This window comes from Lentzea sp. NBRC 102530 (genome assembly GCF_030269365.1).
Taxonomy (GTDB): domain Bacteria; phylum Actinomycetota; class Actinomycetes; order Mycobacteriales; family Pseudonocardiaceae; genus Lentzea.
In genome coordinates, this window is record NZ_BSTF01000001.1 from 1 (window position 1) to 57,671 (window position 57,671).

At 69.6% G+C, this 57,671-nt stretch carries 54 protein-coding genes and 2 rRNA genes (1 of these 56 running past the window's edge); 43 read left to right on the top strand and 13 right to left on the bottom strand.

The window, feature by feature from the left end:
- The 4 genes from QSK25_RS00005 to QSK25_RS00020 all read left to right on the top strand — a co-directional run.
- Positions 1–96, top strand: a 23S ribosomal RNA gene (locus tag QSK25_RS00005); the annotation flags it as partial.
- Between the two features lie 110 nt (positions 97–206).
- Positions 207–323, top strand: a 5S ribosomal RNA gene (gene rrf, locus QSK25_RS00010).
- A gap of 590 nt (positions 324–913) precedes the next feature.
- Positions 914–2,455, top strand: coding sequence for a deoxyguanosinetriphosphate triphosphohydrolase family protein (locus tag QSK25_RS00015; RefSeq protein ID WP_285630477.1), 1,542 nt, complete (start codon positions 914–916; stop codon positions 2,453–2,455).
- A gap of 329 nt (positions 2,456–2,784) precedes the next feature.
- Positions 2,785–5,571, top strand: coding sequence for a S8 family serine peptidase (locus tag QSK25_RS00020; protein ID WP_285630480.1), 2,787 nt, complete (start codon positions 2,785–2,787; stop codon positions 5,569–5,571).
- A gap of 63 nt (positions 5,572–5,634) precedes the next feature.
- Here QSK25_RS00020 and QSK25_RS00025 read toward each other — a convergent pair whose 3' ends face one another.
- Positions 5,635–6,537, bottom strand: a complete 903-nt coding sequence (locus QSK25_RS00025; protein WP_245822512.1) for a helix-turn-helix domain-containing protein — start codon at positions 6,535–6,537, stop codon at positions 5,635–5,637.
- A 319-nt stretch (positions 6,538–6,856) separates the two neighbouring features.
- On the opposite strand from QSK25_RS00025, the gene QSK25_RS00030 reads away from it, so the two are divergent.
- On the top strand, positions 6,857–7,537 hold the full coding sequence (locus tag QSK25_RS00030; RefSeq protein WP_285630488.1) for an acVLRF1 family peptidyl-tRNA hydrolase: 681 nt from the start codon (positions 6,857–6,859) through the stop codon (positions 7,535–7,537).
- 30 nt (positions 7,538–7,567) lie between these two features.
- Here the strand turns inward: QSK25_RS00030 and QSK25_RS00035 are convergent, their stop codons facing one another.
- Positions 7,568–7,882 carry a hypothetical protein gene (locus QSK25_RS00035; RefSeq protein ID WP_285633014.1) on the bottom strand — a complete coding sequence of 105 codons (315 nt, stop codon included), beginning with the start codon at positions 7,880–7,882 and terminating at the stop codon, positions 7,568–7,570.
- 71 nt (positions 7,883–7,953) lie between these two features.
- Between QSK25_RS00035 and QSK25_RS00040 the strand changes: the two genes are divergently transcribed.
- From QSK25_RS00040 to QSK25_RS00050, 3 genes are read left to right on the top strand one after another with little or no spacing between them, the layout of a single operon-like run.
- Complete coding sequence (locus tag QSK25_RS00040; RefSeq protein ID WP_285632890.1) at positions 7,954–8,457, top strand: SigE family RNA polymerase sigma factor; 504 nt, start codon at positions 7,954–7,956, stop codon at positions 8,455–8,457.
- The gene (locus tag QSK25_RS00045; RefSeq protein WP_285630493.1) at positions 8,457–8,930 is read left to right on the top strand and encodes a hypothetical protein; all 474 of its coding nucleotides are present in this window, start codon (positions 8,457–8,459) and stop codon (positions 8,928–8,930) included. The genes QSK25_RS00040 and QSK25_RS00045 overlap by 1 nt, the downstream gene beginning before the upstream one ends.
- A 17-nt stretch (positions 8,931–8,947) precedes the next feature.
- The gene (locus QSK25_RS00050; RefSeq protein WP_285630496.1) at positions 8,948–9,430 is read left to right on the top strand and encodes a GNAT family N-acetyltransferase; all 483 of its coding nucleotides are present in this window, start codon (positions 8,948–8,950) and stop codon (positions 9,428–9,430) included.
- On the opposite strand, the gene QSK25_RS00055 is transcribed toward QSK25_RS00050, so the two are convergent.
- A complete protein-coding gene (locus QSK25_RS00055; RefSeq protein ID WP_285630499.1) occupies positions 9,317–10,279 on the bottom strand; it encodes an EamA family transporter in 963 nt (320 codons plus the stop codon). The genes QSK25_RS00050 and QSK25_RS00055 overlap by 114 nt on opposite strands.
- Positions 10,280–10,307: 28 nt before the next feature.
- On the opposite strand from QSK25_RS00055, the gene QSK25_RS00060 reads away from it, so the two are divergent.
- Positions 10,308–11,189, top strand: a complete 882-nt coding sequence (locus tag QSK25_RS00060) for a LysR family transcriptional regulator (protein ID WP_285630502.1) — start codon at positions 10,308–10,310, stop codon at positions 11,187–11,189.
- Here QSK25_RS00060 and QSK25_RS00065 read toward each other — a convergent pair.
- Entirely contained in the window at positions 11,170–11,934 is a 765-nt protein-coding gene (locus QSK25_RS00065) for an SDR family oxidoreductase (protein WP_285630505.1), read from the bottom strand. The genes QSK25_RS00060 and QSK25_RS00065 overlap by 20 nt on opposite strands.
- 171 nt (positions 11,935–12,105) lie before the next feature.
- Between QSK25_RS00065 and QSK25_RS00070 the strand changes: the two genes are divergently transcribed.
- The 7 genes from QSK25_RS00070 (at position 12,106) to QSK25_RS00100 (ending at position 20,691) form a co-directional block, all read left to right on the top strand.
- Positions 12,106–13,734 (top strand): ABC-F family ATP-binding cassette domain-containing protein, encoded by a 1,629-nt coding sequence (locus tag QSK25_RS00070; RefSeq protein WP_285630508.1) that lies wholly within the window; start codon positions 12,106–12,108, stop codon positions 13,732–13,734.
- A gap of 174 nt (positions 13,735–13,908) precedes the next feature.
- On the top strand, positions 13,909–14,118 hold the full coding sequence (locus tag QSK25_RS00075) for a helix-turn-helix domain-containing protein (RefSeq protein WP_030473247.1): 210 nt from the start codon (positions 13,909–13,911) through the stop codon (positions 14,116–14,118).
- A gap of 59 nt (positions 14,119–14,177) precedes the next feature.
- Entirely contained in the window at positions 14,178–14,990 is an 813-nt protein-coding gene (locus QSK25_RS00080; RefSeq protein ID WP_285630511.1) for an enoyl-CoA hydratase/isomerase family protein, read from the top strand.
- A gap of 90 nt (positions 14,991–15,080) precedes the next feature.
- Positions 15,081–16,970: an ABC transporter ATP-binding protein gene (locus QSK25_RS00085; RefSeq protein ID WP_285632898.1), complete on the top strand. Its 1,890-nt coding sequence runs from the start codon at positions 15,081–15,083 to the stop codon at positions 16,968–16,970.
- Between the two features lie 132 nt (positions 16,971–17,102).
- A complete protein-coding gene (locus QSK25_RS00090) occupies positions 17,103–18,914 on the top strand; it encodes an FAD-binding oxidoreductase (protein WP_285630514.1) in 1,812 nt (603 codons plus the stop codon).
- A 29-nt stretch (positions 18,915–18,943) separates the two neighbouring features.
- On the top strand, positions 18,944–20,050 hold the full coding sequence (locus QSK25_RS00095; RefSeq protein WP_285630517.1) for a sensor histidine kinase: 1,107 nt from the start codon (positions 18,944–18,946) through the stop codon (positions 20,048–20,050).
- Entirely contained in the window at positions 20,047–20,691 is a 645-nt protein-coding gene (locus QSK25_RS00100; RefSeq protein ID WP_285630520.1) for a response regulator transcription factor, read from the top strand. Before QSK25_RS00095 ends, QSK25_RS00100 begins: the two co-directional genes overlap by 4 nt.
- On the opposite strand, the gene QSK25_RS00105 is transcribed toward QSK25_RS00100, so the two are convergent.
- Together QSK25_RS00105 and QSK25_RS00110 are read right to left on the bottom strand one after the other, a co-directional pair.
- On the bottom strand, positions 20,681–22,249 hold the full coding sequence (locus QSK25_RS00105) for a penicillin-binding transpeptidase domain-containing protein (RefSeq protein ID WP_285630523.1): 1,569 nt from the start codon (positions 22,247–22,249) through the stop codon (positions 20,681–20,683). The two genes, QSK25_RS00100 and QSK25_RS00105, sit on opposite strands and share 11 nt — an antisense overlap.
- Before the next feature lie 79 nt (positions 22,250–22,328).
- Positions 22,329–23,069 (bottom strand): SIS domain-containing protein, encoded by a 741-nt coding sequence (locus QSK25_RS00110; RefSeq protein WP_285630526.1) that lies wholly within the window; start codon positions 23,067–23,069, stop codon positions 22,329–22,331.
- Between the two features lie 94 nt (positions 23,070–23,163).
- Here QSK25_RS00110 and QSK25_RS00115 point away from each other — a divergent pair, with 94 nt between their 5' ends.
- Positions 23,164–23,346 (top strand): hypothetical protein, encoded by a 183-nt coding sequence (locus tag QSK25_RS00115; protein WP_285630529.1) that lies wholly within the window; start codon positions 23,164–23,166, stop codon positions 23,344–23,346.
- 34 nt (positions 23,347–23,380) lie between these two features.
- On the opposite strand, the gene QSK25_RS00120 is transcribed toward QSK25_RS00115, so the two are convergent.
- Genes QSK25_RS00120 through QSK25_RS00130 form a run of 3 tightly spaced genes read right to left on the bottom strand, consistent with a single transcriptional unit; the run spans position 23,381 to position 25,349 of the window.
- Positions 23,381–23,932, bottom strand: a complete 552-nt coding sequence (locus QSK25_RS00120; protein WP_285630532.1) for a YwqG family protein — start codon at positions 23,930–23,932, stop codon at positions 23,381–23,383.
- Positions 23,933–23,941: 9 nt separating this feature from the next.
- The gene (locus QSK25_RS00125) at positions 23,942–24,514 is read right to left on the bottom strand and encodes a nucleotidyltransferase family protein (protein ID WP_285630534.1); all 573 of its coding nucleotides are present in this window, start codon (positions 24,512–24,514) and stop codon (positions 23,942–23,944) included.
- 10 nt (positions 24,515–24,524) lie between these two features.
- Positions 24,525–25,349: an alpha/beta fold hydrolase gene (locus tag QSK25_RS00130; protein ID WP_285630536.1), complete on the bottom strand. Its 825-nt coding sequence runs from the start codon at positions 25,347–25,349 to the stop codon at positions 24,525–24,527.
- Between the two features lie 72 nt (positions 25,350–25,421).
- On the opposite strand from QSK25_RS00130, the gene QSK25_RS00135 reads away from it, so the two are divergent.
- From QSK25_RS00135 to shbA, 5 genes are all read left to right on the top strand, one after another.
- The gene (locus tag QSK25_RS00135; RefSeq protein WP_285630539.1) at positions 25,422–26,111 is read left to right on the top strand and encodes an alpha/beta hydrolase; all 690 of its coding nucleotides are present in this window, start codon (positions 25,422–25,424) and stop codon (positions 26,109–26,111) included.
- Entirely contained in the window at positions 26,104–27,342 is a 1,239-nt protein-coding gene (locus tag QSK25_RS00140) for an NAD(P)/FAD-dependent oxidoreductase (protein WP_285630542.1), read from the top strand. The genes QSK25_RS00135 and QSK25_RS00140 overlap by 8 nt, the downstream gene beginning before the upstream one ends.
- Positions 27,339–28,019, top strand: coding sequence for a DUF1365 domain-containing protein (locus QSK25_RS00145; protein WP_285630545.1), 681 nt, complete (start codon positions 27,339–27,341; stop codon positions 28,017–28,019). Before QSK25_RS00140 ends, QSK25_RS00145 begins: the two co-directional genes overlap by 4 nt.
- Complete coding sequence (locus QSK25_RS00150; protein ID WP_285630548.1) at positions 28,016–29,242, top strand: SAM-dependent methyltransferase; 1,227 nt, start codon at positions 28,016–28,018, stop codon at positions 29,240–29,242. Before QSK25_RS00145 ends, QSK25_RS00150 begins: the two co-directional genes overlap by 4 nt.
- Positions 29,243–29,370: 128 nt before the next feature.
- Positions 29,371–30,078, top strand: coding sequence for an RNA polymerase sigma factor ShbA (gene shbA, locus QSK25_RS00155; RefSeq protein ID WP_285630551.1), 708 nt, complete (start codon positions 29,371–29,373; stop codon positions 30,076–30,078).
- On the opposite strand, the gene QSK25_RS00160 is transcribed toward shbA, so the two are convergent.
- Positions 30,079–31,293 carry an MFS transporter gene (locus QSK25_RS00160; protein WP_285630554.1) on the bottom strand — a complete coding sequence of 405 codons (1,215 nt, stop codon included), beginning with the start codon at positions 31,291–31,293 and terminating at the stop codon, positions 30,079–30,081.
- Positions 31,294–31,342: 49 nt separating this feature from the next.
- Here QSK25_RS00160 and QSK25_RS00165 point away from each other — a divergent pair, with 49 nt between their 5' ends.
- From QSK25_RS00165 to QSK25_RS00215, 11 genes are all read left to right on the top strand, one after another.
- Positions 31,343–32,377, top strand: coding sequence for a carbohydrate kinase family protein (locus tag QSK25_RS00165; RefSeq protein WP_285630556.1), 1,035 nt, complete (start codon positions 31,343–31,345; stop codon positions 32,375–32,377).
- A 121-nt stretch (positions 32,378–32,498) separates the two neighbouring features.
- Complete coding sequence (locus tag QSK25_RS00170) at positions 32,499–34,595, top strand: transglycosylase domain-containing protein (protein WP_285630559.1); 2,097 nt, start codon at positions 32,499–32,501, stop codon at positions 34,593–34,595.
- A 476-nt stretch (positions 34,596–35,071) separates the two neighbouring features.
- A complete protein-coding gene (locus tag QSK25_RS00175) occupies positions 35,072–35,863 on the top strand; it encodes a M23 family metallopeptidase (RefSeq protein ID WP_285630561.1) in 792 nt (263 codons plus the stop codon).
- Positions 35,864–35,980: 117 nt separating this feature from the next.
- Positions 35,981–37,381 carry an AMP-binding protein gene (locus QSK25_RS00180; RefSeq protein WP_285630564.1) on the top strand — a complete coding sequence of 467 codons (1,401 nt, stop codon included), beginning with the start codon at positions 35,981–35,983 and terminating at the stop codon, positions 37,379–37,381.
- Positions 37,378–38,103 carry an SDR family NAD(P)-dependent oxidoreductase gene (locus tag QSK25_RS00185; RefSeq protein WP_285630567.1) on the top strand — a complete coding sequence of 242 codons (726 nt, stop codon included), beginning with the start codon at positions 37,378–37,380 and terminating at the stop codon, positions 38,101–38,103. Before QSK25_RS00180 ends, QSK25_RS00185 begins: the two co-directional genes overlap by 4 nt.
- Positions 38,104–38,231: 128 nt before the next feature.
- Positions 38,232–39,716 carry an HAL/PAL/TAL family ammonia-lyase gene (locus QSK25_RS00190; RefSeq protein WP_285630570.1) on the top strand — a complete coding sequence of 495 codons (1,485 nt, stop codon included), beginning with the start codon at positions 38,232–38,234 and terminating at the stop codon, positions 39,714–39,716.
- A complete protein-coding gene (locus tag QSK25_RS00195) occupies positions 39,713–40,471 on the top strand; it encodes a 3-methyl-L-tyrosine peroxygenase-related protein (RefSeq protein ID WP_285630573.1) in 759 nt (252 codons plus the stop codon). Before QSK25_RS00190 ends, QSK25_RS00195 begins: the two co-directional genes overlap by 4 nt.
- Before the next feature lie 13 nt (positions 40,472–40,484).
- On the top strand, positions 40,485–41,141 hold the full coding sequence (locus tag QSK25_RS00200) for an O-methyltransferase (protein WP_285630576.1): 657 nt from the start codon (positions 40,485–40,487) through the stop codon (positions 41,139–41,141).
- Between the two features lie 59 nt (positions 41,142–41,200).
- Positions 41,201–42,151, top strand: a complete 951-nt coding sequence (locus tag QSK25_RS00205) for an LLM class F420-dependent oxidoreductase (protein WP_285630579.1) — start codon at positions 41,201–41,203, stop codon at positions 42,149–42,151.
- Positions 42,152–42,153: 2 nt separating this feature from the next.
- The gene (locus tag QSK25_RS00210; protein ID WP_285630582.1) at positions 42,154–42,723 is read left to right on the top strand and encodes a TetR/AcrR family transcriptional regulator; all 570 of its coding nucleotides are present in this window, start codon (positions 42,154–42,156) and stop codon (positions 42,721–42,723) included.
- 13 nt (positions 42,724–42,736) lie between these two features.
- Positions 42,737–43,255, top strand: a complete 519-nt coding sequence (locus QSK25_RS00215; RefSeq protein WP_285630585.1) for a hypothetical protein — start codon at positions 42,737–42,739, stop codon at positions 43,253–43,255.
- On the opposite strand, the gene QSK25_RS00220 is transcribed toward QSK25_RS00215, so the two are convergent.
- Positions 43,242–43,691 (bottom strand): peroxiredoxin, encoded by a 450-nt coding sequence (locus QSK25_RS00220; RefSeq protein ID WP_285630588.1) that lies wholly within the window; start codon positions 43,689–43,691, stop codon positions 43,242–43,244. The two genes, QSK25_RS00215 and QSK25_RS00220, sit on opposite strands and share 14 nt — an antisense overlap.
- A gap of 31 nt (positions 43,692–43,722) precedes the next feature.
- Between QSK25_RS00220 and QSK25_RS00225 the strand changes: the two genes are divergently transcribed.
- From QSK25_RS00225 to treZ, 7 genes are all read left to right on the top strand, one after another.
- Positions 43,723–44,634, top strand: coding sequence for a LacI family DNA-binding transcriptional regulator (locus tag QSK25_RS00225; protein ID WP_285632902.1), 912 nt, complete (start codon positions 43,723–43,725; stop codon positions 44,632–44,634).
- Between the two features lie 206 nt (positions 44,635–44,840).
- Complete coding sequence (locus QSK25_RS00230) at positions 44,841–45,266, top strand: RidA family protein (protein WP_285632904.1); 426 nt, start codon at positions 44,841–44,843, stop codon at positions 45,264–45,266.
- 105 nt (positions 45,267–45,371) lie between these two features.
- Positions 45,372–47,183, top strand: a complete 1,812-nt coding sequence (locus QSK25_RS00235) for a 4-alpha-glucanotransferase (RefSeq protein ID WP_285630590.1) — start codon at positions 45,372–45,374, stop codon at positions 47,181–47,183.
- 89 nt (positions 47,184–47,272) lie between these two features.
- Entirely contained in the window at positions 47,273–47,575 is a 303-nt protein-coding gene (locus QSK25_RS00240) for a hypothetical protein (RefSeq protein WP_285630592.1), read from the top strand.
- Positions 47,576–48,000: 425 nt separating this feature from the next.
- Positions 48,001–50,106, top strand: coding sequence for a glycogen debranching protein GlgX (gene glgX / locus QSK25_RS00245; RefSeq protein ID WP_285630595.1), 2,106 nt, complete (start codon positions 48,001–48,003; stop codon positions 50,104–50,106).
- On the top strand, positions 50,106–52,184 hold the full coding sequence (gene treY / locus QSK25_RS00250; protein ID WP_285630598.1) for a malto-oligosyltrehalose synthase: 2,079 nt from the start codon (positions 50,106–50,108) through the stop codon (positions 52,182–52,184). Before glgX ends, treY begins: the two co-directional genes overlap by 1 nt.
- Positions 52,181–53,854 (top strand): malto-oligosyltrehalose trehalohydrolase, encoded by a 1,674-nt coding sequence (gene treZ, locus QSK25_RS00255; protein WP_285630601.1) that lies wholly within the window; start codon positions 52,181–52,183, stop codon positions 53,852–53,854. The genes treY and treZ overlap by 4 nt, the downstream gene beginning before the upstream one ends.
- Here the strand turns inward: treZ and QSK25_RS00260 are convergent.
- Positions 53,773–54,117: an ANTAR domain-containing protein gene (locus QSK25_RS00260; protein WP_285630604.1), complete on the bottom strand. Its 345-nt coding sequence runs from the start codon at positions 54,115–54,117 to the stop codon at positions 53,773–53,775. The genes treZ and QSK25_RS00260 overlap by 82 nt on opposite strands.
- Before the next feature lie 186 nt (positions 54,118–54,303).
- On the opposite strand from QSK25_RS00260, the gene QSK25_RS00265 reads away from it, so the two are divergent.
- The 3 genes from QSK25_RS00265 to QSK25_RS00275 all read left to right on the top strand — a co-directional run bounded on the left by QSK25_RS00265 (position 54,304) and on the right by QSK25_RS00275 (position 56,511).
- Positions 54,304–54,483 (top strand): CsbD family protein, encoded by a 180-nt coding sequence (locus QSK25_RS00265; protein ID WP_285630607.1) that lies wholly within the window; start codon positions 54,304–54,306, stop codon positions 54,481–54,483.
- Positions 54,484–55,584: 1,101 nt separating this feature from the next.
- The gene (locus tag QSK25_RS00270) at positions 55,585–55,842 is read left to right on the top strand and encodes a helix-turn-helix domain-containing protein (RefSeq protein WP_285630610.1); all 258 of its coding nucleotides are present in this window, start codon (positions 55,585–55,587) and stop codon (positions 55,840–55,842) included.
- Positions 55,843–55,989: 147 nt separating this feature from the next.
- Positions 55,990–56,511: a hypothetical protein gene (locus tag QSK25_RS00275; protein ID WP_285630614.1), complete on the top strand. Its 522-nt coding sequence runs from the start codon at positions 55,990–55,992 to the stop codon at positions 56,509–56,511.
- A 141-nt stretch (positions 56,512–56,652) separates the two neighbouring features.
- Here QSK25_RS00275 and QSK25_RS00280 read toward each other — a convergent pair whose 3' ends face one another.
- On the bottom strand, positions 56,653–57,671 hold the 3' portion of the coding sequence (locus tag QSK25_RS00280; RefSeq protein ID WP_285630617.1) for an amino acid permease. 307 nt of this gene lie beyond the right edge of the window; only the last 1,019 of its 1,326 coding nucleotides appear in the window; its start codon lies off the right edge, out of view; its stop codon occupies positions 56,653–56,655.

Here is a 57,671-nt window from a genome sequence, read left to right on the forward strand (position 1 = left end):
AAGGCCCCCAGCTAGACCACTGGGTTGATAGGCCAGAGGTGGAAGACCGGTAACGGTTGGAGCTGACTGGTACTAATAGGCCGAGGACTTGTTACAAAGACGCTACGCATCCACTGTGCGGTTCTGGGAGAACAACCAGGACCGATCGACCCCTGGCAGAGAAGTTTTCTGCTGGTCGGGGTTCTAGGTTGATATTTCCATAGTGTTTCGGTGGTTATAGCGTTGGGGAAACACCCGGTCCCATTCCGAACCCGGTAGTTAAGCCCTTCTGCGCCGATGGTACTGCACTGGTTACGGTGTGGGAGAGTAGGTCGCCGCCGAACTTACGTACAGAAGGCCCCCGAGGGTCGAGCGCCACAAGCGCTCCCCTCGGGGGTCTTCTGCTGTCTCCACCACCCAGCGCGAACGGTCCGCTCACACCGCCCGCCGGCGCGACCACAGTCCGACGACCCATCGAGCGAACCACGACGATTTGTGGTCCACACACCCGAACCGACCGCAGCCGCGGCCACCTCCAACACCAGGCCTCGTCGCCAAGCCGCAGCACCAAGCCGCAGCACCAAGCTGTCGCCAGCAAGCGAGCTGCGGTCGAACTCCCAACTTGACGACGGCCAACCCTCACGCACCGAACCTCGCGCCCTGTCTTGTGGCACCCACACCGTCACCCCCACACATCTCGCCCCGCACGCCGCACCCCACAACCCCGGTTTTCGCCGCCCCACCCACGGGAGCGCAGCGATCCGCTAACTCGATCGGGTGAGAGACGTCCGGATTCGGCCGGTTCTCCCTCTACTAGTTATTTCGACGAGTCGGTCTCGAGGGAGGTGTCCCAAAAGCATGGTCATCTTCGCCGCGCAATGAGGAAGTCGCGTGGGGAGCCGGCCGCTGACGCCTGCCGGGTACCTTCTCTCCCATGCACAACGAGCAACGCACCGCCCGTCGGTCCGCCGGAGTGGGCAGGACGGCCGACCTCGCCACCAACCCGTTCCGGGTGGACCGAGATCGCGTGGCGAGCAGCCCGTTCTTCGCGAGGCTCGGTGGTGTCACGCAGGTGGTGAGTTCCACGGGCTCCGGGCTGCTGGTGCACAACCGGCTCACCCACAGCCTGAAGGTGGCGCAGGCGGCACGTGCCATCGCTGAGCGGTTGACCGGCCGGCCCGAGCTGACCGCGGTGCTGGAGAAGCTGGGTGGGTGCGACCCCGACGTGGTGGAGGCGGCGGCGTTGGCGCATGACCTGGGGCACCCGCCGTTCGGGCACCTCGGGGAGCAGGTGCTGGACCGGCTGGCTCGGCACCGGTTCGGGTTGCCGGACGGGTTCGAGGGGAACGCGCAGTCGTTTCGGATCGTGACGACCACGGATGTCCGCGGGCCCAAGGCGTTGGGGCTGGACCTGACGGTGGCGGTGCGGGCGGCGATGTTGAAGTACCCGTGGACTCGGCACCAGCCGCTCGGGCTGGAGGTGGCGCCTCGCGGTGCTTCGGAGCCTGATGACATGCCGGGGACCGGTAGTTCGAAGTTCTCGGCCTACGTCACGGAGATCAACGATCTGCGGCAGGCTCGGGAGCCCTTCGAGGGGCGGATCGAGTCGTGGCAGCAGACGGTCGAGGCGAGTGTCATGGACACCGCGGACGACATCGCCTACGCGATTCACGACCTCGAGGACTTCCATCGGGTCGGGGTGTTGCAGCACGCGACTGTTGCGGCTGAGTTGGGGACATGGCAGGCGCAGGCGTTGGACCTGGCCGGGTTGAGCGAGGGGGAGCTCAACGCTGAGATCCGGATGCCTGGGCGGTCGTTGGAGACGTTGCGGCGGCGGATGCATTTGAAGGACTCGTGGGTCATGAGCGACGAGGCGTTCGCGATGGCCGTGCGGAAGGTCAGCAAGGAGCTCGTGGACGGGCTGTTGGCGGTGCCGTTCGACGGGTCCGTGGAGGCCGAGCAGGCGGTGGCCGGGTTCAGTGCCCGGTGGACTCGGCGGTTGGTGGACGCGGTCGGGGTGATCGAGGAGCCGACGGCGCGGTCCGGGCACGTTGTACTGGCTGTCCAACAGTGGCACGAGGTGCAGGTGTTGAAGTTCGTGCATCGGCGGTTCGTGTTGCTCCGTCCCGATTTGGCGTTGCACCAGCGCGGGCAGGCGCGGCTGTTGAGTTCGCTGGTGGACGCGTTGGAGCAGTGGGTGACCGATCGGGCCGAGGCCGATCGGTTGCCGCGGCGGTTGCACGACCTGGTGGAGCTGGCCGAAACGGAGTACGCGGCGCTCGCCCGGACGGAGCCGTCCACATTGGTCGGTGCGGCCGGGGAGTTGCCGGTGGGGCCCGACGTGGTCAAGGGGCTCGCGCGCGGGCGGGCGGTGGTGGACTTCGTGGCTTCGCTGACGGACAACCAGGCCGCGGCGTTGCTGGAGGCGCTGTCCGGGCGGACCGGTCAGTTGTGGACTGACGCGTTTGTCCTGTGACAGCTCCTGTGGCAGGAACTGTGGCAGCGAACTGAGACGTTCTCCGGAGCTGACGACCGGAGGCGTTGTCCTGTGCTGGTGGGCCTGGAACGCCGGCCGACAGCGGTGTCCTGCAACGGTAGTGCGGGACGTCGGCCGGTGGGGTTGTCCTGTTGTCGTGGCCTGTCAGGGTTTGTTCTGTGAAGTGTGATTGTGTCTGCTAAGTGAGAAGTAGCCCAATCGGATGCTGACTGTGATCAGGCAGGCACCATACGTTGACGCCTCGACCGGGAATCGCCGGTCGCAGGCCGCGTGCTCGGGGGCACGCCAACGTTCGGGGGAGATACCCTGTGCGCCGATCTCGAAGAGGCACGACCTTAGCCGTCGCAGGTACCGCAGTTCTTCTGGCCGCACTCACCGCTGTCACGCCGGCGTCCGCAGATCCGGTCAAGGCCGCGAAGACCATCACCGACCGCACCGCGGCGCAGATCGCCGCGCTGCAGAGCATCAAGAAGTCGCTCACCCCTGCTGAGTCCAAAGTAGACAGCGCGCTCGTCGTCGAGGCGCGCAAGCGGGTGTCGACGTCCATCACCAGTGCGCTGCCGCAGGTGCAGACCGGCGTTGCCGTGACGCCGAAGTCGACCACCCTCGTGGACATCCGCGCCAAGCAGTACTCCGAGGACCTCGTCAACGCTGTCCGCGCGGCGGGCGGGCAGATTCGGGCGGTGTCCCCGGAGCACCGCACGGTGCGCGCCGAGGTGCCGGTCGCGAAGATCTCCGAGATCGCGGGACGGGGCGACGTGGCACGCGTCGAGCCCGGCAGTGACGCGATGACGCAGGACGTGAAGAACAAGCGGGACAACAAGAACAAGGCAGCGTCCAAAGAGGACAAGGCTGCGGAGGTCGAGCGCCGGCTCGCCGAGAAGACGCTGTCCGTGCAGGCCGCGAAGGTGGCCGAGAGCGACAAGGCGCACAACGCCGAGGCCGCCCGCGGCAGCTTCCGGGTCACCGGTGTCGGCGTGAAGCTGTGTGCGCTGTCGGACGGTGTGGCCTCGCTGACCGTCTCGCAGAACAACGGCGAACTGCCGGCCGTCGACATCGTGCCCGGGCAGGCGGGCTCCGGTGACGAGGGCACCGCGATGCTCGAGATCCTCCACGACATCGCCCCGAACGCCGAACTCGGCTTCGCCACGGCGTTCAACGGTGACGCGAGCTTCGCCGACAACATCAAGAAGCTGCGCTTCGACCTCGGCTGCGACGTCATCGTCGACGACGTCATCTACTTCAACGAGTCGCCCTTCCAGGACGGCATCATCGCCCGTGCGGTCGACGCGGTCGTCGCCGACGGCGCGCTGTTCTTCTCCAGCGCGGGCAACCAGGGCAACGTCGTTGACGGCACCTCCGGCCACTACGAGGGCCAGTTCGTCGACTCCGGGGTCGGCGTCGGCAAGTTCGCGGGCTCCGCGCACGACTTCAACCCGAACCCCAACCAGAAGCAGCTGTTCAACCCGCTGTCGAACTTCTCCGGCAACGTGCCGACCGTGCTGCACTGGGCCGACCCGCTGGGGCAGTCGGCCAACGACTACGACCTCTACCTGGTCAACGCCCAGGGCAACGTCGTGACGTTCAGCCAGAACAACCAGGACGGCGCCCAGGACCCGTACGAGCGCATCAACACCCCGGCGAGCTCCACGGGCACGCGCCTCGCGGTCGTGAAGTACCGCGGTGACGACAAGTACTTCGCGCTGTCGCTGTTCGGCGGCCGATTCGCCGACACCAACGACGGCCTCAAGAAGTACGTCACGCCCGGCACGACGCGCGGCCACTCGGCGGCCAACGGCGCCATCTCGGTCGCGGCCGCACCGGCTGCCGGCGCACTGCCGTTCGACCTCGAGCCCGGCGACCCGGCCAACCCGAAGGGCCCGTTCCCCGGCGCCTTCGACGGCACGCAGAAGCCGGAGCGCTTCACCTCCGACGGACCGCGCAAGACGTTCTTCGCGCCCGACGGCTCCCCGCTCGCCCAGACCCGGCAGAAGCCGGACATCACCGCGGCCGACGGCGTCACCACGTCGGTGCCGGGCTTCGCGCCGTTCTTCGGCACGTCCGCCGCGGCCCCGAACGCGGCGGCGATCGCCGGTCTGATCCTGTCCGGCAACCCGACGCTGACGCCCGCCGAGGTCAAGGAAGCGCTGACCACGACGGCGATCGACATCGTCGAGTCCGGTGTGGACAACCGCACCGGCGCCGGCATCGTGATGGCCGACCGCGCCCTCGCCTACACGGGCGCGTCACCGCAGGCACTGGCCCGCGCGCAGAAGCCGACCGTCGTCAACGACAACGACGGAAGCGCTTTCCTCAAGCCCGGCACCACGTCCACGGTGACGCTGCCGGTCGCGAACAACGGTGACGGCTCGGCCGCGTCGACCTCGGTCGTGCTGTCGACGACGTCCGCCGGCGTCACCATCGCGCCGCGCTCCAAGTACTACGGCAACATCGACCCGGGCCAGACCGTCAGCAACACCTTCAAGGTGACCGTGCCGGCGAACGCCACGCTCGGCTCGGCGGTCAAGCTCGACGCCCGCGTGACCTACTCGGGCGCGACCTCGCCGGGCACGACCTCGTTCACGCTCCGCGTGGGTGAGCCGTCGCGCCAGTTCCAGACGTTCGCGTACACGGGTGCGCCGATCGCCATCCCGGACAACGACCAGACCGGCGTCTCGATCTCGCTGCCCGTCACGGGCGTCGGGGCGGCGTCGAACCTGAAGTTCTCCGTGGACGGCGCCACCTGCTCCGCGGCGGACGGCGCGACGACGGTCGGCATCGACCACACGTTCGTCGGTGACCTGGTGGGCACGCTCACCTCGCCGTCGGGCAAGAGCGTCACGCTGTTCTCGCGTTCGGGCGGCACCGGCGCGAACATCTGCCAGGCCGTGTTCACCGACGACGCCACGACCTCGTTCTCCAGCGTGACGGCCGCCCAGGCGCCGTTCACGGGCTCCTGGAAGCCGGTCCAGCCGCTGTCGACCCTGACCGCGGACCCGGCCGACGGCACCTGGACCTTCAAGGTCGCCGACGTGGTGGGCACCGACCGCGGCTCGCTGCGCGCGGTCAGCCTGCAGATCGCCGGCTGGGTGTAAGCAGCCGAACGAAGAAGGCCCCCGGCTCACGAGCCGGGGGCCTTCCTCTCATGTCAACAAGAACTAGCGGTTCGGCCACTCCCACCGGATGCCGAACACACCGGGACCGAACCCGAGCGCCACGGCGTGCACGCCGCCACCCGAGTCCAGCGTGAGGTTGCGACGCCGCGACGGCGTCTCGTCCCCGGCCGGCACGCTGTACTGCTGCACGCGCGACGGCAGGTTCGTCTCGTCGAACCGGACCTCGATCACGTACTCGCGGACCGGCAGCCGGAACTTGCGCGCGAACGTGTTGTTGCCCTTGGGGGCGTGACCCTCGGGGAACACCAGCTGGTATTCCATGATCAGGGTCTCGCCGCGGGTCAACGGCCGTTCGAACATCATCTCCGCGACCATGATGTTGGCCTCGTGGTCGCGGGCGATGCGGCCCAGGTGGCAGTTGCGCACGTTCGTGATCTCGGGGAGCACGTCGCTCTCCTCGGTCTCGAACACGAGCGCCCACCGGTCAGGGCCGTCCTGCTCCGCCCGCAGGATCTGCCGCACCCACACGGATTTCTGCCCGCCGTCGGCAGAGATCTCGATGCGGTCGTGCTGGCTGATCCGGCCGAGCTTCAGGTCGGACGACGTGTCGACCTTCGAGAGCAGGTTCGCGACCCGCTCCCGGCGCGCCCAGAGGGCGTCGATCGGCATCATCGTGGTCGGACGGCATCGGCGGCCCCGCGGACGAGGCGGTCCGAGCAACGCCGACAGACCCGACTGAGGCACGCCCAGGACCGACTCGAGGTGCCGCAGCGCCTCCAGTGATTCAGGGCGTTCAGGCCTTCGCCGTCCTGACTGCCAGTAGCTGAGCGTCGCGACGCTGATGGTCACGCCGCGCAGTGCCAACCGGTGCTGGATGCGGTCGAGGCTGAGTCGGCTCGCCTTGATCGCCGCCCTCAACGCTTCCGGGAACGGTCCCGTCGTCAAGAGCTGCGTAAGGCTGCCGTGGCCCGTTGAGTCAGTGTCGTCAACGGTCAGTGTTGGTCGACCGGCAGCAGTCGTCATGGTGACTCCCCGCTGTCATAAGATCACGCCCCAGTGACCCTACCCGTCCGTGAACATCGCTGGTCGGAGCCGGATGGAGTCAATGGTTAATCCATACGGTTGATGAGTTCACGCTTTCGAGACTCATCTGTCAAGCGTTACGAACTCATCGGTAACATCTCCGTGCCGTGCACGGCCCGTGTCTGCCTGGTTCTAGTGTGTGCACGGTGACCGATTTCGACGTGCTGACCTCGGAGGTCGGGTGAGCCGGGTACGTCCGGTTCCCGGCGGCAGGGCCGTCGAGGTCGAACCGGAACGGATCCTGGGGTGGATCGGCAGGTTCTCGACCCGCCACGGCGCCGCCACCATCTCAGTGGGTGAGACCGAGGTCGTCGTCACGGCCGAGGACGGCGCCACGGCCACGTTCCCCACCCGCGGTGGCGAGTCCGTGGAGGAGGTCGTCGCGAAACTGGCCGAACCTCGACGGGTCGGACTCGTGCTCGTGCGGCTCGGCGGGCACAGCGTCGGCATCGCGTACGGCGGCAAGGTCGAGGTGTCGGCCACGGACCGCAAGCAGGTGCACGGCCGCATCCGTGCGGGCGGGTGGTCGCAGCAGCGGTTCGCGAGACGAAGAGAAGGACAGGCCCGCGTCGCGCTCCAGGCCGCGGCCGACGACGTCGCGAGGGTGCTCGTGCCCAGGCTCGCCGACCTCGACTCGGTGGTGCTCGGCGGCGACTGGCAGGCGCTCGACGTCCTGCGCGACGACCGCAGGCTCTCGGGCGTCTTCCGATTGGCCGAGGACCGCGTCCTGGACGTCCCCGAACCCCGGCGCACGGTGCTCGACGAGGCCGCTGAACGGGCCCGATGCGTCGAGATCGTGATCCAGGACACGCGGGCAACCGATGGGGCGCCCGGCCGCATGGATACGGGTGAGGGTGCCTGATCCTGGCACCACCGACACCTGCTGGAGCTGTCAAGTGCGCAAACGAATGGTGATCGTGGCCGGAGCGGTCGCGTTGGGTGCCATCGGCATCGCGGTGCCGGCACTCGCGCTGAGCGGTGGCGAGACCACGCCCCAGCCCACGACGTCTGCTCCGCAGCCGCCCACCTCCGCTCCGGTCGAGACGCCGTCGTCCACGGCGACCCAGGCACCCAGCACGAAGCCCACCGCGCCTTCGTCGACCTCGACGAGGACGCCGACGACGTGGACGGAGCCGACCCCGACGTCGTCGCAGGCGACGAAGCCGCCGGTCCAGACGTCGCCCTCCACCAAGCCGCCGGTGTCCACGAGCCCGGCGCACCCGCAGCCCCCGAGCAGCGCGCCGGTGGCGACGACGCCCGCCGGGTGAGGAGTCCCCGCTGAACTGGGAGGCTGAGTTCACCGACTGCTTCGACCGGTGCGCCGACTCGATGCGCTTCACGGCGTTCCTGCTGTGCGGCAACTGGCACGAGGCGGAGGACGTCATGCAGTCGGCGTTCTTGAAGCTGTACCTGGCAGGTCCGAAGCTCGCGGACCGGTCGGGGCTCGAACCGTACCTGCGGCAGATCGTCGTGCGGACGTTCCTCGCGGAACGCCGCAAAGTGCGCTGGCGCAGGGAGAAGCTGACTGACGCACCCCCAGAGGGCCTGTCCTCCGCCATCGCGGCGGAGGACAGGCTCGTGGTGTGGCAGGCGCTCACCGCCGTCCCCGCACGGCAGCGCGCTGTCCTCGTGCTGCGCTTTTGGCACGATCTGAGCGTCGAGGACACGGCGGCCGCGCTGAAGTGCTCGACGGGCACGGTGAAGTCGCAGAGCAGCAAGGGCCTGGCGGCGTTGCGCCGCGAGCTCGGGCCCGAATTCGACCACTTGAGGCTGGAGGTGTGATGGTCCGCGAGGACGACCTGCGGGCGACTTTCTCCGCCCTGCACGACGAAGAGGCGCCGCCGCGGGTCATCACCGCGGCCGACCTGATCTCGCGCGGCGAGGCCGTGCGCACCCGGCGCCGCCGCACCCTGGCGGTCGCCGGCAGCGGCCTCGCGACCGTCGGCGTGGTGGCGGTGGCGCTCGCCGTGCTGCCCGGCGCTGCACCCGTGGAACCGGCGGACGTCCCGTCGTCGGTGCTGCCGTCGGCCACCACCACGACGACACCGCCTCCCGCGCCCACGCCGTCGAGCTCGGCCGAGACGACACCGCACTCGAAGCCGCCGGTGGGCACCACGCCGACCTCGACCGAGGTGCACCCGCCCAGCTCTCCGACCGGCACGTCCTCGCCCGTCACGGTCACCAAGCCCGTCCCGCCCTCGTCGAACGCGCCGAAGTCGGAGCCGGCGTCGAACCCGCCCTCCACGTCGCGCTGAACGGCATGCTGGAGGCCATGCAGATCCGCCTGGCCGAGATCACCGATGCCGACCGCGACGCCGTGCTCGCCGTCCGCGTCCGCCCCGAGCAGGAACGGTTCGTCGCGTCCGTCGAGAAGTCGTTCCAGGACGCGCGGGACAACCCGGAGGCGCAACCGTGGTTCCGCGCGGTCCACGACGGCCCGGTGCCCGTCGGGTTCGTCATGCTGAGCTGGGGCCTCGTGCCCGGCCCGGGGCTGCGCGGGCCGTACTTCCTGTGGCGGCTGCTCATCGGCGCCGAGTTCCAGGGGCGCGGGTACGGCCGCGCGGTCCTGGACGAGGTGGTGACGTTGCTGCGCGCGGCCGGGGCGACCGAGCTGTGGACCAGCTGCGTGCCCGGTGACGGGTCACCCGAGCCGTTCTACCGCCGCTACGGCTTTCTGCCGACGGGGGAGGTGGACGAGGACGGCGAGGTCGTGCTTCGGCTGCCGCTGGCTCGCGACGATCGCGGTCAGGGCTAGCGCGAACCCGGCGAGCTGCACGGCGTCCAGCGTCTGCCCCAGCACCACCACCCCGAGCACGGCGGCCATCATCGGCGACAGCAGGCCGAGCATCGACACGGACGTGACCGGCAGCGTGGTGATCGCGCGGAACCACAGCACGTACGCGAGCAGCCCGCCGATGCCGCCGAGCCACAGGTACCCGAGCGCGGCGCCCAGACCGATCGCGGGCGGTGCTCCCTCGACCAGGAACGTCACCGGCACCAGGAACAGGCCACCCGCCGCGAGCTGCCAGCCCGCGAACGCCGTGGGGCTCGCGTTCTCCGGCCTGCCCCACTTCTTGGTGAGCGTGACGCCCAACGCCATCGTCGCGGCGCCACCGAGCCCGGCCGCGACGCCGATCAGGTCGAACCCGGCGGCCGGGCCGAGCACGACCAGGCCGACACCGGTCACACCCACGACGCCCCATGCGAGCCGCCAGGCCGACGGTCGCTCCTCGAGCACCCCGACCGCCAGCAACGCCACCACGAGCGGCTGAGCGGCGCCCAGGGTGGCCGCCACACCGCCCGGCAGCCGTTCCGCCGCGAGGAACAGGAACGGGAAGAACAGGCCGATGTTCAGCACGCCCAGTGCGGCCGCCTTCGCCCACCACGCGCCCTGCGGCACCGACCTCGTCAGCGCGATCGCGACCAGGCCCGCGGGCAACGCCCGGAGCAGGCCCGCGAACAGCGGGTGACCGGGCGGCAGGAGCTCGGTCGTGACGACGTAGGTGGAACCCCAGACGAGCGGGGCGAAGGCGGCGAGCGCGGTGCGGTTCACGTCTTCGAGTCTCGATGCGCTGCGTCTATGAGTCCAACACATGGTTTTCATCCGATCCATCGTGATTCAAGATGGACGGGTGGAGCTCCAGCAGATGCGGTACGTGCTCGCCGTCGCCGAAACCGGCAGTTTCACGAAGGCCGCACGCCAATGCCTCGTGGTGCAGTCGGCGCTCAGCCACCAGATCGCCCGGCTGGAACGGTCGCTGGGCGCCCGGCTGTTCGAACGGACCAGTCGCAGCGTCCGGCTGACGCCCGCCGGAGCGGCGTTCCTGCCCGCCGCGCGGCAGTGCCTGGAGTTCGCGGAACGGGCCGTGGCCGAGGTGGCGGCCGCGGTGGGCCAGGTGCGCGGGAAGGTCGTCGTCGGCGTGATCCCGACCGTGGCGGCCGTGGACCTGCCCGCGGCGTTGCGGGTGTTCCGGGAGAGGTACCCGGACGTGCGGGTGGCGTTGCGGATGCTGTCGAGCCTCGAGATGGTGCGGCTGGTCCGGGAGGGCTCGCTGGACCTCGCGTTCCTCGGGTTGCCGCCGGGGGTGACTCCGGAGGGCGTGCGGGTGCGGGAACTGGACCGCGACGACCACGTCGCCGTGGTGGCCGCCGGGCACCGGTTCGCCCGGCGGGCCCGCGTGACGCTGGGGGAGCTGGCCGAGGAGCAGTTCGCCGACTTCCCGGTGTCCTCGCCGGGCCGGACCCAGTCCGACCAGGCGTTCGCCGGCGCAGGGCTGCACCGGGAGGTGGCGTACGAGGTGACGACCGCCGAGCTGATGGCCGGGCTGATCCGGGAGGAGCTGGCGGTGGCCGTGTTGCCGGCGAAGTACACGCCGCAGCTGACCGGGGTGGTGACCGTGCCGATCGTGGACGGGCCTTCGCGGGTGGAGCACCTCGTGTGGAGTTCCGGAGGGCTCACACCCGCGGCCGCGGCGTTCCTGGACGTGCTGGGGGTCAGCCCGCGGTCCCCGTAGACAGCAGGCCGCCGTCCACGCGCACGGTCTCGCCCGTGATCCACGAAGCGCCATCGGAGCAGAGGAACGCCACGAGAGAGGCGACGTCCTCAGGGGTGCCAAGCCGCTTCATCGGGTACTGCTGCTGCGCTTCTTCCTCGCGGCCCACGTAGAGCGCTTCCGCGAACTTCGTCTTCACGACGGCCGGTGCGACAGCGTTCACGCGCACCTTCGGGCCGAGCTGCCACGCGAGTTCCTCGGTGAGGCGGATCAGCGCGGCCTTCGAGGCGCCGTACGCGCCGATCACGCCGGTCGACCGGATGCCGCCGATCGAGGCGACGTTCACGACCGCGCCGCCGTGCTCGCCCATCCACGCCTTCCACGCGAGCTGGATGAAACCGAGCGTGGCGACCACGTTGACGTCGAAGATCTTCCGGACCGCGTTGAGGTCTGCCTCCATCAGGAAGCCGTACTGCGGGTTGATGCCGGTGTTGTTCACGAGGACGTCGAGGCTGCCGAACTCCTCCACGGTGCGTGTGACGGCGTCGGCGCGTGCGTCCTCATCGCCCGCGTTGCCCGGCACGGCGAGAACACGGCCGCCGGTGTCGGAACGCAGCTGCGCGGCCGCTTCCTCCAGCTGGTCCGGCTTGCGGCCGGTGATCGCCACGGCGGCGCCGCGGGAGAGGAGTTCGCGTGCGATGCCGAAGCCGATGCCGCGGGACGCGCCGGTGACCAGGGCGGCCCTGCCCGAGAAGTCTTCGCTCATAACGGCAATCTATGCGTCCCGCCACAGGTGGGAAATTCGATGGTCGTGATCCCGTAGAATGGGTGCCGTGATCCTCCTCGAGTAGGCCGACCCGGACGTGCCATCCCTTGTCATGCCCGGCTGTGCTCGATCCCTGAAGCACAGAACGCAAGCCTTTCGGAGTTGTTTCTCTTGATCACCGCAACTGACATGGAGTTGCGCGCGGGCTCACGCATTCTCGTGAGTGGCGCCAACCTGCGCGTTCAGCCCGGCGACCGGATCGGCCTCGTCGGCCGCAACGGTGCCGGCAAGACCACCTCCCTGCGCGTTCTCGCCGGTGAGGGCGAGCCCTACGCCGGCGCGATCATGCGCAAGGGCGCGCTCGGCTACCTGCCGCAGGACCCGCGCGAGGGCGACCTGTCGGTCATCGCCAAGGACCGCGTGCTGTCCGCGCGCGGCCTCGACCAGCTGATCCGCGACATGGAGAAGTCCCAGTCGAGGATGTCCGAGCTGGTCGACCCCGACGAGCTCGACAAGGCCGTCGCCAAGTACGGCAAGCTCGAGGAGCGCTTCGCGGCGCTCGGCGGGTACGCGGCCGAGTCCGAGGCCGCCCGCATCTGCTCCAACCTCGGCCTGCCGGACCGCGTTCTCGCGCAGCCGCTCAGCACGCTCTCCGGCGGTCAGCGCCGCCGCGTCGAGCTGGCGCGCATCCTGTTCGCCGCCTCCGAGGCCGGCGTCGGTGCGAAGTCCAGCACGATCCTGCTGATCGACGAGCCCACGAACCACCTCGACGCCGACTCGATCACGTGGCTGCGCGGGTTCCTCAAGTCGCACGACGGCGGGCTCGTCGTGATCTCCCACGACGTGGAGCTGCTCGACGACGTCGTCAACAAGGTGTGGTTCCTCGACGCGATCCGCGGTGAGGTCGACATCTACAACCTGGGCTGGAAGAAGTACCTCGAAGCCCGCGCGACGGACGAGAAGCGCCGCCGCCGCGAGCGCGCCAACGCCGAGAAGAAGGCCGGCGCGTTGATGACGCAGGCCGCCAAGATGGGCGCGAAGGCCACCAAGGCCGTTGCGGCGCAGAACATGGCGAAGCGCGCGCAGAAGCTGCTCGACGGCCTCGACGACGTGCGCCAGAACGACAAGGTCGCGCGGATCAGCTTCCCGGCGCCCGCGCCGTGCGGCAAGACCCCTTTGATGGCAGAGGGTCTGAGCAAGTCCTACGGCTCGCTGGAGATCTTCACCGGCGTGGACCTCGCGATCGACAGGGGTTCCCGCGTCGTCGTGCTCGGCTTCAACGGCGCCGGCAAGACGACGCTGCTGCGGTTGCTCGGCGGCAGCGAGAAGATGGACGCTGGCCAGGTCGTGCCCGGCCACGGCCTGAAGATCGGCTACTTCGCGCAGGAGCACGAGACGCTCGACCACAACGCGTCGGTGTGGGAGAACATCCGCCACATGGCGCCGGACGAGCAGGAACAGCGGCTGCGGTCGTTGCTCGGCACGTTCCTGTTCAGCGGCGAGCAGCTCGACCAGCCCGCGGGCACGTTGTCCGGTGGCGAGAAGACGCGCCTGGCGCTCGCCGGTCTGGTGTCGTCGGCGGCGAACGTGCTGCTGCTCGACGAGCCCACGAACAACCTCGACCCGGCCTCGCGCGAGCAGGTCCTCGACGCGTTGCGGCGCTACGAGGGCGCTGTCGTCCTCGTGACGCACGACCCCGGCGCGGTCGAGGCGTTGGAGCCCGAGAGGGTCATCCTGCTGCCCGACGGAACCGAGGACCACTGGTCCGAGGACTACCTCGAACTCGTCCAGCTGGCGTGATCTCCACCCGTCAAAGGATTACCGAGCGCGTTCTGTGATCAACTCAGTGTGATCAAATCGACCGTTCGGCGATCTCTTTGCTTGATCACCTGGCGTTCTGCCGGTTCCTGTTCGATCATTGCGACGACAGGGGCCGTCAAACGGCCCACCTGCTCGTACGGAAGGCGGGACAAGGTGGCTGACCTGAAGAAGGGCGCCCGGATCACCGGCGCCACGCGGGACAAGCTGGCCGCTGACCTGAAGAAGAAGTACGAAAAGGGCGCGAGCATCCGGGCTCTGGCCGAGAGCACCGGGCGTTCCTACGGCTTCGTGCACCGGGTTCTTTCGGAATCCGGGGTCACGCTGCGCGGTCGCGGTGGCGCCACCCGCACGAAGAAGAAGTAGCCAAAACTCAGACTGCTACTCTCCGGTAACTAGCTTCTAGTCCGCCGGAGGTACCGATCATGCCAGTGCCCTCTATCGACGCTGGCGTGCTCGAGCGCGGTGGCGTTCGGCTCGCGATCTCCGGGCCGCGCGCGACCATCACGCTCGATCGTCCCGACGTGCTCAACGCGCAGACGCCCGCCACGTGGCAGGCGTTGCGGCACATCGGCGAGCAGCTGGAACCGGACGTCCGCGTCGTGGTCGTCCGGGGTTCCGGTCGCGCCTTCTCGGCGGGACTGGACCGGCGCATGTTCACCGGTGAGCCCGTCGACGGCGAACCCGGTGGTCTCGGTGCGATCCTGGCGTTGTCGCCCGCGGAGGCGGACGCCCGCATCGCGTCGTACCAGGCCGGGTTCAGCTGGCTGCGCGACCCGGCACGCGTGACGATCGCCGCGGTGCACGGGCATGCCATCGGCGCGGGTTTCCAGTTGGCGCTGGCGTGCGACTTCCGCGTGCTCGCCGAGGACGCGCAGTTCTGCATGGCCGAGACCGGGCTGGGTCTGGTGCCCGATCTCGGTGGCACGCTGCCGCTGGTGCGACTCGTGGGGTACTCGCGCGCGGCCGAGATGTGCGTGACCTCCCGCCGGGTGCCGGCGGAGGAGGCGCTGCGGATCGGCCTCGCGAACTCCGTCGTGCCCGCGGACGGGCTGGACGCCGCCGTCGACACGCTGGCGGCCGCTGTGCTGAAGTCGCCGGCCGGTGCCGTCTCCGAGACGTTGGCGCTGATCGCCTCGGCTGCTTCGGGGGTTTCGGCCGACGAGCAGCTCGCGGTGGAGCGCGCCGCCCAGCTGCGCCGGCTGCAGTCGTTCGCGGCCCTGTCCGCTCAAAGCTGAACTGTTGTGCGTTCCTAGCACCGCGCGAAGGAATTGTCAGACCGCTGTGCTGTTCTAGTCAGCGTGGACGGATACAGCTCCTGGCGGTTCATGATGGGGGTCACCTCGGACGCGCCTGACAAGGTGCGCCGGGGGACCTTCCGGCGCGTGCTGGCCTTCGCCCGGCCGCACCGGGCGAAGCTCGTCGTGTTCCTGCTGCTGACGGTCGTGTCGTCGGTGCTCGCGGTGTCGACGCCGCTGCTCGCCGGCCGGGTGGTCGACGCGATCGTCGGCGGCTCGGTGCCGTCGGTCGTGGTGTGGCTGGCGGTGGCGATCGCGCTGATCGCCGTGGTCGACGCCGGGCTGGGGGTGGTCGAGCGGTGGCAGTCGACGCGCATCGGTGAAGGTCTGATCTACGACCTGCGTCGCGCCGTGTTCGGTCACGTGCAGAAGATGCCCGTCGCGTTCTTCACGCGCACACGCACGGGTGCGTTGGTCTCGCGGCTGAACAACGACGTGATCGGCGCGCAGCGCGCGTTCACCTCGACGCTGTCGGGGTTCGTCACGAACATCATCCAGCTGGCGTTGTCGCTGGCCGTCATGTTCACGTTGTCGTGGCAGGTCACCGCCCTGGCCCTGGTGCTACTGCCCGTCTTCGTGCTGCCCGCCAAGCGGATGGGGCGCCGGATGGCCGACATGCAGCGCGAGGCCTCCGCCCTGAACGCGTCGATGGTCACGCAGTCGACCGAGCGCTTCTCCGCGCCGGGCGCGACGCTGGTGAAGCTCTTCGGCCGCCCGGACCGCGAGGAGCAGGAGTTCTCCGAGAAGGCCGCGAAGGTGCGCGACATCGGCATCCGCACCGCGATGGCCACCCGCTGGTTCATGACGGGCCTGACCCTGGTGTCGGCGCTGGCGCAGGCCCTGGTCTACGGCCTCGGCGGCTACCTCGCGCTGACAGGCCACCTGGCAGCGGGCGCCGTCGTGTCGCTGGCCCTGCTGCTGACCCGCCTCTACGCACCGCTGACCGCGTTGGCGAACGCCCGCGTGGACCTGATGACGGCGCTGGTGTCGTTCGAGCGCGTTTTCGAGGTCCTCGACCTGGACCCGATGATCAAGGAACGTCCGGACGCCCGCCCGTTGCCCGACGGCCCGGTGTCGGTGGAGTTCGACGACGTCCGCTTCGGCTACCCGTCGGCGGACAAGGTGTCCCTGGCCTCCCTGGAGTCCGTGGCCACTTTGGACACTCGTGGCGGCGAGGAGGTGTTGCACGGCATCAGCTTCAAGGCCGAGGCCGGTTCGCTGGTGGCGCTGGTCGGCTCGTCGGGCGCCGGCAAGTCGACGCTCGCCTCGCTCGTGCCGCGCCTGTACGACGTCGACTCCGGTGTGGTGCGGCTGTCCGATGTGGACGTGCGGGACCTGACTTTCGAAGCGCTCCGCTCGTCGGTCGGCGTGGTCACCCAGGACGGCCACCTGTTCCACGACACGATCCGGGCCAACCTCGACTACGCCTCCCCGGGAGCCTCCGACGACGACCTGTGGGACGCCCTGCGCCGAGCCCGCCTGCTCGACCTGGTCGCCTCGCTGCCCGACCGGTTGGACACCGTCGTGGGTGAACGCGGCTACCGCCTCTCCGGCGGTGAACGCCAACGCCTCACGATCGCCCGCCTGCTGCTGGCCAAGCCCCGCGTCGTGATCCTGGACGAGGCCACCGCCCACCTGGACTCGGAGTCCGAGGCGGCCGTCCAGGAGGCCCTGACCGAGGCGCTGCAGGGCCGCACGTCGCTGGTGATCGCGCACCGGCTCTCCACCATCCGCGCCGCCGACCAGATCCTGGTGCTCGAACACGGCGAGATCGTGGAACGGGGCACGCACACCGAACTGATGACGGCCGAGGGCCGCTACGCCGACCTTTACAACACCCAGTTCGCCGAGCCCCCGGTGGTTGGTGTGCTGCCGACGCCGAAGTTCAGCGAACGCCTGGAGGCGCCGCAGACGACCTGAGCCCCAGGCGCGCGGTGGAGGCGGAGTCAGCCGATCGGTGGGGTCCGCCTCCACCGCGCGGCCGGGTGATCGGCTGATGTCGCGCGGATCCCGCTCCGCCACGGTGGGAACACCAAGGCGGAAGGGATCGGCATGAAGGACTTCGGGGGAGACCGCGCCGAACGCACGACCGGTGCGGGCGCACGAGAAGCGGCCACGAGCGGGCACGCGGGCGGTGGGGGAGGTCGGGTCAGCTGGCGTGCGCTGGTGGCGGGTGCCGGTGCCGTCGCAACTGACGGGGGCGCACGCGAAGCGGTCACGAGCGGCGGGCACGCGGGTGGTGCCGGTGGTCGGGTCAGCCGGCGCGCACTGCTGGCGGGTGCCGGTGCCGTCGCGGCCGGTGGGCTGGTCGTGCCGGGGCGAGCCGCTGCGGCACAACCCACGCCGGAGCGAGCCGCTGCGGCGCAACTCGCGCCGGGATCGCTCGACGCCGTCCGGGCGGGGTCTCCCACGCGGATCGTTCCCGGCGAGGCCAGGTACGAGAACCTGCTGCGGGGCAACAACTTCCGGTTCGTCGGCAGCCCCGACGAGATCAGGGTCGCCACCTCGGCCGAGCAGGTGGTGCGGGCCGTCGACGAGGCCGTGCAGGCGGGGCGGCGGGTCGCGGTGCGCAGCGGCGGCCACTGCTTCGAGGACTTCACGGCCTCGGCCGAGGTGAGGTCGCTGATCGACCTCACCTCGTTGAACGCGGTCGGGTACGACGAACGCCGGAAGGCGTTCTTCGTCGAGCCCGGGGCGACCCTCGGCCAGGTGTACCGGGTGCTGGGGGCCGGGTGGGGCGTGACGGTGCCTGGTGGCGGGTGTCCCGAGGTGGGGGCCGGTGGGCACTTCGCGGGCGGCGGGTACGGGCCCTTGTCGCGCCGGTACGGGGCCGTGGTGGACCACCTGCACGGGGTCGAGGTCGTGGTGGTGGGACGGGACGGGCGGGCCCGGCTCGTCACGGCGACGCGAGAGCCGGGGGATCCCCACCGGGAGCTGTGGTGGGCGCACACCGGGGGCGGGGGCGGGAACTTCGGGGTGGTGACGCGGTACTGGTTGCGGTCGCCGCGGGGCGGGCTGCCGCCGTTGCCGCGGGCGATGGTGCAGCACGTGACGTTCTGGGACTGGGGTCAGCTCAGCGCGGAGAAGCTGGCGCGGTTGCTGAGGAACTTCGGGGAGTGGCACGAGCGCGGCAGTGCGCCCGGCGACCCGCGCACCGGCCTGTACGGGGTGCTGGAGGTCAAGCACCAGGCCGGCGGGATCGTGATGTTGTCGGTGCAGGCCGACGCCGATCTGCCCGGCATCGACGGGCTGGTGGACGAGCTCGTCGCGAACGTGGGCGAAGGGCTCACGCCGGTGTTCGACCTGCGCAAGACGGTGCCGTGGCTGCACAAGATGACGTGGCCCGGCACGGGAGAACCGGGTGACGTGCTGACGCGTCGGTACAAGATCAAGGCCGGCTACCTCAGGAAGGCGTTCACCGGCGCGCAGTGCGCGGCGTTGTGGCGCAACCTCACCAAGGACGGTGGGGCGCAGGGCAGTGTGCTGCTCATCGGGTACGGCGGGCAGGCCGGCGCCGTCCAGCCGCAGGACACCGCCATCGCGCAGCGGGACGTGGTGATGAAGGCGGTCTACCAGGCGGTGTGGACCGAGGAACAGGAGGACGCGGGCAACCTGGCGTGGGTGCGCGGGCTCTACCGGGACGTCTACGCGGAGACCGGCGGTGTGCCGGTGCCGAACGAGGTCAACGACGGCTCGTACATCAACTACGCCGACGCCGACCTGGCCGACCCGTTGTGGAACACCTCCGGCACGAGCGCACAAAGCCTGTACTACAAGGAGAACTACCCGCGGCTGCAACGCATCAAGGCGAAATGGGATCCCCGCAACGTCTTCCGGCACTCGCTGTCCATCCAGCCTGGCTAGGCTGTGCGACATCCTGGGGAGGACAGCGGATGAGCATTCCGGTGGCGCGGTGGCCGTACGTCCTGCTGGCGTTGCCGGCCGCCGCCACGACGCTCGACCACCGGCCGGAACCGGCAGAACTCCTGCTGTGCGCGGGAGTCGCGGCCTGGCTCGCGGCCGGTATGACGCTGAGATGGCGGCACCAATGGGTTTTCGCCGCGGGACTCGTCGTCCTCACCGGGGCGCTCGTGGTGCTCAACCCGTTGTTCGGGTTCCTCACGCCGCTCCCGTACGTCTACGTCTTCCGCACCATCGCGTTCCCGTGGCAGCCGGTGGCGGTGGCCACCGTCGCGGCCGTCGCGGGCACCGCGCAGGCGTACGGGATCGACAAGTCCACGCTCGGCGGCGTCGCCGTCTGGGTCGCGGTCATGGCGGGCAACGCGATACCGATGTGTGCCTACGCGTTCGTCGCGCGCAAGGCCGAGCAGCAGGAGGCGGAACGCGCCCAGCTCCTCGCCGACAACGTCGCCCTGCAGGAACAACTCCTCGCCCAGGCGAGGGAAGCCGGTATCCGCGAGGAACGGCAACGCATGGCGCGCGAGTTCCACGACACGCTCGCGCAGGGGCTGACCGGCATCGTCAGCCAGCTCCGCGCGGCCGACGACCAGACGTGGGCACGGCACGTGCGGGCCGCCACCGACCTCGCCCGCGAGAGCCTCGACGAGACGAGGCGCTCCTTCGAGGCGCTGCGGCCCGAACCGTTGCGCACCGCGAGGCTGACCGAGGCGCTCACGAACGTCGCGGGCCGGTGGTCACAACTCCACGACGTCGAGGTCAGCGTCACCACCACCGGTGACACCAGGCCGATCGCGCCCGAAGCCGAGTTCGCCCTGCTCCGAGCCGCCCAGGAGGCCCTCGCGAACGTCGCGCGGCACGCGAGGGCGAGCAGGGTCGGCGTGACGCTGTCCTACCTGGAGAACGAGGTGGCGCTCGACGTCCGCGACGACGGCCGCGGGTTCGACAAGATCCCCGCGAACGGCTTCGGGCTCGAAGCGATGCGGCAACGCATCGAAGGTCTGAAGGGCACCGTGCAGATCGAGTCGGAACCCGGCGGCGGCACCGGGGTGTCCGCCCGCGTGCCGCTGGAGGTGCGGTGATCAAGGTCCTGGTCGTCGACGACCACCCCGTCGTCCGCGACGGTCTCACCAGCATGTTCGCCCAGGACCCCGGCTTCGAGGTCGTCGGCGAGGCGGCGGACGGCGCGGAGGCCGTGCGCAAGACCAGGGCGCTCCAGCCCGACGTCGTGTTGATGGACCTGCGCATGCCCGGCACCGACGGCCTGGCCGCGACCAGGGAACTCGCCGGCACCGCGCACGTGCTCGTCCTCACCACCTACGACAACGACGCCGACGTCGTGGCCGCGATCGAGGCCGGCGCCACCGGCTACCTGCTCAAGGACGCCCCGCGCGACGAGCTCGTCCGTGCCGTGAAAGCCACCGCGCGAGGCGAAGCCGTGCTCGCCCCGGCAGCGGCCGCGCTCCTCATGAAACGGGTGCGCGCCGAAGCGGCCCCGGTGCTCAGCCGGCGCGAACTCGAGGTGCTCGAGTGCGTCGCGGCCGGGGCGACGAACCGCGACGTCGCCCGAGGCCTGTTCATCACCGAGGCCACCGTGAAGTCCCACCTGCTCAACATCTACGCCAAGCTGGAGGTGGGCGACCGGGCCGCGGCGGTCACCGAAGCGTTCCACCGCGGTCTGCTGGTCCCCGGCAGGAAACCAGCCCGCGACGTCAGCCCGTGAGGAACGCCGCCGCCGCGTTCTGCGCGCTCGCCGACGAGCCGCCCTTCTCGACGAGAACGGCGAACGCCACGTCGTTCTGGTAGCCCACGAACCAGCCGTGCTCGTCGCCGCCACCCGCCTCGGCGGTGCCGGTCTTGCCCGCCAGGCCGGGGATCCCGGCCAGCTGCTTCGCGGTTCCGGACGTCACGACCTCGCGCATCATCGCCCGCAACGGCGCCAGCACCCCGGCGGGAGGACCGGCCGCCACGTCGTTCGCCTCGGTCGCCTTGCCGCGCATCAGCGTCGGCGTGGGAGCCCGGCCGGAGGCCACGGTCGCGGCCACCACGGCCATGCCGAACGGGCTCGCCATCACGTTGCCCTGCCCGAAGCTGTTCTCCACCTGCTGGTCACCGGTCGCGGCGGGCACCTTGCCGGTGTTGGTCTCCGCGCCGGGGATCGTCCAGTCGGCACCCAGTCCGAACCGCTTCGCCATGTCCGGCAACGCGTTCGGCGCCAGCTTCGAGCCCAGCTCACCGAACGTCGTGTTGCACGACAACGCGAACGCCGTGTGGAACGGCAGGCTGTCGTGCCCGAAGCCCGCGTTGCTGATCGTGCGGGTGCCGATGGTCGCCTTGGCCGGGCACGGCACGGCGGTGCCGGACTGGACCAGGCCCGCGTTCATCGCCGCCGCGGCCGTGATGATCTTCATCGTCGAGCCGGGGGCGTAGCGGCCGACGAACGGGTTGGTGCCCGCGAGCGCCTTGTTCTGCGCCACGGCCAGGATCTCGCCGGTCGAGGGCTGGATCGCGACGATCGCCGCGCCCTGCGGCACCGCGTCCACCGCCGCCTGGGCCTTCGCCTGCCGGGCCGCGTCGATGGTGACGGTGATCTTCTGGCCCTGCTGCGCGTCCTTGCCGAACAGCCGGGTGAACGCGCCACCCGCGGTGATGCCGACCTCCCAGCCGTCGACGCCCGCGACGTCGCCGACCGTGCCGGTGATGGTCTGGTACAGGCCGTCCGGGATGGTGCCCTGCGTCAGCGGGCTGCCGTCGCGGCCGAGCAGCGCGCCCTCCGCGACCGCCTTGCGGAACGTCAGGAAGGCGCCTTCGGTCAGCTGCGGGTGCACGATCGTCGGCACCCAGTGGACCTTCCAGGCACCGTCGACGCGGACCATCGGGATCTTCACGTCGTACGCCAGCGGCGTGGCGCTCGGCATCGACCAGCTGAGGCTCGCGTCGAGCTCGGTCGCGTTGTCGTCAGCGGCCGGCGTCGGGCCGACCGTCGAGACCGTGGCGCGGAACGCCGAGTTGCCCATGCCGGTCCTGGTGGCCTCCAGGGCCTTGGTCGCCGCCTCCGGCGCGTCGGTGAACACCGCCGCGCTCGCCGGGCCCGACATGGCCCTGGTGAGGAACGACGACGCCACCTGCGCCGGCGTCTCGGCCGCCTTCGTCGGCAGGTCGTCGGCGACGACGACGACGTTCCTGCTGCCCGACCACAGGAACACGCCCCCCACGACGACGATGGCCGTCGTGGCGAGCGCGCCGCTGATCAGGACCCATCTGCGCGTCTTCTGTTCCACCGTTTCTCTTCCCCCAGGTGAGTGCTTCCCCGGTGGGAGACTAACGGTGGACGACTGACAGGCGACTGAGGATTTCTACCTATCCGAGCTGGGGAACGCGGGTTTGGTAATGGCGCAGCATGTCGGCGTTCGCCGCGTCGCCGCCCTCCACGTTCGCGCTGCGCCACAGCGGCAGTTGCACACCCGACTCGGCCGCCTTGTCGTGCAGGCGCACCATCAGCAGGTTCCACAGGAACGTCGTCGCGACCGTGGAGATCGCCGCCGTCACCGGGGCCTCGGCGGGGTAGGTCGAGTCGCCGGGCGGCACCAGGTTGTCCAGCACGACCGTCGCGACCTCGGCCAGCGTCACGCCGGCGCGGCGCGGGGCCTGCGCGCTCGACGCCACCGACGTCACGGCGACGACCGGGCAGCCCTTGCTCGCGGCCTGCTGGGCCAGTTCGACGGGGTAGTGGTTGACGCCCGAGGTGGAGAAGACGAACAGCACGTCGTGCGGCGCGAGCCCGGACTCGCCCAGCACCTCGGCCGCGAGGCCGGACCGGCGTTCGGCGGACGTGCTGCTGATCGCGCCGTGCATCGGCAGCAGTTCGGGGTGGTAGACGGGGCGGACGCAGGCGAGGCCGCCCGCGCGGTAGAAGGTCTCGGCGACCGCCGCGAGCGAGTGCCCCGCCCCCGCGGTGAGGAGGAGGCCGTCGGCCTGGACGGCGGCCAGCACGAGTTCGGCCACGTCGTCGAGAGCGGCCGCGTTGTGCTGTTCCACGCGCGTGAGGTGCGTGCGCACGAGGTTGCCGTAGTCGGACCCGGTCACGGTGTCGGTCGTCATGCGGGTCAGTAGTACCCGATTGCAGATGACCTCACCAGTAACCCGAGCACCACAAACCTCGATACGCGCGATGAAGGGACTTCCGCGGACGGGGGTGGGTTGGATCAGACGGCACTTCTACTTCTGGGTGGTGCTGGTCGCCGTCTTCACGGCGGCGGGCGCCACGAACATCGCGCTGGCGATCACCTACTCCGAGCTGTGGCCGGTGTGGGTGGCCCTCGCGCTGCTCGTCGTCGCCGGCGGTTGCGCGCGTGCGGCGGTCCACGCCCGTCCTTGAGCGCGGTGCGCACCCGCGACGAGCTCGGCGGCCGTCAACGCTGCCAGACGAACGCTGCTTCTCCGCAGGGCCTGCAGTGGAAGACGTAACCCCGGCCGCCGCCGCCGAAGTTGATCGCGGTCGAGTGGTCGTGCCCCTCTTCGAGCTGGGCCGTGAACGTCATGCGGGTGGCGCAGGACGGGCAGGCGGGCGTCTCGTCGTGTTGCCACCAGTCGGGTTCACCACCCAGCTTCCCGAGAACGGACTCCTCGTCCCGCTCGTCGGCGGAGTGCGGACGCAGGGCGGTCACCGCGTCGAGCAGCGCCACCCCCTCGGCGGGGACGACGGCCGGCGAGAGCGGACCGGCGAACAGCAGGGCCCGGTTGGCGCCGCCCGCGGCGTCCCAGCCGTCGCACATGCCGGGGTCGTTCTGGCACAGGAACACCGCGACCGCGCCGAGGTCGAGAGGCAGATGTGCGAGGAACTGCATGGCCCCGCCGCATTCGCGGCACAGCGGCCACGCGAACCCCTCCGGGACGAGCGGCACCCCACCCGTGCGCGGAACCGGTGCGTCGGCGGCGACTTCCCCGCCGTGGACCAGGAGCATGGTCACAGCCTAGGCGCCGGTGTGCCGCGTGAGGTCCTGAGGCCTGTCGACGTCCACGCCGTCCGCCACGTCAGCGCAGTCGACCAGGCGGACGGTGTTGGCTTTCAGGTAGTCCCGCGCCCCCTGGTCACCCGCCGCCGACGCCACGACGCCCGGGAAGTGGTCCGAGCCGATCAGCACCGGATGCCCGATCTCGCCGTCGTAAGTGGCACGGGCGAGAGCCTTCGGTTCGGCCAGCGCCATCAACCGGTGCAGCGCCTCGACCGTGACGCCCGGGGTGTCCACGGGCAGCACGACCACCGCGTCCGCCATGCCGACGGCGTGCAGGCCGGTGCGCAACGACGAGCCCATGCCGGTGGCCCAGTCGGGGTTGTCGACGACGGCCACTCCGGCGAGCACGGCCTGTTCACGCACGTCAGCGGCCTGTGCGCCGAGCACCACGACGACGGGGTCGCAGCCGGCGGCTCTGAGCAGTTCGGCGGCGGAGTCCACGAAGAGCTTGCCGTGCAACGACACGAGCGCCTTCGGGGTGCCGAACCGGCGTCCGGCCCCCGCGGCGAGCAGCAGACCGGCCACGCGCATGGCTCTGAGGCTAGTTGAGGTTCTCCAGGATCAACGAGGAAGCCGCCTCCGGGATCTCCTCGGGGATCCAGTGGCTCACGTCCTCGACCATCTCGAACCGGTACGGCCCGGTGCACCACTTCTCGGTCTCGAACGCCGCCGTCGACCCGAACGCGACGTCCTCGGTGCTCCACACGTACATGGTCTTGACGCTGACCTTGTCCGCGGCGCCGTGCGGCTTGCCCGCCCGGTACCAGTTCAGCGCCGCCGTGAGCGCGCCCGGTTCGGAGAGGCGTTGCAGGTACTCGTCGAGGTGCGAGGGCCGGATCTTCCACTCGAACATCTGCTTGAGCACCTGGCCGTTGTTCTCCAGCATCCGCCGCTCGGTGCTGCGCTCGCGCCAGTCCGTCATGTACTGCGAGCGCAGGGCCTGGTCCTCGTCGGTCTGCAGCGCCGTCTTCAACGCGCCGGGGTGCGGCGTGGAGAACACGGTGAGCGTGCGCAGCCTCTCGGGGTGTTCGATCGCGGTCCACCACGCGACGGCGCCGCCCCAGTCGTGGCCGACCAGGTCGAACGTCGTCCAGCCCAGCGCGTCGGCCATCGCGATCACGTCGCCGACGAGGTGCGTGACCGTGTACTCGGACGCCTGCTCCGGGCGCACGCCGGGGGAGTAGCCGCGCTGGTCGGGGGCGACGGCGCGGAAGCCGTTCACGCCGAGCACCGCGACCTGGTGCTCCCACTCGAGGGCGGCCTCGGGGAACCCGTGCAGCAGCAGCACCGGGCGGCCGTCCTCCGGGCCGGACGCGATGGCGTCGAAGGAGCCTGCCTCGGTCTCGATGCTGATGTGCTCGATCACTTTTCGCACCCTACCGGTGTGACCTGGCTCTCAACGGCCGAGCCGAAAAGCGTGGCCTCACGAACATCAAGTGTGCATCCGCAGGTAGACGTCGCGACACCGCAGGGCGGTACGAACGCCGTTGTGCTCGTGCTGCACGGCGGCCGTGAACACGGCCTCGAACCCGTCCGGCGGCACAACCTCGCCTACTTGAGGATGGTGCCGCTGGCCAGGGCGTTGCGCGCGCCCGGCGTCGAGGTCTGGACCCTGCGCTACCGGGTGCGCGGCTGGAACGCGCCGAGCCTCGACCCCGTCAAGGACGCGCGGTGGGCGCTCGACCGGATCACCGAACAGCACCCCGGCGTGCCCATCGTGCTCGTGGGGCACTCCATGGGCGGACGGACCGCACTGCGCGTGGCCGGTCATCCGGGCGTGGTGGCCGTGTGCGCGCTCGCGCCGTGGTTGGTGCCCGGCGAGCCGTACGAGCAGTTGAGGGGCAAGGCGCTGCTCATCGCGCACGGCGACCAGGAGCGGATGACCGACCCGGCGAAGTCGCTCGCGTTCGCGCGGCAGGCCAAGACCGTCACGGACCGGGTGGCGCGGTTCAGCGTCGTCGGGGACGGGCACGCGATGCTCAAGCGGGCGCGTGACTGGACCCGGCTCGTCGTGTCTTTCGTCCACGGTGAGCTCGGGCTCGAACCGGTGGCGCCCGACATCGCGAATGCCATGCGGGAGGCCTCGCCGCGAGGCCTCGACGTGCCTTTGGGAGGCTCGCGTGGCTGAGGTCGCCGTCATCGGAGCAGGGGTTGCCGGGCTCACGGCCGCATACGTGTTGCAACGCAGGCACGACGTGACGTTGTTCGAGGCCGACGACCGGCTCGGCGGGCACGCGCACACGCACGACATCGGCGGGGTCGCCGTCGACTCCGGGTTCATCGTCCACAACGAACGGACCTACCCGAACCTGATCAGGCTCTTCCGCGAGCTCGGCGTGTCCACTCAGGACTCCGAGATGTCGATGAGCGTGCGCTGCGACGGCTGCGGGCTGGAGTACGCGGGCGCGAAGAAGCTGCCCGGGTTGTTCCCGACGTCGGCGAACGTCACCAACGGCCGCTACCTGCGGATGCTCGCCGAGGTCACCCGGTTCTACAAGCACGCGCAGCGCGTCCTGGACCACGAGGAGGCGCACGACGTCACGCTCGGGGCGTTCCTCGCGATCGGCGGGTACTCGCGCTACTTCGTCGACCACTTCATCATCCCGCTGGTCAGCGCGGTGTGGTCGTCCGGTGCGGCGCTGAGCATGAAGTACCCGGCGTGGTACCTGTTCGAGTTCCTCGCGAACCACGGGATGCTCGCCATCGGCGGCACGCCGCAGTGGAAGACCGTCGTCGGCGGCTCGCGCACGTACGTCGAACGCGCCGTGAAGGGCCTTAACGCCGTGCACGTCGGCACCCCTGTCAAGGCCGTCACGCGCAACGGCGGTGGCGTCGAGATCCGCGATCACAACAACGTCCTGCACACGGCGGACCACGTCGTCATCGCCACGCACCCGGACCAGGCGCTCGGGCTCCTCGCGGACCCGACGCGCGAGGAGAAGGAGGTGCTCGGCGCGTTCCAGTACTCGCGCAACGAGACGTGGCTGCACACCGACGCCTCCATCCTGCCGCGCACGAGCGGCGCGCGGGCGTCGTGGAACCTGTACAAGCGGGCCTGCCGGGAAGCCGACGGCCAGGTGCTCGTCAGCTACCACATGAACCGGCTGATGCGGCTCGGCGGCGACCGCGACTTCGTCGTCACGCTCAACCCGCACGACGTGAACCCCGACCGCGTGCTTGCGAAGATGGTCTACGAGCACCCGATCTACACCCCCGACTCCGTTGCGGCGCAACGCCGTCTGCCCGAGATCAACACCTCGTCCACCGCCTACGCCGGCGCGTACCACGGGTGGGGCTTCCACGAGGACGGCTGCGCGTCCGGCGTGCGCGCGGCCCGGCACTTCGGGGTCGACTGGTGATCTACGACGTCCTCATCACGCACCAGCGCCGCGAACTGATCGACCGGTCGTTCAGCCACCGCGCGTACATGTGGCTGGTCGACCTGGACGGGTTACCGAGCCTGCCGTGGTGGGCGCGGCCGTTCGCGAAGTTCGAGGCCCGCGACCACCTCGGGTCGCCCGCGAAGACCATCCGCGAGAACCTCGACGAGTGGCTGGCCGAGCGCGACATCGACCTCGGCGGCGGGCAGGTCCTGATGCTCGCCAACGCGCGCGTGCTCGGGTACGTCTTCAACCCGCTGTCCGTGTACTGGTGCCACGACGCGTCCGGCGACCTCGTGTGCGTGGTCGCGGAAGTGCACAACACGTACGGCGGACGGCATTGCTATCTGCTGCGCACCGACTCGCAGGGCCGTGCGTCGGTGGACAAGGAGTTCTACGTCTCGCCGTTCCTGGAAGTCGACGGGCACTACGTGATGAAGATGCCCAAGCCGGGAAACCAGCTGTCCGTGACCATCGCGTTGCGGCAGAACGGGAAGACGACCTTCAGCGCGACGATGAAGGGCGAGCGCAGTTCGGGGCTGCGCATGCTGCTCCGCCGTCCGCTGATGCCCCAGCGCGTGTCCGCGCTGATCCGCCGTCATGGCATTGCCCTCTACCTGAGGCGAATTCCGATCATCCCCAGGAGTGATGGATGAGCACGTTGTCCTTGCCCCGTCCGAACCAGGGCATCTGGCCTGGGCTCTTCACGGCGCCACGCTCGCCCATGCGCGCGCGGATCGCCGAGTCGCTGTTCCGCAACGCCGTGCGCTCGTTGCCCGTGACCGTCGAGCTGCCCGACGGCCGCACGTGGGGCGCGGGCGGACCGGTCATGCGGCTGGTGCGGCCCGAGGCGTTCTTCCACCGGCTCGGCGCGGACGCCAAGATCGGCTTCGGCGAGGCCTACATGGTGGGCGACTGGGAGGCCGAGGACCTCGCGGGCGTGCTCGCGGCGTTCGCGGCCCGGCTCTCCACGCTCATCCCACCCGGCCTGCAGCGGTTGCGCCGGCTCGCCGAGCGCAGGCAGACCGAGGTCAACGACGTCGCCGGGTCGCGGCAGAACATCCACCGGCACTACGACCTGTCGAACGAGCTGTTCGGGGTGTTCCTCGACGAGACGATGACGTACTCGTCGGCGTTGTTCGAGGGCGCGGACACCGACCTGCACACCGCCCAGCTGCGCAAGATCGACGGCGTGCTCGACTACGCGGGCGTCCGCTCCGGCTCCCGTGTGCTGGAGATCGGCACGGGCTGGGGCGCGCTCGCCATCCGGGCCGCCCAGCGCGGCGCCACCGTCACGTCGCTGACCATCTCCGCCGAACAGCGCAAGCTGGCGTTGGACCGGGTGAGGGACGCCGGCCTCCACGATCGGGTGACGGTCGAGCTGCGTGACTACCGTGAGGAGCACGGCCGGTACGACGCCGTCGTCAGCGTCGAGATGATCGAGGCGGTCGGTGCCGAGTACTGGCCCGAGTACTTCTCGATGCTCGACCGCGTGCTCGCCCCCGGCGGCCGCGTCGGCCTCCAGGCGATCACCATGCCGCACGACCGCATGATCGCGAGCAAGGCCAGCTACACCTGGATCCACAAGTACATCTTCCCCGGCGGGCTCATCCCGTCGGTGCGGTCGATCGAGGAGTCGGTGCGCGACCACACCCGGCTCGAGATCGTCGAGTCGCGGTCGTTCGGCCTCGACTACGCCGAGACCCTGCGGCGCTGGCGCGACACGTTCCTCACCCGTTGGGACGAGGTCCGCGACCTGGGCTTCGACGACACGTTCCGCCGGATGTGGGAGTTCTACCTCGCCTACTCGGAGGCCGGTTTCCGGGTCGGATACCTGGGAGTCCAGCAATTCGGCATGGCCGAAAGACTGGGCCATTAGGACCACCTTCTGCCCCAAAAGGGTGCTGGTACCCCCACCCGACTGGACTTCGTGGTCCTCTTGGAAGCAGGCGGTATCAAACGGCTCGCTGCGGTCTCTTCTTCAGTGAAGCCCCTAGTGTCGCTGTAGTGGAGGAGGTCGCCGGGATGGTCATGCCCACAGCCGTGCGGTCCGGTGGCGGTGTCGACGTCCTCGCTCCCGAGGAGGTCTGGAACCAGCCAACGGTGCCCATGCGCCGTCGGGTGCCGAGCCAGGCACCGGTCACCAACCAGTGGCTGGCCGAGGCCGAGTTCACCGACCTCGTCGACGCCGCGCTGGCCGGAGACAGACGGGCGGTCGAGCACCTGCTCGGCCGCATCCAGCCGCTGATCGTGCGCTACTGCCGCGCACGGGTCGGCGGCCGCGAACGCACGCTGGTGTCGGCCGAGGACATCGCGCAGGAGGTCTGCGTGGCCGTCCTCGGCGCACTGTCGAAGTACCGCTACGAACCGGGTTCGTTCCTGGCGTTCGTCTACGGCATCGCCGCGCACAAGGTGGCCGACGCCCGCCGCCGCGCCGTCCGCAACCGCGCCGAGGTCGTGCCGGAACTGCCGGACTGCCCGTCGCTGGAAGCCGGTCCCGAACAGCACGCGGTCAACGGCGAGATGCTCGCCCAGGTCACGCGCCTGCTGCACAAGCTGCCGGCCCGCCAGCGCGAGATCCTCGTGCTGCGGGTGGCCGTGGGCCTGTCCGCCGAGGAGGTCGCGCTGGCCGTCGCGTCCACCCCCGGTGCCGTGCGGGTGGCGCAGCACCGGGCGCTCAACCGGATGCGGGAGATGATCGCCGAGGAGGGCTGATCACCTCCCGCTCTCGTGCGGGAGCTCGCTCCGAGCGGAGGTGCTCAGCTCCGTGAACGCGGCCACCAGCGCCGTCACGAGGATCAACGCGCCGAACGCGAGCAGGGCGGCCGCGCCACCCACCGTGCCGGCCAGGAACCCGCCCAGCGCGGGCGAGACCGGGGTCAGCACCCGCGCGGCGAGCGTGGAGACCGCGTCCAGGCGTCCCATCATGTCCGGGGGCACCAGCACCGACTGCACCGCGGACACCGACACGTTGATCAACGGCGTGACGACCGCGGTGACCGCCAGCGGCACGAACGGCCAGAACACGCCGAACGGCAGCGCCATGGCGAGGGTGCAGACGCCGAACACGGTCAGCACGGCGATCATCAGCGGGCCGGGCGCGAGCGTGACCCTGGGCGCGAGCAGCGAACCGAGGACGCCGCCGACGCCGATGCCCGCGATCACCAGGCCGGTGTCGAGGCTGCTGCCGCCGCGGTCCGCTACCAGGGCGAACACCGGCAGCATCGACGCGCCGCCGAGCAGGTTCAGCACCAGGAAGACGACCGTGAGGTTGCGCAGGCCGGTCTGCCGCCACAACCAGCGGCCCGCGTCCTTCAGGTCGTGCCGCATGCGTTGGCGGGGTTTCGCCGCGGTGCGGGCGGGGATCTTCGCGAACCAGGCACAGGCCGCGGCGACGGCGTAGGTGAGCGCGTCCACCACGAACGGGAGCGAGCGCCCGGCGGCCATGAGCAACGCCCCGAGCGGCGGCCCCGCCACCCGTGCCGCGTGACCGCGCGCCTCCTCCTGGGCGTACGCGTGGGTGAGTTGCTCCGGCGGCACGACGGCCTGGATCGCGCTGGTGCGGGCCGGGCTCGCGAACGCCGTGCAAACGCCGTCGACGACCGCCAGAACCACGAACACGAACAGACAGGAGTGACCGGTGAGGATGGCGGCGGCCAGCAGCGCCGCGACGGCGGCTTGCACGGACTGGCTCCACACCAGGGTCCGGCGGCGGTCCCAGCGGTCCACCCACACGCCCGCCGGCATCAGCGTCAGCAGCAGAGCGGCGGCCCGCGCGCCCGCGATCACGCCGGGCAGCAGGTACGAGCCGGTCAGCGCGACGACCAGCAGCGGCATCGCCAGCGTGGTGATCGTCGTGCCGAGCTGTGAGACGGCGCCGCCGAACCAGAGCAGCTGGAACTGCGCGTTTTTCCTGAGTGTGACCCCCATGCGCCGTTTCTAACGCATGATCACGGTCCACGGGTGGCAAGGTTTACGCATGGCTGATCAGGACACCGCCTTCGACGTGCTGCTGACCGGCACCGTGTTCCTCGACATCATCTTCACCGGCCTGCCGCGCCCACCGGCCCCCGGCACCGAGGTGTGGTCCGAGGGGCTCGGGTCGTGCCCCGGCGGCATCGCGAACCTCGCGGTGGCGTTGCGCAGGCTCGAGCTGAAGACGGCGCTCGCCGCCGCGTTCGGGGAGGACGCGTACGGCGACTTCTGCTGGGACGTGCTCGCGGACCAGGAGGGCGTCGACCTCTCCTACTGCCGTCGCTTCTACGGCTGGCACTCGCCGGTGACGGTCAGCATGGCGATGGAACACGACCGCAGCATGGTCACGCACGGGCACAAGGCACCCATCACGGCTGATGACCTCTTCGCGCCGCCGCCGTCGGCCAAAGCGTGTTTTGTGCACATCCAGGCAGAAGACGAGCAATGGGTGCGCACGGCCAAGCAGAACGGGGCGAAGCTCTTCGCCGACATCGGCTGGGACCGCACCGGCGCGTGGTCACCCGAACTGCTGCGCCGGCTCGACGGCTATGACGTGTTCCTCCCGAACCACGTGGAGGCACAGGGCTACACCCGCACCGACACCCCGGAGGCCGCCGCGCGCAAGCTCGCCGAGCACGTGCCCGTGGTGGTCGTCACACGCGGCGGCGGGGGAGCGGTCGCCGTCGACAGCGCGACCGGCGAGTGCGTGGACGTGCCGGGCCTCAACGTCGCCCCGCTCGACGCGACGGGTGCCGGTGACGTGTTTGGCGCCGGGTTCGTGATGGGCACTCTGGCCGGGTGGCCGCTCGAACACCGGGTGCGGTTCGCGAACCTGTGCGCCGCGCTGTCCGTGCAGCACTTCGGAGGCTCCCTGTCCGCTCCCGGCTGGGGGGACATCGCCGTGTGGTGGCGAACGGTGAGCAGGCGGCCCGACGAAGAGCTGTCGCGTTACGGGTTCCTCGACGACCTGCTGCCCGATCACGCGGGCGTCGAGGTGCGCAGGGCCAGCCCGACGATCGGCCTGCGGCTACTCCGGTAGGTTGAAAACAGTCGATCAGCGGACGCAACCTAACCGGTCTCCCGCGCGACTTAATACGTAGAGAGTCTCTGGGGTTTTGCTCGGAAGGAGTTGCGGGTTGTTCGCCGCACGCGCGTCAGGCTTGGTCAAGTTGCTGGGGTTGTGCCTGACGGCGGGCGTGCTCCTCGCCGCGATGGTGTTCCCGTTCGTCGGAGGTCTCGGGCTCGCGTCCAACCGTGCGGCCGACACGGTCGACCAGACGTCCGGTGATCTCGCGAAGGGTGAGCTGCCTCTCGTCACCACCATCCAGGACAAGGACGGCGTCCCGATCGCCTACCTGTACGACCAGTACCGCATCCCGCTGGAGTCCAAGGACATCTCGGACACCATGAAGCTCGCGATCCTGGCCATTGAGGACAAGCGGTTCTACGAGCACCAGGGCGTCGACTGGCAGGGCATCGCCCGTGCCGCCGCCAAGGCCGGTGTGGACGGTGGGGCGACGCAGGGCGCGTCGACGCTCACCCAGCAGTACGTGAAGAACTACATGGCGTTCGTGCTCGGCGCCGACAACGAGCAGGAGGCCTGGGAGAAGGCCACCGAGGCCACGATCGGCCGCAAGATGCGCGAGGCGCGCGTCGCGTTGCAGCTCGAGCAGCAGATGAGCAAGGACGAGATCCTCACCGGCTACCTGAACATCGTGCCGCTGGGCAACCAGACGTACGGCGTCGGCGCGGCCGCGAAGGCCTACTTCGGCACCACCGCCGACAAGCTGACGGTCCCGCAGGCCGCGCTGCTCGCCGCGATCGCGAACCGCCCGTCGTCGCTGAACCCCGGCGCGTCGCCCGAGAAGGCGCTGGAGCGGCGCAACATCGTGATCGACAAGATGCGCGAGAACGGCGCGTTCGGCGCGGACGAGAACGAGGCCAAGAAGAAGGCCGACGAGTACAAGGCGACGGGCCTGGAGATCGTCCCGGACCTGCAGATCCTGCCGAAGGGCTGCGTCGGCGCCGGTGACGGCCCGATCTACGGCTTCTTCTGCTCCTACCTCCTCGATTACCTGCGCGAGGCGGGCATCACCGACAAGCAGCTGCAGCGCGGCGGCCTGACGATCAAGACCACGCTCGACCAGAAGGCCACCAAGGCGGCCAAGGAAGCGGCCGAGCAGCAGGTGCCGAAGACGCAGCCCGGCGTCTCGAACGTCATGTCCGTCGTCCAGCCGGGTACCGACAAGCACCGCGTGCGCGCCCTCGTCGCCTCCCGCGACTTCGGCAACAACGCCGAACTCGGCCAGGTCGCCCGCCCCGTTCCCGCCGAGGTGCTGCCGTTCGGCCCCGGCTCGGTCAACAAGGTCTTCACCGCCGCCGCGGCGCTCGAGCGCAACGTCATCGGGATCGACAAGCCGATGGACGTCCCGAAGGTCTACTACTCCAGGGTCTACCCCAACGGCGGCGCGCCCTGGAAGGTCGAGAACGCGGGCAACTACGGCGAGAAGATGACGCTGACGCAGGCCCTCGCCCAGTCGCCCAACACCGGGTTCGTCATCCTGCAGGAGAAGGCGGGCCTCAACAACGTCGTCGACATGGCGTACCGCCTGGGCATGCGCGAGACCCTGCAGGGCTCGAACCGCTCCGGCGAGCCCCTGAAGTCGGACAAGTCGAACGGTCCGTCCCAGGGCGACTGGACGAAGCAGAACAACGCGGGTTCCTACACCCTCGGCCCCGGCGCCACGAGCGTGCTGGAACTGGCGAACGTGGCCGCCACCATCGTCTCGAAGGGCACCTGGTGCCCGCCGACGCCGGTGGAACAGGTGATCGACCGCTACGGCAAGCCGATCCCGCTGAAGGAGAAGCCCTGCGAGGAAGCGGTGAACCCGGACCTGGCCGCCTCCCTGGCCCAGGGCATGTCCCACGACACGATCTCCGGCGGCACCGCGGCCGACGCCGCCAGGGCCGCCGGCTGGACCCGCCCGACCATCGGTAAGACGGGCACCACCGAAGAGCACAAGTCGGTTGCTTTCCTGGGCGCGACCCCGCAGTACGCGGGCGCGGCCATGACCTACGCCGACGGCAACAACCCGCAGGTCATCTGCGCCAACCCGAGGATCCAGCTCTGCCCGGGCAGCCGCAACGGCGTCTACGGCGGCCAGGGCGCTGCCCCGACGTGGTTCAACACCATGAAGGTGCTCCACGAGGGCCTGGACGTGGCAGCGCTGCCGCCGGCAGCCGCCCGCTACAAGTAAGCAGCACCGCACGGCCGAAGGGGCCGCCGAACGCCACGCGCGTTCGGCGGCCCTTTGTCATGGGCGGGACCAACGGCTCGCCGAGAACGAAGTCTTTGCGCCCAAATGCAACACCCACCCACCGTGACCGCCACCTGCCCGGAACCCGGCCGTAAACCTTTCACGATAAAGCGACTGACCAGTACAAACACCACGAGCGGCATTGGTCCAAAGCCCGTTATCAACCCGGGGCACGGATCAATCACTCAGAGTGAACAGCAGTGGGCCTAATCACCTGAACACCCAGATGGCTTGCTCAGCTCGGTGACGCGAGGTTACGTTCTGCGCCGCATGTCACGGTTCGATAACCGCAAGGACACGGACCCGCCCCCGAAGCGGTCCAGTTCCACCACCGGGCCCCCGAAGCCCGCAGCCAGGCCCCCCGACGCCAGGCGAAGCGCGGTTAGCCGAACTCCCCCGAGTGCATGGAGGCAGGTTTGGCACGGCATCGTCGTGCGACGGGTCAGCTGGTGGACGTCCTCGCCAGAGTCGACCTGGACCGCAAGAAGGCCGTAGCGGCGGTCGTCGCCGCAGGCGCACTGGCCGGCGCCGGGTTCGCTCAGGCGACCACCAGCGTCACCCCGATGGACCGCATCGTCCCCGTAGCGGCCACGAAGAACCTCGCGGCGGCGATGACCGCGCAGGAGCAGGCGGAAGCCCCGCAGACGATCCACTCCGTCGACACCGGCTCCGAGACGCGCAAGCTGCTGCAGGCCGAGCAGATCCAGGCCCAGTTCCACGTCAAGGAAGCGCTCAAGTCCGCCGAGGCCTCCTACGTCAAGCGCGTCGAGGCCGAGAAGGCCGAGGCGGCGCGCAAGGCCGCCGAAGAGGAAGCCAAGCGGCCCAAGTGCGTCAGGCCCGCCCAGGGCTCGTTCACGTCCGGGTTCGGCGCGCGGTGGGGTACGAGCCACAACGGCATCGACATCGCGAACGCCATCGGCACGCCGATCGTCTCCGTCATGGACGGCACCGTGGTCGAGGCCGGGCCCGCGTCCGGGTTCGGGTTGTGGGTGCGGATCCAGCACGCCGACGGCACGATCACGGTCTACGGGCACATGAACACCATCGACGTGCCGCAGGGCGCGCAGGTGAAGGCCGGGCAGCAGATCGCGACGATCGGCAACCGCGGTCAGTCGACCGGGCCGCACGTGCACTTCGAGGTGTGGGCGCAGGGCGGGCAGAAGATCAACCCCGTGGGGTGGCTGGCCGAGCGCGGCGTGAGTCTGTAAGAACGCCGACACGATCACGGAAAGTGCGAATACTCTCCGAAGACGCCGCCGGGCATGAGGCTCGGCGGCGTCGAGACCGGAGTCGCGCCAGTGATCTACCGCAGCCCCCTGCCGGCGGTGGCAATTCCTGACCGCACTGTCCCCGAGCACGTGCTGGAACACGCACGGCACAACGACGAACTCGCCCTCGTCGACGCCGTCACGGGCGAGTCGCTCACCTACGCCCAGCTCGCCCACCAGGTCCGCAGGACAGCCAAAGGCCTTGTCCGCCAAGGGATCAGGCCGGGCGACACGGTCGCGCTCGTCAGTCCGAACCGGCCGCGGTTCGCCGTCGGGCTGCACGCGATCATGGCCGCGGGCGCGACGGCCGCGCTCATCAACCCGGTGCTGACGCCGCCGGAAGTCGCGCGGCTCAAGGAACTCGCGGGCGTCAGGCTGACGCTCGACCTCGACGACCTGCCCGAGGGCGACGTCGATTCGCTCCCACCGGGAAACCCCGACGCCACGGCGGTCGTGCTTTTCTCCAGTGGCACAACGGGTCTGACGAAAGCGGTCAGGCTCAGCCACCGGGCGCTCGTCGCGAACCTGGAGCAGCACCGGCCCGGCTGGCGCATCGACGCCACCGACGTGCTCGCCGCGAACCTGCCGTTCTTCCACGTCTACGGCTTCGCGATCATCCTCAACTCCGGGCTGCTCGGCGGCGCCAAGCTCGTCACGATGCCCCGCAGCGACACGAGGACGTACCTGCAACGGCTCTCGGATCATCGCGTCACACGGGCGTTTCTGGTGCCACCGCTCGCGGCCGCCGTCGCCGAGCACGACGAACCGGTACCGGAACTCCACCTCAGGCTCGTGCTGTGCGGGGCCGCGCCGCTCGACGAGGACGTCCGCGAACGGGCCGAGCGCAAGTTCGGAGCGCCGCTGCGGCAGGGCTACGGACTCACCGAAGCCGGTGGTACCCACCAGACATTCGACGGTGACGTGGAATCGGACCCGGCGAGCGTCGGCGTGCTCTGTCCCGGTACGGAGGCGCGGATCGTCGCGCCCGGCACGGATGTGGACGCCGAGGAAGGCGAGTTGCTGATCCGCGGCCCGCAGGTCATGGACGGCTACCTGAACGACGAGCGGGCGACGGCCGAGGCGTTCGTGGACGGCTGGTTGCGCACCGGTGACCTGGTGCGAGTCCACAACGGCCGGTTCCACGTGGTGGACCGCATCAAGGAAATGATCAAGTACAAGGGTTACCAGGTCGCACCAGCGGAGCTGGAGGCCGTGCTGCGCCGGCATCCCGAGGTGCGGGACGCAGCCGTGATCGGTGCGCCCGATCGGGTTAACGGCGAGATCCCGAAGGCCTTCGTGGTCACGGAAGGCGACGTCACGGCGGACGAGTTGATGATCTACGTGGCGGCGGAGGTGGCGCCCTACAAGAAGATCCGCCAGGTTGAGTTCGTGCGAGAGATACCGAGGTCCGTGTCCGGCAAGATCCTCCGTCGCCTGCTCAAGAACTCCGACCGGTGAGGGTTCTGGTCACGGGCGGAGCCAAGGAGCTGGGCAGGGCGTTCTGCGAGGCCCTTGGCGCGCAAGGACATCAGCTCGTCATCACCGGACGCGACGAGCAGGCGCTCGACCGGGCCGGAGCGGACTTCAGGGCCAGGGGAGTGGACGTCGAGACGCACGTCGCGGACCTGGGCGACCCGCACGCGACCGGGAAGCTCGTCGAGAGCCTCGGAAACATCGACGTCCTGGTCAACAACGGCGCGCTCGGCGGCCCGGTCGGTCCGACGTGGGAGGTCGACGAGACCGACTGGTGGCGCACGTTCGAGGTGAACCTGCGCGGCACCGCGTTCGCCGCCAACGCCGCGATCCGCACCATGTCGAGCGGCCGGATCATCAACGTGATCAGCAACGCCGGTGTGCACCGATGGCCTTACGTCACGGCGTACTCCGTGTCGAAGGCGGCCGTGATCAAGCTGACTGAAAACCTCGCGGTCGAACTCAAGCACCGCCCGATCGCCGTGCTGAGCTACGACCCGGGGATGGTCGACATCGGCCTGATGCGCCGCGGCGCCGACATGGAATCCGATGACCCGCACCAGCAACGCATCTCGACGTGGGCGAGATCTCAGCGCGCCGCGGGCAGGTTCACCCCGGTGGAGCAGTCCGCCGATCTTTTGGCCCGAATCGTGAGCGGAGAGTTCGATCACCTCTCCGGTGGCTTGATCACGCCCGCGCACCGTTGAGAGATTTTTCCTCACCCACTGCGTACATAAGGCTCTTCCTCTCCGACCGGTCAACGGGGATCGTCGCGAGTGGCTCCCCCCATAACCCTTCAGGAGGCGTCGTGCCTGTCGGAACTTCTTCTGCTGCCTTGACTCTGGCGGTACACCTCGAACCCTCCCACCTCGAACTGGCCCGCGATCCGCTGCACGTCGAACTTCCCGCACAGGTGCGCGAGCGGGTCGCACGCTGTCGCGAGTTCGTGCTCGAAGTGAGCACGTCCGGACGCTCCATCTACGGTGTCACAACGGGTTTCGGCCCGATGGTCGAGTTCGAGGGCCGTTCGGACGGTGCCGGGCAGAGCGACAACACCATCCTGCACCACATCGTCGGTCACGGTGAACTGCTGCCGCCCGCCGTCGCCCGTGCCGCCGTGCTCGCGCGGCTGTTCTCCTTGGGGCAAGGGCGATCCGGAGTGTCCGAGCAGGTCATGGACTCGCTGACTGCCATGCTGGACACCGCATTCGCCCCAGCAGTACCACGTTTGGGGTCAGTCGGTGCGAGCGGTGATCTACAACCACTGGCCTATGTGGCCCATGCGTTGCGCGGTGACGGGAACGCGTTCTTCGGTGATCAGCTCCTGCCTGCCGGGGAAGCGCTCACACGAGCGGGCCTGCCGAAGATCGTTCTCGACGGCCGCGACGCGCTCGCGTTGGTCAACGGGGTGTCCGTCACGGCGGCCGTTCTCGGACTCGCTGTGGCGCAGTCGGTTCGCGCGCGCCGCACCGCGGAACTGTTGTCCGCCTTGATGACCGACGTGCTCGGCTGCGGCACCGAGTTCACGTCGGTTGGACTACTGGCGGCGTTCGGGCATCCGGACGTCGCTGAAACGGGTGCGTCCATCAGGTCATGGCTTGCCGGCAGCACGCCGTCGGGAAACCGTCCCCTGCAAGAGCCTTACAGCATCCGGTGCACGCCTCAGCTGATCGGCGCGGCCGGCACGAGCGTGCGGCACGCGGACGAGGTCGTGCGCCGCGATCTCAACGGCGTGAGCGACAACCCGCTGTTCTTCCCGGAGACCGGCGAGGTCGTGCACGGCGGCAACTTCTTCGGCCAGCCCAGCGCCTTCGCCGCCGACCAGCTCAACGTCGCCCTCGTGCAGCTGGGCAACCTGGCCGAACGCCAGCTCGACCTGCTGGTGGACCCCCACCGCACCAACGGGTTGCCGCCGATGCTGAGCCCCGCCCCCGGCCGGCACCACGCGATCCAGGGCGTCCAGCTGTGCACCACCGCCACCGTCGCGGCGATGCGCAGGGCCGCCGCGCCCGCGTCGACCCAGAGCCTCCCGACCAACCTGCACAACCAGGACGTCGTCCCGTTCGGCACGCAGGCCGCCCTCACCGCGCTCGACCAGGCGAAGCTCCTGCGCTACCTGCACGCCGCGCTCGCCGTCGGCCTGCGCCAGGCCGTGCACGTCGGCGCGCGCCGTCCGCAGGCACCGAGGCTCGCCGCGGTGTTCGACGCGCTCGCCGCCGAGGTGCCGCCGATCGTGCAGGACCGGCCCCTCGACGTGACGCTCGGCCGGGTGGCGGACGTCCTGGACCAGCTCGTGTCCGAAGTGGAGGGTCAACGATGAGCGCACCCGCCTGCGTCTCCACCTGGGGTCACGCCTGGGTGGACCTGCCCGTCCTGCGGCTGCCGATGCCGGACGTCGACCTGATCCCGTGCACGAGCGGCTGTTTTCGCACTCCCATCACCATCAGCACGCCGGGCGATCCGGTCGAGCGGGCCGTGCACCGGTGGTTCCTGGGGCACCAGGGAGCGTTTCTCGTCTGGAAGTTTCTTTCGGATTCACTCGATCGGTTGATACGTGAGCCGGATTCGCGGTCAGTGCGCCTCGCTGCGCTTGGATACGACGCGTACTCGGTGATGCTCGCCTATTCGGGCAGTTGTTCCCGTGAGGTGTACGAGGACGTCATCCGGCCGATGATGGTGACGTTCGACCCGGCGTTCAGCGGGAAGTGGGCGCGTGACTACGAGCCACTGCCCGGGAAGTTGCGCCGGGCGCGTGCCGCTCTGGGACCCGTGGCGGCCGAACCGCTCTTCTCCGCGAGCAAGGCGAACCAGATGGCGCACATCGAGGTAATGCGCAGACTCGTCCCTGGCGGCCCGTCGCTGCTGCGGGAGGCGGGGCGGGCACGCATGTCGACCACCGACGACGAGCGCGCGAGGTTCGACGAGTTCTTCCTGGTCAGCCGCGAGAACGTGTGCGACAGCCGCTACCGCGCGCATCGGGCCGCGATTCTGTCCGCGATCGGCCAGGACCTGGTGGAACACCCGCTGAACCCCGAGTGCGGAGAGACACTCAGGACGTTCACCACCCGACTATGAGAGAAGGCCGCGCGTGAACGACTTCAAGACCGTGGTCATGACCCCGCAGATCTACCGCTACGTGCGTGAACAGGCAGGTCAGCCGACCGCCGTGCAGGAGAAGCTGATCGCCCGCACCGCCGAGCTCGGCGACTCGGCGGAGATGCAGATCCCGCACGAGCAGGCGGTGCTGCTGTCCCTGCTGGTCAAGCTGACCGGCGCGCAGACCGTGGTCGAGGTCGGCACCTACACCGGGTACTCCACGCTGGCGTTCGCGCAGGCGCTCCCCCCGTCCGGCAAGGTCGTCACCTGCGACCTCTCGACCGAGTGGACCGTCATCGCCGAGGAGGCGTGGCAGGCGGCGGGCGTGCGGGACAAGATCGACCTGAGGATCGGCCCGGCCGCGCAGACCCTGGCCGCGCTGCCCGAGGAACCGGTGATCGACCTGGTGTTCATCGACGCGGACAAGGTCGGGTACGTGCACTACTGGGACCTGCTCGTGCCCCGCGTGCGGCAGGGCGGACTGCTGCTCGCCGACAACACGCTCTACTACGGCGAGGCGGCCGACGAGCAGCCGGAGGGCAACGCCGCCGCGATCGACGCCTTCAACAGGTTCGTGCGCACCGACTCGCGCGTCGAGTCGGTGCTGGTGCCGATCGCGGACGGCCTGACCATGGCCCGCAAGAAGTGAGGTTGTGAGCATACCGACCGGTCGGTAGGGTGCACTCCAAGTCAAGCTTGGAGGCGTTCATGGCTCGTTGGGGTATCACGCTGCCGCTGATCGGTGTGCCGGTGCTGGAGCACCGCGCGCTGGTGTCCGAGCTCGCCGGGCTCGGCTACACGGACGTGTGGTCGGCCGAGACGACCGGCACCGACGCGTTCACGCCGCTCGCCCTGGCCGCGCAGTGGTCGGACGAGCTGCGGTTCGGCCCGGCGATCGCCCCCGTCTACACCCGTGGACCGGCGACCCTGGCGATGACCGCCGCGACGCTCGCCGAGGTGACCGGCGGGCGGTTCGTGCTGGGCATCGGCTCGTCCTCGCCCGCGATCGTGCAGCGCTGGAACGCGATCCCGTTCGAGGAGCCGTTCAAGCGCACCCGCGACACCCTCCGGTTCCTCAAGGCCGCGCTGGCGGGGGAGAAGGTCAGCGCCGACTACGACACGTTCTCCGTGAAGGGCTTCAAGCTCGAGCGCCCGCCCGCCGAGCGGGTGCCGATCATGCTCGCCGCGCTGCGCCCGAACATGCTGCGCCTGGCCGGACGCGAGGCCGACGGCGCCATCACGAACTGGCTCGCCGCCTCCGACGTCACCCGGGTGCGTTCGGAGCTGGGCGACGCCGAACTCGCCGCCCGGATCTTCGTCTGCCCGACCGAGGACGCCGACGCCGCGAGGGCCCTGGGCCGCATGCTGATCAGCACCTACCTGACCGTGCCCGCCTACGCGGCGTTCCACGACTGGCTCGGCCGCGGCGACGTGCTGCGCCCGATGCACGAGGCGTGGGCGGCGGGCGACCGCAAGGCCGCCTCGAAGGCCATCCCGGACGAGGTCGTGGACGCCCTGGTCGTGCACGGCTCGCTCGACCAGTGCCGCGATCGCGTGGCCGAGTACCAGGCGAACGGCGTCGACACCCCGATCATCGCGCTCCTCCCGACCGGCGGTGACCAGGTCGAGCAGGTGCGCGCGCTGGCACCGAAGAGGTGACCGTGGCCGGCGCGACCGAGCAGAAGATCATCGACACGGCCGTGCGGCTGTTCGCGTCGCAGGGCTACGACGCGACCTCGGTGCAGGAGATCGTCAACGCCGCCGGCATCACCAAAGGCGCGCTGTACCACTACTTCCGCGCCAAGGACGACCTGCTGTTCGAGATCTACCGGCTGCTGATCACGTCCCAGGCCGCCGACATGGACCGGATCATCGCCCTCGGCCTGCCCGCGGGCGAGACGATCCGCGAGATCCTGGCGTCCCTCGTCGTCTCGACGGCCGAGCGGGTCGACGAGACGGCGGTGTTCGTCCGCGAGCTGCACCGGCTCGGCGAGGACCGGATGGCCGACTTCCGCGCCGAACGCCGCCGCTACCACGAGACGTTCCTCGCGGTCGTGGAGAAGGGCCAGGCCGACGGCGAGTTCAGCTCGCAGGTGCCCGCGGACACGGTCGTGCGGATCGCGCTGGGAGTCGTGAACCAGCTGCCGATGTGGTTCCGCCCGGACGGCCAGAAGACACCGGCGCGACTGGCCGGGGAGATCGCCGACTTCGTGCTGGCCGGCTTGCGGTAACGACGGGCCGGGCATGATCGACGTCCTGGACGAGGGGGTCATCATGTCGCACCAGCCACCGGAGTACGGGCTCGCGCCGCCGTTGCACGAGGTCCGCAAGTCTCGGAAGGGTCCGTGGATCGCGTTCCTCGTCGTCGCGCTCGTCGCCGTCCTGGCGGCGCTCTACGGCGGCCAGGCGTTCGAGTCGGCGCGGGAGTTCGCCGAACCGGACGTCACGGAGGTGTCGCTCGTCCCGGTGTCGTCGCCCGCCGCGCCGGCCGGGCAGGTCGTCGTGTTCGAGGTGACCGGCACCGGCAAGGCGTTCACCATCACCGCGACCGCCGGTTCCTCCGTGCAGACCGAGATGAACGTGACCCTGCCGTGGACGACCACGATCAGCGTGGCCGCCGGGAAGGCGAAACCCGTGACGCTCACGGTGGTCGCCGGCGCGGACGGGGCCGAGGTGTACGGCAAGTACACGATCGAAGGCGTGGCCGTCCGCGACGGCAAGGCGTCCGGGCCCTACGGCGTCCTGACGATCACCGACTCCTGAGCGCTTCCAGGGCCTTGTCCGCGTGGGAGTTCATCGAGAACTCGCTCTTGACCACCTCGATGATCTCGCGGTCCGTGCCGATCACGAACGTGTGCCGCTTGACCGGCGTGATGCCGAACCGCCGCTTCACCCCGAACCCGTCGGCCACCGCCCCGTCGACGTCGGAGAGCAGCGGGTAGTCGAAGCCGTTCACGTCCGCGAACTGCTTCTGCTTCGCCACGTCGTCCATCGAGATGCCGACGCGCTGCGCCCCGGCCTCGGCGAACTCCCGGGCGAGGTCGCGGAAGTGGCAGCTCTGCGCGGTGCAGCCGGACGTCATCGCGGCGGGGTAGAAGAACAGCACGACGGGCCCGTTCTCCAGCAACGCGGACAGCGTGCGCGGGGTGCCGTCCTGGTCGGGCAGGGTGAAGTCGGGGGCGAGGTCGCCGGGCTTCATGGATCTCCAATACGCTCGGGCCGTGACCAGCATGTCCGACGTGGCCAAGGCCGCAGGGGTGTCCGCTGCGACCGTATCGCGCGCCCTGCGTGGCGAACCGGGCGTGTCCGAGGCGACGCGGCAGCACGTGAGCGAGATCGCGCGCCGGATGAAGTACGCGATCGCGCGCGACGCCTCCTCTTTGGCCGGTGGCCGCCGGTACGCGATCGCGGTGCTCACGGCCGAGGTCAGCCCCGTGCTCGCGGGCGCGGAGGGCGCGCTGCGGCAGGCCGGGTACGACGTGCTGCTGTACGTCCTCGGTGACGCCGCGGCACGGGCGAAGTTCTTCGAGGAACTGCCTCTGGGACGCCGGGTGGACGGTGTGCTGCTGCTGTCGATGTCCTTGTCCGAAGGGGAGCAGACGGCGCTGGAGACGTTGGAGGTCCCGCACATCACCGTGGACGACACGGACCTGCGGCACGCGTTGCGGACCGCCGTGACGCACCTGCGCACGCTCGGCCATCGGGACGTGGCACTGGTGCTTTCGGACGGTGTGGACGAGTCGTACGACGAGATCCTGGCCGAGGCCGGCCTCGACGTCCGTCCGGAGTGGACGGTGTGGTGCTCGCCCACGGTGGACGGCGGCGAGCAGGTGGTCGACGTGCTGCTCGACGGCGAACGGCTGCCGACCGCGGTGATCAGCTCGAACGGCGCCGCGGCCGTGGGGATCTTCCTGCGCATGCAGCGGGACGGGCGCGCGGTGCCGGAGGAGGTGTCGATCGTGTCGCTGGACGGGCAGGAGCTCACCCGCGTGGTCGGGCTGACCGCCGTCGAGGGCGCCGCGAAGGAACAGGGGGAACGGGCGGTCGCCGACCTGTTCACGGTGATCAGGGGCGGCGAGGTCGAACCGGCCGAGCACCCGCTGCGGCTGGTGGTCAGGAACTCGAGCGGGCCCGCGAGCTGACGAACCGCAGCCGGCCGGGCTCGTCGCCGTCGGGCAGCGCGACCAGTTCGCCGACGTGGGTTCGCTGCCGGCACGGTGCGAAGGTGCTCTCCAAGTGCCGTGGACGGGTACGGGTCGTGTCGCCCTTGAGCGATCTGCCGAGGTGCGTAGCTCAGTGGCCCTTCGCGGCACGATGCGTTCCACCTGCCCGAAGTAGTGTGGCCGTCATGCCCGCCGCAGAGCGCCTCACCGAACTGCCCGACCTCCCCACGACGCCCGGCTACGCGCACGCCGTCACGGTCACCGGCAAGCTCGCGTTCATCTCCGGTCAGGTCGCCGTCGACGCGGCGGGCTGCGTGGTCGGCGTGGACGACCTGGCCGCGCAGACCAGGCAGGCGCTGAGCAATCTTCATCACGTCCTGCGAGGTTTGGGCGCCGACTGGTCGGATGTCGTCAAGTTCACCTGGTTCGTGCTCGACGCGTCCGAGGTGCAGACCATTCGCGACGTCCGTGACGAAATCCTGCGGCCCGCGCTCGGAGAAGTGCGCAACCCGGCCAGCACGCTGGTTCAGGTGGCCGCGTTGTTCGGGCCCGATTTCCTGGTCGAGGTGGAGGCCGTCGCGGCCATTCCAGGCGATCCATCGGATGTCTAATGAAATGCATCTCTGTGTAGGCGTCTCGACCGGCCTGCACCCTTCGGGTGACCAGGGTCCATTTGCTCTGGTAATGCGGACCGGGGTGTGACATAGCTTGTAGTTGTGGAGCAGTTGGCGCGGCTGGCGGACGCTTGGGGCGTCGCCACTCGGTACGAGAACGCGGACCAGCAAGAGGTCACCGTCGACACCGAGGTCGTCGTCAAGGTGTTGGCGCAGTTCGGCGTCGACGCGTCCACTGAGGACGCGATCGCGCGCGAACTGGCCCTCGTCGAGCAACGGCGCGCCGAACGAACGCTGCCCCCCACCATCGTGATCCGCGAGTACGAGACGTACGACCTGCGCGGGCCGGCGACGGTCGAGCTGGAGAACGGCGAGTCGTTCACCGTCGAACGGCACCTGCCCGACTCGGTCCCGCTCGGCTGGCACCGCGTCGTCACCGGGGAGCAGACCGTCACGCTCGCCGTCGCGCCGCGCACGCTGCCGGACGTCCCGCACACCTGGGGCTGGATGCTCCAGCTCTACGCGGCCCGGTCGAACGACTCGTGGGGGATGGGCGACTTCGCCGACCTCGCCACGATCGCCCGCCGGTCCTCGCTGGAACTCGACGCCGGCGTCGTGCTGGTCAACCCCGTGCAGGCGCCCGCGCCGACGCACCCCGTCGAACGCTCGCCGTACTCGCCGACGACCCGCCGCTTCGCGAACCCGCTGTACCTGCGCGTCACGGACACGGCCGAGTTCCTCCAGGCCTGCCCGCGCACCCGGCAGCTCATCCGCGACCTGCGGCCGGAGAACCAGGACCTGATCGACTACGACGCGGTCTGGGAGGCCAAGCGGCAGGCGTTGGAGCTGCTCTTCCCCGGCGGCGACGTCGAGATGGACGCCGAGCTCGAGAAGTTCGCCACCTACTGCGCGTTCGCCGAGCTGCACGGTGCGGACTGGCGCCAGTGGCCGGAGGACCGCGGCGAGGCGCCAGGGGACCGCGTCGCGTTCTACGCCTGGCTCCAGCACCTGTGCACCCGGCAGCTGCAGGACGTCCGGCTGGCCGCGCACGAGGCCGGCATGGCCATCGGGGTCATCCACGACCTCCCGGTGGGGGTGGCTCCCGGCGGCGCGGACACGTTCGCGGACCCCGAGGCGTTCGCCATCGACGTGACGGTCGGCGCGCCGCCGGACGCGTTCAGTGCGGACGGCCAGGGGTGGGGGCTGCCGCCGTGGCGGCCCGACAAGCTCGCCGAGACCGGCTACCGGCCGTTCCGGCAGGTGCTGCGCAGCGTGCTGCAGCACGCGGACGGCATCCGCATCGACCACGTCGCCGGCCTGTGGCGGCTGTGGTGGATCCCGCCGGGCGAGCCGCCGTCGCGCGGCACGTACGTCTACTACGACTCCGACGCCATGCTCGGCGTGCTGGCGCTGGAGGCGTACCGGGCGGGCGCCGTCGTGGTGGGCGAGGACCTCGGCACCGTCGAGCCCGTCGTCACGAAGACGTTGCAGGAGAACGGCATGCTCACCAGCGCCGTCCTCTACTTCCAGCGCGACTACTACGCCGAGGGTCACCCGCTGATCCCGCCGTCACAGTGGAATCCCAACCAGATGGCGAGCATCTCCACCCACGACCTGCCGACCGCGGCGACGTTCTTCGCGGGTCCGGACGGGCCCGACTTCGACGAGCTGATGCGCCAGGAGGGCGTGCGGACCGCCGACCGGGTCGAGGGCGCCCACGAACTGCTCGCGCAGGCACCCTGCGCGTTGGTCCTGACTTCACCTCAGGACGCTCTGCGGGAAACCCGGCAGCCGAACGTCCCGGGCACGATCGACGAGCACCCGAACTGGAGAATTCCCCTGCCGGTCGTGTTGGATGAATTTTTCCCACGGGTCCGGGAGATCACGCGTCCCCTGCGCAACCGCGAAAGATGAAACTTTTGCGTAACGGCAGGTCATAGACCCGCGGAGTAGTGTTAGGCCGTCACCCGACGGCGGAAAGACTTTTGGAGGTGGCGTACCCGATGAGCTCAGCCGTGAGCACGCGGAATCCGACCGGCGTGCTGGAACTGGCCGTCGAGCAGGTCCTGGCCTCGGTGCGGCCGACCGCGCTCGGCGACCCGGTGGCCGGGGCCCAGCGCGCGGAGGAATCTCTGCGTGACGCGCTGCGGGACGCCGGTCCCGTGGAGGACAACGTCGCCCTGCAGCACGCGCTGGCGTGTGCGGAGGCCGCTTGTGAACACCTGAAGTACGCGGAGATCCAGGAAGCACGCACGCTGCTCACGGCCGCACGTGGACAGCTCGTCCTGGCGCACGAAGGAGTGTGACCACGTCCCGTGGTCACCGGTCGGTGACGGTCACACGATCGAGTCAAGCCTCGCGCACTCCCGTGAGAACCTGCCGCCAGCGGCCCGGAATTGTCGGTGCTCGCTCGTAGGGTTCGGAGTGTGATCGTCCACCAGCCCCTCAGACGCGCACCGGACCAGGCGCGGGCCCTGCCCGCGCTCCGCGAAGCCGCGTGCCGCACGGCCCCGCGCCGTCGCCGTCGTCCGTGTCGAATCCGGCCTTCGCCGACCGGCGTACAAGTCGCTCCGGCTGGGTAGTTCTGTGGTCGTGACCGACCCGCGCCCCCCGGACGTCCTGCCCAGAAGAGGACCTCACAGATCAGACCGCCTGCCGCAACACCGTCATGCCACGATGTTCCGGCACGGACAAGGTCTTTCGCAGCCCGCCGCTTGTGACGAGGAGCATCGTGCGACCCTGGCCTGGTAGGCCCTACCCGCTTGGCGCCGGATACGACGGCGTGGGCACCAACTTCGCCCTGTTCTCCGAGGTCGCCGAGTTCGTCGAGCTCTGCCTCTTCGACGAGGACGGCACGGAGACCCGCGTGCGGCTGCCGGAGGTGGACGGCTTCGTCCACCACGGCTACCTGCTGGGCATCGGCCCGGGCCAGCGCTACGGGTACCGGGTGCACGGCCCGCACGACCCGGCGCGGGGCCTGCGGTGCAACCCCAACAAGCTGCTGATCGACCCGTACGCCAAGGCCATCTCGAACGGCCTGTCGTGGGACGAGTCGCTGTACGGGTACAAGTTCGGGTCGCCCGAGGAGCGCAACGACGACGACTCGGCGCCCCACGTGCCGAAGTCCGTGGTGGTGAACCCGTTCTTCGACTGGACGAACGACAGGCTCCCCAGGACGCCGTACAACGAGAGCGTCATCTACGAGGCGCACGTGCGCGGCCTCACGATCGACCACCCGGAGATCCCGCCGCGGCTGCGCGGCACCTACGCGGGTCTCGCGCACCCGGTGATGATCGACCACCTGATCAAGCTGGGCGTCACGGCCGTCGAGCTGATGCCGGTGCACCAGTTCATCAGCGACCACACGCTGGCCGAGCGCAGGCTCAGCAACTACTGGGGCTACAACACGATCGGGTTCTTCGCCCCGCACGACGGCTACGCGGCGCTGCCGCTGAACCAGGTGCAGGAGTTCAAGGGCATGGTCAGGGCCCTGCACCAGGCGGGCATCGAGGTCATCCTCGACGTCGTCTACAACCACACGGCGGAGGGCAACCACCTCGGGCCCACGCTGTCGATGCGCGGTATCGACAACGAGTCGTACTACCGGCTCGAGGACGAGGACCCGCAGTACTACACGGACTACACGGGCACCGGCAACTCGCTGAACGTGCGGTCGCCGCACACGTTGCAGCTCATCATGGACTCGCTGCGGTACTGGGTCACCGAGATGCACGTCGACGGGTTCCGGTTCGACCTCGCGGCCACGCTCGCGCGCGAGTTCTACGACGTCGACCGGCTGGCGACGTTCTTCGAGGTCGTGCAGCAGGACCCGGTGGTGTCGCAGGTGAAGCTGATCGCGGAGCCGTGGGACGTCGGTCCCGGTGGCTACCAGGTCGGCAACTTCCCGCCGCTGTGGACGGAGTGGAACGGCAAGTTCCGCGACACGGTCCGCGACTTCTGGCGCGGTGAGCCCGCCACGATGGGCGAGTTCGCCTCGCGCATCACCGGCAGCAGCGACCTCTACCAGGACGACGGCCGCCGGCCGTACGCGTCGATCAACTTCGTGACGGCGCACGACGGCTTCACGCTCAACGACCTGGTGTCGTACAACGAGAAGCACAACGAGGCCAACGGCGAGGACAACCAGGACGGCGAGAGCCACAACCGGTCCTGGAACTGCGGCGTCGAGGGGCCGACGGACGACGAGGAGGTCCTCGCGCTCCGGCGGCGGCAGCGGCGCAACCTGATGGCCACGATGGTGCTGGCGCAGGGCGTGCCGATGATCGTGAACGGCGACGAGTTCGGGCGCACGCAGAACGGCAACAACAACGCGTACTGCCAGGACAACGAGGTCTCCTGGGTCGACTGGTCGCTGCTGGAGGCCAACGCCGAGCTGATGGAGTTCACCTCGGCGCTCACCTCGTTCCGCAAGGCGCACCCGGTGTTCCGGCGCCGCCGGTTCTTCGCGGGCAGGCCGATCCGCAAGGGCGACGAGCTGCGCGACATCGCGTGGTTCACCCCGGCGGGCGAGGAGATGACCGAGCAGAACTGGGAGGACGACTTCGGCAAGTGCATCGTCGTCTTCCTCAACGGCGAGGGCATCCCGGACCTCGACTCGCGCGGCATGCGGGTCACCGACGACTCGTTCCTCATGGCGTTCAACGCGCACTACGAGGACATCCAGGTGACGCTGCCCGAGCCCGAGTACGGTCCTGAGTGGAGGGTCGTCGTGGACACGACCACGGGTCTGGTCGGCAACGGCGAGAAGCCCATCGCGGCGCACGGGCAGCTGACGCTGACCGCGCGGTCGCTCGTCGTGCTGCAGCGGGTGGGCTGATGGGCGCGCCGTCCTCGACGTACCGCGTCCAGTTCACCCCGTCGTTCACGTTCGCCGACGCCGCAGCCGTCGCCGACTACCTGGCCCGCCTGGGCGTCGGCGCGCTGTACGCGTCGCCGATGCTCGACGCGCGGGAGGGCTCGACGCACGGCTACGACGTCACCGACCCGACGCACGCCCGGCCCGAGCTGGGCGGCGACGCCGCCCGCGTCGCGTTGCAGGAGCGGCTGATCGCGCTCGGCCTCGGCCTGGTCGTCGACATCGTGCCGAACCACATGGTCGTGCCGAACCCGTGGTGGGAGGACGTGCTCGAGCACGGTCAGGAGTCGAAGTACGCGAAGTACTTCGACATCGACTGGTCGTCGGGCAAGGTCCTGCTGCCGGTGCTCGGCGAGGGATCCGCGGACGAGGTCCACGAGCACTACCTGAAGGCCGACTGGCGGCGTGGCAACAGCGAGCTGAACTACCGCCGGTTCTTCGACATCACCGAACTGGCGGCGATCCGGGTCGAGGACCCGGAGGTGTTCGAGGCGACGCACCGCGCGGTGCTGTCGTGGGGCGTCACCGGGTTGCGGATCGACCACCCGGACGGGCTCGCCGACCCCGGCGGCTACTTCCGGCGGCTGCGCGAGCACTTCGACGGCTGGCTGGTCGTGGAGAAGATCCTCGGGCCGGACGAGACGCTGCCGCAGAGCTGGCCGGTCGACGGCACGACGGGCTACGACGCGTTGCGCGAGGTCTGCGGCGTGTTCATCCCGTTGACGGACGCGTTCGCCGGCAACTTCCACGAGGTCGAGCACGCGTCGCGGCAGCAGGTCGCGGACTCGATCCTGGTGGCCGAGGTGCGCCGGATCGCCCGGCTGGTGCAGGGCGTCGAGTTCGAGGACGCCTGCCAGGCCGTCGCCGAGGTGATGGTCAACTTCCCGGTGTACCGGTCGTACCTGCCGGAGGGGCTCAAGTACTGGGAGACCGCGGTCAGGCTGTCGAAGTCCCCGGCCGTGCGCGCGCTGGACGAACAGGTGCGCGCCGACCCGCACGGCGAGCTCGCGACGAGGATCCAGCAGACCTCGGGCATGGTCGTCGCGAAGGGCACCGAGGACACCGCGTTCTACCGCTACACGAACTTCGTGGCGTTGAACGAGGTCGGTGGCTCGCCGGACCGCTTCGGCCTGTCCACGGCCGAGTTCCACGAGCGGGCCGCCCGGCGTGAGGCAGCCGAACCACGCGCCATGACGGCATTGTCGACGCACGACACCAAGCGTTCGGAGGACGTGCGCGCCCGCTTGGCCGTGCTCGCCGAGATCCCGGACGCCTACCTGGCGTTCGAGGCGGCGATGACGGGCAAGTACGGCATCTCCGAGCCGACGCTGAACCGCCTGGCGTGGCAGTCGGTCGTCGGCGCGTGGCCGCTCACCGAACAGCGCCTCGGCCAGTACCTGGAGAAGGCGTCCCGCGAGGCCAAGATCAAGACGTCGTGGGTCGACCGCGACGCGGAGTTCGACGCCGAGGTGGCCGCGTGGCCCGCGAAGGCGTTGAACGAGCCCGAGGTCGCCGCCTTCGCCGAACGGCTGAAGGCACCCGGCTGGGTGAACTCGCTGGGGCAGAAGCTGGTGCAGCTCACCGCCCCCGGCGTCCCGGACGTCTACCAGGGCACCGAGCTCTGGGACTACTCGCTGGTCGACCCGGACAACCGCAGGCCCGTCGACTACGAGGTGCGCCGGGAGTTGCTGGCGCGCATCGAGTCCGGCTGGCTGCCCGAGGTCGACGACTCGGGCGCGGCGAAGCTACTGGTGGTGCACAAGGCCTTGCAGGTGCGCAAACGCGGCCTGCACGGGTACCGGGCGTTGCACGCCGAGGGCCCGGCCGCGGAGCACGTGCTCGCGTTCGAACGCTCCGGCGTGATCACGGTCGCGACCCGGCTGCCGGTCGGGCTGGAGCAGAAGGGCTGGCAGGACACGGTTCTGCCGTTGCCGGGTGCGAAGTGGACGGACGTGCTCACCGGGCGTCCGGCGGCCGAGGACCTGGCGACGTTGCTCGACACCTATCCGGTAGCGCTGCTGGTGCAGGGGGATCAGTGAGCTTCTCCGTCTGGGCGCCGACGCCCGAGTCGGTGCACGTGCGGGTCGACGGCGTCGACCACGAGATGAAAAGCGACGGCGACTGGTGGCACTCGGACGCCGAGGGCACCGACTACGCGTTCGTCATCGAGGGCGAGGCCTACCCGGACCCGAGGTCGCTGTGGCAGCCGAACGGGGTGCACGAGGCGTCCCGGGTGTACCGCCACGACTACGCCTGGGGTGACGCGGGCTGGACCGGCAGGGCGTTGCCCGGTGGCGTGATCTACGAGTTGCACATCGGCACGTTCACGCCGGAGGGCACGTTCGACGCGGCCATCGGCAAGCTCGACCACCTGGTGGCTCTCGGCATCACGTTCGTCGAGGTCATGCCGGTCAACAGCTTCGACGGCGTCGAGGGCTGGGGTTACGACGGGGTGCTGTGGGGCGCGGTCCACGAGCCCTACGGGGGCCCGGACGGCTTCAAGCGGTTCGTCGACGCCTGCCACGCCCGCGGCCTGGCCGTGCTGCTCGACGTGGTCTACAACCATCTCGGGCCGTCCGGCGCGTACCTCGACAGGTTCGGGCCGTACTTCGCGGGCCGCAACGACTGGGGCCCCGGCCTCAACCTCGACGGCCCCGGCTCGGACGAGGTCCGCCGGTACGTGATCGACAACGCCCTGCAGTGGCTGCGCGACTTCCACGTGGACGGGCTGCGCCTGGACGCCGTGCACGCGCTCGCCGACAGCAGGGCGAGGCACGTCCTCGAGGAGCTGTCGATCGAGGTGGACGCGCTCTCGGCGTCCGTCGGCCGCCCGCTCACCCTGATCGCCGAGTCGGATCTGAACGACGCGAAGCTCGTGACGGCCCGCGAAGGCGGCGGCTACGGCCTGCACGCGCAGTGGTCGGACGACCTGCACCACTGCCTGCACGTCGCGCTGACGGGTGAAACCTTCGGCTACTACGCGGACTTCGCAGCCCCCGGAGCGTTGCGGAACACGCTGGAGAAGGTGTTCTTCCACGCCGGCACCTGGTCGTCGTTCCGGGAGAAGCACCACGGCAAGCCGGTCGACACCGCGCTGATCCCCGGCCACCGGTTCCTCGCGTACACGCAGAACCACGACCAGATCGGCAACCGCGCGACCGGCGACCGCCTGCCCGCGACCGTGTCGGTCGGCAAGTTGCTCTGCGGCGCCGCGATCGTCCTCACCTCGCCGTACACGCCCATGATCTTCATGGGGGAGGAGTGGGCGGCGTCGACGCCGTGGCAGTTCTTCGCGTCGTTCCCGGACCCGCACCTGGCGGAGGCCGTCCGCACGGGCAGGCGCCGCGAGTTCGCCCGGCACGGCTGGGGCGAGTCCGACGTGCCGGACCCGATGTCACCGCAGACGGTTGAGAATTCGCGGCTGCGCTGGTCCGAGGCGGGTGAGGGCGATCACGCGCGCGTCCTGGATGTGTACCGGGCCCTGATCTCGTTGCGGCGCTCCCGTCCGGAGCTCGCCGACCCGCGGTTGGACAGGTTCGTGGTGGAACAGGACGGGGAGTGCCTGGTGCTGCACCGCGAGACGACCCGCGTGGTGGTGAACCTCGGCACGACCCCCGTCCCGCTGCCTCAGGGAGACGTGCTGCTGACCTCCTCGGCCAACCCGTCGTCGCTTTCCCCGGAGTCGTTCGCGATCGTCGCGTCGACGTGATCCCACAACATCTGGTCGGTCAGCTCCACCGGCCGCCCCAGGTGCGCGTGCACGAACGCCGTGACCAGCCGGTCCGCGGCGACGTGCAGCTTGATGTTGTGGTGCTGCGATATGTGCACCAGCAGCTGGAACGCCTGCTGGGGTGTGCAGGGTTTGCGTGCGGCGATCAGGCCAGTGGCCTGCCCGATGACTGTCCGGGACACCAGAGCTTTGCGCAGCCCCGCCACCTCGGCCTCGAGGGCGGTGATTCTCGCGGACGACACCGCCGGCTCCTTTCGCGTCGTCGTGGTCACAGCGGCATGCCGGTGAGACGACGGGCTCTGGAGCTGCATTGCGAAAGGCGGGCACACCCAGAGCAAGCCGTCACATCGGCTTGCGGCTGGGTTCTCAACCGCGAGTGATCACCTTATCAAGGGTTTGAGACGGTGCTCGCCGGGTAACCGAGTTGCATGGGTGCCGATGAGAAGTTCGAGAACAAGGCGGAAGAGCTCAAGGGCCGCGCGAAGGAAGCCGTCGGCGACGCCACCGGGAACGAGCAGTGGCAGGCCGAGGGGCGGGCTGAGCGTGCCAAGGGGGCTCTCAAGCAGGCCGGCGAGAAGGTCAAGGACGCCTTCAAGTCCGGCAAGTGACGTTGGCCGACTGACGTCGGCCAGGACTGTGCAGCCGCCCGGTTCTACTCCCGTTGGGGGTGGGCCGGGCGGTTTTGCGTGTCGGCTGGGCTTCCAGCGGGGTTGTGTGTGCGGGTTCCGTCGCCGATGCGGTGGTCGTGCAGACCTTGACGAGAGTGGTTCAGGCATCGCCGCTTCGCGACGACAGAGATCGGGGCTTGACTTCGGGGCCCTTGCGAGGCCCTCGTCGGCCTTGAAAGCCGGGGGTGAAGTGCGCCCCGGCCGAGCTGCGAGTGTAGGGCCTCGCACCCAAAGCCAAGCCCCGATCTCTTCGGGTGCGTGGCTGGGTTTCGTTGGTACGTCACCACTACCGCTTGCTCGGAGCCGCGAGGTAGGGACGGCTCGCCTTCGGCCTTGCGTCGGGTCTTGGGGGGCTCGGCTGCGCCGTCGCGATGCTTGCGCTCGGTGGGCTCGCCTGCGGCATCGTCGTCCTCAAGCCATTGGTTGCCTGCTCTCGGCCACCGATCTCTTGGCCACCCAAGTCTCGGCCACCGATTCGCTCGGCCACCGATCGCTTGGCCACCGATCTCTCTGCCACCGGACTCATGACCACAGCTCTTGGCCACGAAGCCTTGGCCACCGAGTTCTTGGCAGCCCAATGCTCGCGTAGCTCGCCTGGCGGGACTGTCAGACCGTCTGAGTACGTTGGAGCGCGGGGGGTCCTGGTGGCGAGGGGACGCCTGCGCGAGCCTGCCTTGTCCACGCTCGTCTTGCCGCGTTCGTCTTGTCCGCGCTCGTTCTAGCCTGTGCTCGCCGTGCTCGTGCTCATCTTGTCCGAGTGGCGTGAGGTGCCCTGAAACGGGACAACCCCCGGACGACTCCTGCGCGAGCAGGCCGAGCGGGACCAGCGCTCGAAGTCCGGGGGTCGGGTGGCTGCCTTGGATTACGACTAGGCGTCACCAAAGGCGGTCCTAGCGGACAGCCACCTCACGAGTCCTGTAGCTATACAACTTCGGACCACCTCCTCTCTTGTGTACTGCGAACCTATGCCTGGGTCGGGTGGGCGTGCAACGGACTTTCTCACGCCACGCGAGGGGCTTGAGTCGCGTAGAATCCGCAGGCATGGTGCGCATCCCCCTGACGTCGCTCGAACGGGAGCGCGGTAGGCGGCTCGGTCAGTTGCTGCGCGATGCTCGCGGCGAGGAGAGCATGGTCGAGATCGCGGCTCGGGCCGGGTTGTCGGCGGAGACCGTGCGCAAGATCGAGACCGGGCGGGCTCCTACGCCCTCGTTCTTCACCATCGCCGCGTTGGCCGGGGCCCTGGGGATCTCGCTCGATTCCATCAACGAACTGCTGGCGCCGCAGAGTCGTTCGGCCTAGTTCGCTCGATCGTTTGGTCTGTTACTCGGACGAGTTACCACTAAAGTCGGGGATGTCCGGCGGTTTCCGGAACGATCCTTGACGTGGCTTCTCGGGCCGTGCTCCGGTGGAGCGGCGAGATTCGCTCTTCTCGAAGCAGGGGGAATTGTGAAATTCATTTCAGGTGTCATTGCTGCGTTCCTGGCGTTCGCGCTGGTCGGTGCTCCCGCCGCGTCCGCGACCGCAGAAGCGCAGATCAGCAGGGGTGAAATGCTGAAGCGGGCGGCTGTCTGGCTGACCGCGAACAACGGCAAGCAGGTTCCGTACAGCATGTCGAAGTACTGGAAAGACGGGTACCGGCAGGATTGTTCGGGTTATGTTTCGATGGCCGCGAACCTGGGGAACGGAAATCCCAAGGGCGGTCCGAACACCGTTGCTCTCGCGACCAGCAAGTACACGACGTCCATCAAGATCGCGGACATGAAGCCGGGTGATCTGTTCATCGATCCGGTCGACGAACCCGGCAACGACTTCCGGCACGTCGTGATCTTCGAGAAGTGGGAGAAGCCCAACCAGTCGTACTGGGCCTACGAGCAGCGCGGTAGCCACGGCACGGACCACCGCGTGCTCACCTACGGGCTGAAGGACAAGAAGTACAAGCCCTACCGGTTGAAGAACGTCACCGGCTGATCGGCATCACCAGGCGACCGGCGTGGCCAGCGGACTCCGCACGGCCATGCCGGTCCGCCGTGAATGCCGCCTGAACGTCCATTCGCGCCAGTCGCGCGGCGATGTCGTTGCTGCACCTGAAGGTTCGCGCGGGTGACGGCGTCAGGTTCGATCGCGGAGACTTCGCCGGCGCAAGGCTGACCTGCCTACGGCCACTGCCGCTACGCCCGCGACGAGCACGCCCGTGGACAGGATCTGCCCGCGGGCCTGCTCGTCGGCCAGCATGAGCGCGATGATGCCGACGATCACCGCGAGGGCCGTGTAGGAGAGGTACGGATAACCCCACATGGGGACCGCCGGGTCCTGCATGGTGCGGCGCAGGCGGATCTGGGAGACCGCGACGAACCCCCACACGACCAGCAGCGCCGAGCCGACGGCGTTGAGCAGCAACAGGAACACCGTGTCGGGCCACAGGTAGTTGAGCAGCACCGAGAAGAAGCCGAACGCCGTGGACGCCAGCACGGCGTTGCGCGGCACCCCGTTGACCTTCTTCAGGAGTGCCTTCGGTGCTTCTTCCCGTTCCGCGAGCGAACTCAGCATGCGCGCGGCCCCGTACAGGGTGGCGTTGATGGCGCTCAGCAGCGCGACGAAGATGACGACGTTCATGATCTGCCCGGCCGCCGGGATCCCGAGCCGGTTCAGCACCGCGACGTACGGGCTGGCGCCGACCTCGGAGTCGTTCCACGGCAACAACGTCACGACCACGGCCATCGAGCCGAGGTAGAAGACGAGCAGCCGGGTCATGGCCGTCCTGAGCGCCTTCTTGATGGCGTGCCTGGGGTCCTCGGCGTCCGCGGCGGCGATCGTGATGACCTCCAGCCCGCCGAACGCGAACACCGTGGCCATGAACGCGGCGATCACGCCACCCCAGCCGTTGGGCAGGAAGTCCCGGAGGTTCTGGAACCCGGGCGATTCCGTGGTGGGGAGGAGGCCTGCGATGGCGAGCGCGCCGAGCCCGAGGAAGAGCACGATCGCCGCGACCTTGAGCCCCGCGAACCAGAACTCGAACTCGCCGAAGCTGCGGACGTTGCTCAGGTTCACCGCCGTCAGCACCGCCATGAACAGCAGCACCCACGCCCACTGGGGGACCGCGGGCACCCATCCGGACGCGATCTTCGCGG

What these genes read in the sequence shown, in the direction of transcription:
- QSK25_RS00015 (WP_285630477.1), top strand. Translation starts at nt 914, where the DNA reads ATGCACAACGAGCAACGCACCGCCCGTCGGTCCGCCGGAGTGGGCAGG.
- QSK25_RS00045 (WP_285630493.1), top strand. Translation starts at nt 8,457, where the DNA reads ATGGTCCGCGAGGACGACCTGCGGGCGACTTTCTCCGCCCTGCACGAC.
- QSK25_RS00050 (WP_285630496.1), top strand. Translation starts at nt 8,948, where the DNA reads ATGCAGATCCGCCTGGCCGAGATCACCGATGCCGACCGCGACGCCGTG.
- QSK25_RS00055 (WP_285630499.1), bottom strand. Translation starts at nt 10,279, where the DNA reads ATGAAAACCATGTGTTGGACTCATAGACGCAGCGCATCGAGACTCGAA.
- QSK25_RS00065 (WP_285630505.1), bottom strand. Translation starts at nt 11,934, where the DNA reads ATGAGCGAAGACTTCTCGGGCAGGGCCGCCCTGGTCACCGGCGCGTCC.
- QSK25_RS00080 (WP_285630511.1), top strand. Translation starts at nt 14,178, where the DNA reads ATGCCAGTGCCCTCTATCGACGCTGGCGTGCTCGAGCGCGGTGGCGTT.
- QSK25_RS00085 (WP_285632898.1), top strand. Translation starts at nt 15,081, where the DNA reads ATGATGGGGGTCACCTCGGACGCGCCTGACAAGGTGCGCCGGGGGACC.
- QSK25_RS00090 (WP_285630514.1), top strand. Translation starts at nt 17,103, where the DNA reads ATGAAGGACTTCGGGGGAGACCGCGCCGAACGCACGACCGGTGCGGGC.
- QSK25_RS00095 (WP_285630517.1), top strand. Translation starts at nt 18,944, where the DNA reads ATGAGCATTCCGGTGGCGCGGTGGCCGTACGTCCTGCTGGCGTTGCCG.
- QSK25_RS00110 (WP_285630526.1), bottom strand. Translation starts at nt 23,069, where the DNA reads ATGACGACCGACACCGTGACCGGGTCCGACTACGGCAACCTCGTGCGC.
- QSK25_RS00120 (WP_285630532.1), bottom strand. Translation starts at nt 23,932, where the DNA reads ATGCTCCTGGTCCACGGCGGGGAAGTCGCCGCCGACGCACCGGTTCCG.
- QSK25_RS00125 (WP_285630534.1), bottom strand. Translation starts at nt 24,514, where the DNA reads ATGCGCGTGGCCGGTCTGCTGCTCGCCGCGGGGGCCGGACGCCGGTTC.
- QSK25_RS00150 (WP_285630548.1), top strand. Translation starts at nt 28,016, where the DNA reads ATGAGCACGTTGTCCTTGCCCCGTCCGAACCAGGGCATCTGGCCTGGG.
- QSK25_RS00160 (WP_285630554.1), bottom strand. Translation starts at nt 31,293, where the DNA reads ATGGGGGTCACACTCAGGAAAAACGCGCAGTTCCAGCTGCTCTGGTTC.
- QSK25_RS00165 (WP_285630556.1), top strand. Translation starts at nt 31,343, where the DNA reads ATGGCTGATCAGGACACCGCCTTCGACGTGCTGCTGACCGGCACCGTG.
- QSK25_RS00195 (WP_285630573.1), top strand. Translation starts at nt 39,713, where the DNA reads ATGAGCGCACCCGCCTGCGTCTCCACCTGGGGTCACGCCTGGGTGGAC.
- QSK25_RS00205 (WP_285630579.1), top strand. Translation starts at nt 41,201, where the DNA reads ATGGCTCGTTGGGGTATCACGCTGCCGCTGATCGGTGTGCCGGTGCTG.
- QSK25_RS00215 (WP_285630585.1), top strand. Translation starts at nt 42,737, where the DNA reads ATGATCGACGTCCTGGACGAGGGGGTCATCATGTCGCACCAGCCACCG.
- QSK25_RS00220 (WP_285630588.1), bottom strand. Translation starts at nt 43,691, where the DNA reads ATGAAGCCCGGCGACCTCGCCCCCGACTTCACCCTGCCCGACCAGGAC.
- QSK25_RS00225 (WP_285632902.1), top strand. Translation starts at nt 43,723, where the DNA reads ATGTCCGACGTGGCCAAGGCCGCAGGGGTGTCCGCTGCGACCGTATCG.
- QSK25_RS00230 (WP_285632904.1), top strand. Translation starts at nt 44,841, where the DNA reads ATGCCCGCCGCAGAGCGCCTCACCGAACTGCCCGACCTCCCCACGACG.
- QSK25_RS00240 (WP_285630592.1), top strand. Translation starts at nt 47,273, where the DNA reads ATGAGCTCAGCCGTGAGCACGCGGAATCCGACCGGCGTGCTGGAACTG.
- treY (WP_285630598.1), top strand. Translation starts at nt 50,106, where the DNA reads ATGGGCGCGCCGTCCTCGACGTACCGCGTCCAGTTCACCCCGTCGTTC.
- QSK25_RS00265 (WP_285630607.1), top strand. Translation starts at nt 54,304, where the DNA reads ATGGGTGCCGATGAGAAGTTCGAGAACAAGGCGGAAGAGCTCAAGGGC.
- QSK25_RS00270 (WP_285630610.1), top strand. Translation starts at nt 55,585, where the DNA reads ATGGTGCGCATCCCCCTGACGTCGCTCGAACGGGAGCGCGGTAGGCGG.